Genomic DNA, 57,671 nt, shown 5'->3' with positions numbered 1-57,671 from the left:
TCCAGTAGATGCCGTCCTTCTCGAAGGTGAAGCGGCCAAAGACAGGATCGAGGCCGAGATCGAGTCTCTTGAGGCGAAGGAGGTGAGCGTACATCCGGATGCGATCAAGATCCAGGCGGACCTTGAGAAGCGGGGCGTGCTGCCACCGCGGCTCACTGGACCTAAGGGGGCGATCATACCGGGTCCGATCGAGCGAGATCCGGCAGGTGGCTTCCGTCTGGTTCCGACCGGAGGCCCATCTGGAGCCGGAGTCGGCGGACTCGGCACCGTCCGTGGCATTCTGACGGAGACTGCGCGAGCCAATGCCGGCGAGCGGTCCTTCGCCCAAGAGTTCTTCATCAGCAAAGGTTACGACGTGAAACTGGCCGGGCACGGTACGAAGGGGGCCGATCTGGATGTGTCGGCGGGCGGCGTACCGGTCGGACGCTTCGAGCTGAAGCAGGTGACAACTGCCAACTCAAGTAAAATTGCAAAGCGAATCCAAGAGGCCTTGACACAAGCGCCGAATGCCATTATCGATGCCAGGGAAAGCCCGTTGAGTAATGTGCGTACAATCAGTGGGTATAGAGAAGCCGTTCGGAAGGGTCACGTGCCGCAGGGTGCAACAGTAAGACTGATTACGCGCAACATGGATATCACGTTCGGGAGGAGATAGCGTGGGAATCGGATATGAGTTGGTCTGCGTGGATTGCAAGCGTTCCCTCGGAATGGGAAAAATATACTGGCAAGACGAGAGCGGGGCGCCGCTGGAAAGCACTACATTTGATGGTGTCTTCAACAGGGCCACCAGGCAATGGCACAAGCGGGATGAGTTCTTCGGTAGAACGATTGAGGCTTTCCTTATTCAACATCGGAATCATGAAATTCGGTTCGTGCCGGAGGGGGTCGACGAGCTCATTGAGACTGGTGATGAGATCGTGGAGCTGCTCGATCCCGATGAGATCATCGCAGCACAAAATGCGGTCTTCCCAGATCCAGATCAAGACCTGAAGGAGTGGGAACATAAGTATCGTGGGCCGCGCTGAAGAATCTGGAATCGAGAGCATGAATCGGGAGGAGCCGCTACTGCCAGCGCGGTTCTGCATCGGGCAGACAGTGGCGGTCTCATACTCAGGTATCAGTTTCAGGGGCGTCAGCGCCGTCGGCTCTCGAAAGTGCAACTCGTCGCGAATTGGTGGATCAAGTTGTGACGGCATCGCCGGGGAAGGGGCGCTTGCCTGCGTGGGGCCGAGGCGCTCGCAAAGTCGAAAGGGTGGCTTTTCGCTCCGTGCTGAACCGGTGCGGCCAAACCTACCAGGTGTATGATGGCGCCGGTGTGGTTGTTCTGTCTCTCCCGAAATCTGACGGCCTTCCCGCCGTGCGACGCACGGGGGAAGGAGCCCATCGATACCGAAGCGAACCCGTTGGAACCATAGCAAATCGGTGTTGTAGGCGATCTGCCGTATGCGGCAGCTCATGGCGGGTCTGGAAATTGGCCTCGCACGGCGCATCTTGCGGATGACGCCCAATGTCACCAGAGATGACGCGATGCGTTTCGCCATGGACTACGGCGCCGGGGCCGGCTGGCCATGGAAGTTGGCGGTCTATGTCGAGGAGGAAGTATTGGAGTATCGATTGATGACCAATGCGGACATGAATGAATATAATATGAACGTCCGAATGCATGTCATCGATGATAAGGTCGTGGCGGCTGCGTTTGCCAGACGGTAGCAGCACATGACCGTGGTTTCACGCCGTCCCCCTCGTCCACCGATCGCCCAGTGTACGCCCCTTCGATACCCAGGGATTGTTGGTGTTCAGCCTCGCCATCGCTCGATGTCCATGCGCCACGTTAGCAAGCTGAAGATGGGGATGGTGTAGGCCCGGAGCGGATAATGGAGCGGTTCGCAGCGGCGCGGCAAGAGCCGAGACCCCGCGTCCCTCGCCCGGGAGGGTCTGGAAAAAACACCGAGGCTCCGAAGGGCCTCCCCGGCGCGCCCAGGGCGCCGGAGCTGCCCGCTCCCGCGCTGCCGAAGGGCGGCGGCGCGATCCGCGGGGGTGGATGAGAAATTCTCCGCGAATCCGGTGACGGGCACGGGGTCGTTCTCGATCCCGCTGCCACTGAGCCCCGGCCGCGCGGGGTTCGGGCCGGCGCTGGCGGTGACGTACGACTCCGGGGCCGGCAATGGCCCGTTCGGCGTCGGCTGGCAGCTGTCGATCCCGCGCATCACGCGAAAGACCGACAAGGGTCTTCCCCGTTACGACGACGCGCACGAGAGCGATGTGTTCGTCCTGTCCGGCGCCGAGGATCTGGTGCCGGCCCGGTCGATCGACGGCGCGGAGCTCGACCGGTACGAGACGGAGAGCGAGCAGGTGATCCGCTACCGTCCCCGCGTGGAGGGCGCGTTCGCGCGGATCGAGCGCCGCGAGGTCAAGGAGAGCGGGAACGTGTACTGGACGGCGACGACGCCGGACAATGTCACGAGCGTTTACGGGCGGAGCCCGGAGGCGCGGATTGCCGACCCGGCGAGGCCTGCGCGCATCTTCTCGTGGCTGCTGGAGGAGACCCGGGACGACAAGGGCAATGTCGTCGTCTACGAGTACAAGGCGGAGAACCTGACCGGCGTCGCGCGCGACGAGGCCGCGGAGAGCCACCGCCACGCGGGCCGCGCGGCGGTCGCGAACCGCTATCTCAAGCGCGTCCGTTACGGGAACACCACGCCGGCCGACGCGGGGAGCTGCGTGTTCGAGGTCGTCTTCGATTATGGCGAGCACGACGCCGAGGCGCCCACGCCCGCGGAGAGCGCCCCGTGGCTGGTCCGCCAGGACCCGTTCTCGGTGTACCGCGCCGGGTTCGAGATCCGCACGTACCGGCTCTGCCGTCGTGTGCTGATGTTTCACCATATGTCCGAGCTCGGCGAGACGCCGTGCCTCGTGCGGTCGCTCGACCTCACGTACGTGGAGAACGCTTACCTGACGCGGCTCGCTACCGCGATCCAGGCCGGATATATCCGTGATCCGCAGACCCAGGCGTACAGCCGCGAGGCACTCCCGCCGATCGCGCTCACGTACAGCGCGCCGGTGATTCACCGCGAGGTGAAGTCGCTCGACCCCGAGAGTCTGCGCGACCTGCCGGGCGGCACGATGGGGACGGGGCGGCGGTGGGTCGATCTCGACGGCGAGGCGCTTCCCGGCGTTCTGATCGAGGAGGGCGAGGTCCTCTATTACAAGCAGAACCTTGGCGGGGGCCTCTTGTCCGCGGCGCGGCCGCTGCAAACTCGCCCGGCCGTTTCCGGCGGGCAGCTGCTCGACATCGACGGAGATGGGCGCAAGGAGAGGGTGGTGTTCGAGCGGCCGGTGGCGGGCTACTTCGACCGCACCGACGCGGGCTGGGCGCCGTTCCGCCCGTTCGCGTCGCAGCCGAACGTCGACTGGAGCGACCCGAACGTCCGCCTCATCGATCTGAACGGCGACGGGCACGAGGACATCCTGATCACGGGGCCCGACACGTTCACGTGGTATCCATCGCTCGCCAAGGGCGGCTTCGACCAGCCGATCACCATCGCGCGCCCGAGCGACGAGGAGCGCGGGCCGTCGCTCGTCTTCGCCGACGCGGCGCAGAGCATCTTCCTGGCCGACATGAGCGGCGACGGGCTGGTGGACCTCGTGCGGATCCGGAACGGCAACGTGTGTTACTGGCCCAACCTCGGACATTGCCGCTTCGGCGCGAAGGTGCAGATGAGCGGCAGCATGCGGTTCGACCACGAGGGCCGCTTCGATCCGAAGCGCATCCGCCTCGCCGACGTGGACGGCTCGGGGACGACCGATATCGTCTACCTGCACCCGGATGGCGTGCGCTTCTATGCGAACAACGCCGGCAACACGCTGGCTGCGCCGGTGATCCTGCCGCAGCTGCCCGACGTGAGCGATCTGGCGGCGGTCGACGTGATCGATCTGCTTGGCTCCGGGACCGGGTGCCTCGTGTGGGCCTCGTCGCTGCCCGGGGCGCGCCCGCGGGTGCGCTACATCGATCTGCTCGGGAGCAAGAAGCCGCACCTCTTGACCTCGATCGCGAACAACCTCGGAAGGACGACGACGGTGACCTACGCTCCGTCGACGAAGTTCTACCTCGCCGACCGGGCGGCCGGCCGGCCATGGGTGACGAAGCTGCCGTTCGTGGTCCATGTCATCGAGCGCGTCGAGGTCTTCGACGCGATCTCGCGGCATCGCTTCGTCACCACGTATGCCTACCACCACGGCGACTACGACGGCGTGGAACGGGAGATGCGCGGCTTCGGCATGGTGGAGCAGCGGGACGCGGAGTCGTTCTCGGCGTTCAGCGGAACGGGCTTCGCGCCGCCCGCGGCCAACGCGGATCCCGAGCTGCACCTGCCGCCGGTGCTGACGAAGACGTGGTTCCATACGGGCGCCTGGATCGAGGGGGCGAAGATCTCGGCGCAGTACGAGAGCGAGTATTACGCCGGCGACGCGGAGGCGGTCCGTCTGGCGGATACGCTGCTTCGCGACGATCTCGGCGCGGTCGAGATGCGCGAGGCGTGCCGGGCGCTCAAGGGGCGACCCCTCCGCCAGGAGGTCTATGCGCTCGACGGCTCCGCTGGGGAGCCGCACCCGTACCTCGTTACGGAGCACAGCTATTCGATCCAGCGCATCCAGCCGTCGGTGGGCAATGCGCACGCGGTGTTCTTCGCCCATGCGCGCGAGGCGTTGGAGTACCATTACGAGCGCAGCGAGAGCGATCCGCGTGTGGCGCATGCGCTCACGCTGAAGGTCGACGATTACGGCGTGGTCATGCGGGCGGCGCAGATCGGGTATCGCCGGCGGTGAGCCACCTGGACGCGCTGGGGCGGGTGTTCCGCGCCGTGGCGGACAACGGTGCTGAGGGGCCGTATGTCACGCAGACCACGCTGGATATCGAGGGGCAGCCGCTCTCGATCACCGACGCGCGCGACAACGAGGCGATGCGGCATCGCTTCGGGCTGGGCGGGCAGCTGCTCTATCAGAAGAGCAACGACAGCGGCGAGCGGTGGATGCTGGCGGGCGCGACAGGACAGCGGCTGCGGGCCTGGAACGGGCGTGGGTTCGTCTACCGCTCGTCGTACGATGCGCTGCGCCGGCCGACGCACGAGCATGAGCAGTTCGGCGCGGGCAGCGAGCGGCTCGCGCGGCGCTACGTCCACGGCGAAGCGCATCCGCAGGCGACGGCGCTGAACCTGCGCGGGCGGGCGTACCAGGTGTATGATGGCGCGGGTGTGGTGACGAGCCAGGCGTACGACTTCAAGGGCAACCTGCTGCAGGCCTCGCGCCGGCTGCGCAGCGATGTGCACGCGGACGCCGACTGGTGTTGACGCTCAGGCTGGCTGATGGTCCGCCGAGCAAGCTGCTTGATGGCCATCGCGGGCGTGCACGGTTGCGGTCAAGGAGAGCGATGGCCATCGCTCGGACGCGCGCCGCAGGGCAGCTCGCAATGGCCATCATGGTTGGTGGCCGTCGGCGCCGGCGAGGTGTCCCTTTACCAGCGCCGAGGTGGCGCCCGTCGTGTGGGTCAGCGTCAGCTGCCGTCCGTCCCCAGGTCGCCGACGATGCGCGCCATCACGTCACGCTCGACGAGTTTCTTCTTCCGTCGCGCCGCCTCGCGCAGCGCGGCGGTGGCCATGCGGTCGATCTCGCGCAGGCTCGAGCCAGCCGCCTCGTGGAGCAGCGTCAGAGCGTCCGCGGTGAAGACGTCGCGATCGGCGCCGGCACGGCTCATCCGGAGCCGCACGTACTCTCCGGTATCGTCGGGGACCATCGCACCAATGGACAGACGCCGCTCGATGCGGGAATATAGCGAGCGGTTTTTGCGCAGCTCAAGCCGGTCTTGGAGGTCAGAGAGCCCTACCAGGATCAGCGACAACAGGGCGCGGCTGTCCCATTCGTAGTTGAGCAAGATGTGGAGATGATCGAGCGTGTCTTGGTGGAGCAGGTGCGCTTCGTCCAGCAGGAAAACCGGGTGGATGCGCTCGCGGCCGAGGGTCTCGATATGCGCGCTGACAGCGTAGAATACGGCCGCCGCGGTCGCAGCGGGGTTGAGGCCGAGGGCATGGCAGAGCTGGCGATAGAAGTCGCGGCGGCCCAGCGTGGCGTTGTGGCAGTAGGTCAGCCGGAAGCCGGCCTGCGGCAATCGATGACGCACGGCCCGTAGCACACACGTCTTGCCGGCACCGGGCTCGCCGACCAGCAGCACTTGGGCGTGCTCGTGCACGGCCTCGCACACCTCCTCGACGAGCTGCTCCTTCGAGGGCGGCAGCCACAGCTCGCCGTCCTGGATCTCCTTGGAGAAGGGTGCGGCGGAGAGGGTGAAGAAGCGGACGTAGGACTCGCTCACGTCTCTCCTCCGCGCTCGCTCGTGTCAGCGCCAGTGCCTATCGAGCGGCCGAGCGTCCGCGCGGGGTTGAAGTCCACGGGGCGAGTCGGCTTGTTCACCGCAGGCCCGCCGCACGGCAGCCGCTTTCGGCGCGCGTTGCGCTGCGGGTCGACCGGATGCAGCACCAAGCGCTTGCCCTCGTGCTCGACCCACGGCGGCTCGTCGGGCGCGACGAAGCATCGGGCGACGGAGACGATCTGGCCGGCGAGGTAGCCTTGATCGAGCTGCCAGGCGACGCCGTCGACAGAGACGATGTTGTCGCCCGAGACGCGGCGCCGGGTGCGCTCGGTGAGCGCGACGCGCAGCGCCCTTTCGTCGACGCCGCCCTCGGCGGCGGGGCGGGCCGCGTAGACCTTCGCCGGGGTCTGGCCGAGCAGGCCCCCGTGCGGCGCCGGGTGGTAACGCCTGTCGAGGAAGGCGCGGAGCGTCGTGTTGATGTCCACGAGCGACGCCAGGGCGCCGAGATAGGTAAGGCACCCTTCGCGCAGCGTGCGCCAGAAACGCTCCATCTTGCCACGCGCCTCTGGGTCGTACGGCTTTGCGTGCAGGAGCGTGATGCCGAGCCGCGCGCACGCGGTTTTGAGGATGTCGCCGCGGTAGGTGGAGCCGTTGTCGAGATAGAGCGCGTCGGGCTTGCCGTGGCGGCGCAGGGCGTCGACGGTCATGGCGAGCATGTCGACCTCCTTCTCGGTCGTGTGCGCCTCGAGGGCCACGACGTAACGAGAGGCGTCGTCGAGCAGCCCGTGGATGCGGAGCGGCATGGCTTTGCCGCCGACGGTGCAGCCGGTCACGTGGCAGACATCGCCGTGCCAGAGCGCGCCGGGGCGCTCGGCTTGCCAGCGCAGCCGCGTCTTCGGCTCTCCCTCGGCGCGCGCGGCGCGGCGGCGAAGGCCGTGCGCCGCGTACAGTCGCCGTACGGTGGGCTCGGAGATCTGGGTGGCTTCGAGTCGCCCCTCGTCCACAAGCGTCTTGAGGATGAGCGGCACCGAGGCGTCGGGATGCTCGCGCCGAATGTCGAGCAGCAGCGTACGCAGCTCCTCCGACAGGTCCTGCGCGAAGCCGCGATCGCTGCGTGGCTGTGGGCGCAGGCCGTCGAGGCCAGCGGAGCGATACGCGTACAGCCAGCGCTCGAGCGTGGGCACCGAGTAGGTGCGGGTGCTGTGCGCGCCCGGCGGTCGAAACCGCTGCTCGCTCAGCGCACGCAGCGCTGCGGCGAGCTGGCCGTGAGTGAGTACGCGGTGCATGAGAGGGCCGATGACCGTGGCGCGATAGATCGCGACGGTCTCGGCGTGGTCGGCGGGGCCGAGGGCCATTCGGACAGGTCCTTTCTGCGCCTTGCTGGCGCGCGGTCCTTGTCCGGGATCGGCGGCGTTTTTGGCAGGGATCCTCTCAGGTGGGCTGTACGATCGGGGCTCCTCGGGGGCAAAGGCCCTCACGCCGCATGCGCGGCGCCGAAGAAGGCGCGCTGCTCGATCGGCAGCGCCCGGGTCGTCGGGTCCGCGGTTGCCGCGAGCGATGTCGCGACGGCGGCTGCCCTCTTTCGGAGCGAGGCGGACGGGCCTGGGTCGGGGGCGTCCGAAAACAGACGTCGCTGCGCGACGTCGCGCGCCCACCGACGCAGCGTGGCCCAGCCGGCGACGGCGCTGTCGCCGAGGATCTTCGCTGGGCCCACGCGCCGACGGACCTCGGCCGCCGTCGCGAGCGCCAGGCCCCAGAGCGCGAGGGCGAAGCCGATCGCGGCGGCGCTGTATACGCGAAGGCCGAGCACTCCGCGAGGAACGACGAGCAGCACAGCGCGGCAACTGAGGCAGCGGTAGCGGCGAGCTGTCACCGAGAGCACCTCGGGGCGTTGGTCCGGGCTGGTGGGGCCCCAGACCTGCCGCTCGCGCCTGCCGTGGCCTTGGAGCCGGATGGCGCCGCCCAGCGGACAGCTCGCAGCGCCGCAGACGGGGCAACGCGCAGGCCGCGCTTCGACGACCGTGGGCGGCTGCTGCTGCCAGCGCTTGATGTCGATGGCGCTCTGGATAACACTGCGACCGCTTCGATTCCTGGGCACAAGAACCGGAGCACGACGAGGAGGCTGTCCGCCAAGATCAGGTCTCCTCGTCGCCTATTTTGTGGCCGGCACCGCGCCGCTGCTCCGCTCCTGCGGTCGGCCTAACCCGTCGTGAGGCGGGCGTGGGAGCGACGAGGGGTGGTAATTTTTGACCGATGGACGGAAGTCGGGCGCCCGCGAGGGAAGGGCTTGTTTGAACCGACGCAACCGTGCTCAGAGGGAACGGAGATGAGAATCTTGAGAGGCCGGAGGTAATGCGTCGTGTGTCGCGGCGCTCCGGAGTCGTCGTCCCGGGCTGCGTACGCGGAGCGAGCATCCTCCTTGATGGCCAGCCTCGTTGGGCAGAACCCCTCACCATCAAGCAGCACGCTCGATGCGGTGCGCTGCCGCATCGATGAGAGGGCGCGGTAATAACTGGTCGGTGCTGTCGGCGCTGACGGATGTGGCTGCCATCGCGACGGCGGCCGAGCCGCTGCTGGAGACGGAGAGCTTCGGGACGCAGACGGCGTACGATGCGCTGAACCGCCCAACCAGCCTGACCGCCCCGGATGGCCTGACCGCCTCGGATGCGAGCGAGGTCAAGCCCAGGTACAACGAGGCGGGGCTGCTGGAGCGGGTGGAGGCGCGGATTCGAGGCGCGGTGGCGTGGACGACGTTCGTCGACAACATCGATTACGACGCGAAGGGGCAGCGCGAGCGGATCGAGTATGGCAACGGCACCTCGACGGCGTACACGTATGACCCATTGACGTTCCGGCTCTCGCGCCTGAAGACGACGCGGAGCTCGGACAGCGCGGTGCTGCAGAACCTCACGTATGTGTACGACCCGGTCGGGAACATCGTGGAGATCGGGGACAGCGCGCAGCAGACGGTGTTCTTCAACAACGCCGTGGTGTCACCGAGCGCACAGTACGTGTACGACGCGGTCTACCGGCTGATCGAGGCGACGGGGCGAGAGCACGCGGGCGGGCTGTCGGACGCGCCGCGTGACCAGAACGACCTGCCGATTCAGTCGCTGCCGCACGCGAACGACGCGCAGGCGCTGAGGAACTATACCGAGCAGTACGTTTATGACGCCGTGGGCAACCTGCGGAGGATGGTGCACCAGGCGGGCACGGGAAGCTGGACGCGGTGGTATGCGTACGAGGAGACGGCGAACAACCGGCTGACGAGCACGACCGGGGACCCGGCGAACGGGCCGTTCCGCACCTATGTGTATGACGCGCACGGCAACATGACGTCGATGCCGCACATCTTGGCGCTGACCTGGGACGAGAACGACCAGGTGCGGAGCATGGATCTCGACGGCGGCGGCGATGTCCATTACGACTACGACGCTGCGGGGCAGCGCGTGCGCAAGGTCTGGGAGCACAACGGGCTTGTGGACGAGCGCATCTACCTCGGCGGCTACGAGGTGTACCGGAGGCGCAACAGCTCGGGGCTGGTGCTGGAGCGGCAGACGCTGCACGTGATGGATGGCGCGCGGCGGGTGGCGATGGTGGAGACGAAGACGGTGGACACGTCGGGGCCGTTCACGGTGACGCCGCGGGTGCGCTACCAGCTCGACAACCACCTCGGGTCGGCGTCGCTGGAGGTGGACGGGGCAGGGCTCGTGATCGGCTACGAGGAGTATCACCCCTACGGGACGACGGCGTACTGGTCGACCAGCAGCGCGGCGGAGGTGAGCCGGAAGCGGTATCGCTATACAGGGAAGGAGAAGGACGAGGAGACGGGGCTGTACTACCACGGGGCGAGGTACTATGCGCCGTGGCTGGGGAGGTGGACGAGCGCGGATCCGGCGGGCATGGTGGACGGGCCGAATCTGTACACGTACGTATCGGGAAACCCCATTGTGCTTCGGGATCCAACGGGGATGTGGGACGAGCGCGTCGTTCCAGCACCCGCCCCCGGCGTGAAGAAGCCTGACGCGCCACCTCCACCCGGCAAGGACTTTGCTGCACAAAAAGCAGCCGAAGCGGCACGACAGGCCACCGCGCAAGCGGAACGCCTTGGCGCTGAGCTTGGGGGCAAGTTTGGCAAGGCGATCGGTGAGGCCGATGAGGCACTCAAGACGTTGGATAGCCTCACTGCTGGCGCTCTCCCACGTATCTTGAAGTCGAACCCTAAATTCGTAGAGGAGTTGCAGACAGGACTTGCAGAGAAGCTGAACGCGATTCCTGAACTACCTACCTTCACGGACCCGAAGCTTGCCGAGGCGGCGCAGAGAGGCTTCGAAAGGGGGTTCGGAGGCGGCCTTGACGAGGCAAGGGCAAGGGCGGCCGCTGTCAACGTCGCCGCCGGAACAGCTTTGGCACTGGCGCCCGGTGCTGCCGCCGCCATCGAGCGGGCAGGCACGGCCGCCCTGAGAGGGGCGCTGGCGAGGCTCAGGGACATGCCGATATTCCTCCCAGGCGCCGCCGGCGGTGCGGGCGGCTTCCTCCGCGTGCCCAAGCCCCAGATCGCCGAGGCCGCAAGGGGAGCACCCGCGATCACGAAGGGCTCGCAGGTCACCGAACAGACCATCCGTGAGGCAATGAAGGGCGCTCCGCTTTCGTCGCAGCAATCCGGTGGAGTCTCGCTGCCGACCATCCAGCGATACGTGGATAAGCTTCTGGCTGGTGAGGTTGCCCCCGCCATCAAGGTCGATGGCCAGATGATTGTTGACGGCAACCATCGCTACATTGCCGGACGGATTCTTGGACGGGAGCCTGCGATCCAGCCGTGGGCTGGAGGACGGCCCAGTAGTGCTGTTCCATGGGAAACAATACCGATCGATCCGAAAGCATGGCCATGACGACAATCCGATGTGAGACGGGCGATGATGTTGAGGTGGAAGGTTCGACCCTCGTTGGCGCGAAGCTTGTCGGCCTCAACCTGCATCGAGCCCTGCTGGAGCGGCAGGACCTTCGACAAGCAAACCTTTCCGGTTCCGACCTGAGGTCTGCGTGGCTCGATGAAGCCACCCTCGACGATGCGAACCTAGCTGGAGCAAAGATGCCAGCGTGCAGCGCTTCTGGTGCCCGCTTCGTACGAGCCAACCTGACAGGTGCCTTCATGCGGAGCGGCGGGTTCGAGAAGGCCGATTTTACTGGAGCGACGCTTCGTGAAGCTGACGTGGGACGCGCCCGGTTTGCTGGAGCGCTCTTCGCAGGGGCGGATCTCAGGGCAACGGACCTTGCTGAAGCGAACCTGAAGGGAGCGGTTGCGGACAGTGAAACTATTTGGCCCGATGGTTTCGTGCCGGAAGCTCACGGAGTGATCATGAGAACCCGTGCCGACTGAGCCCACTCCCCCCCCACACCGGCTGACTTGTGCTGAACGACCGGCTCCTGCCCCGATGGAGTTGAAGGCGTTCCGGTTCGGTTGTTGTTATTCGCCTTCCCCGAGCGCCCAGTCCATGCGTCTCCGACGGCCCGCGTTGTTGGTGTTGAGCCTCGCCATCGAGCAATGTCCACGTGCCAGGTGAGCGGGCCGAAGATGGGGATGGTGAAGGCTCGAGGCGGATAATAAAGCGGTTCCCAGCGCCGGCACCTGTTGCGAAGACCATCGTTTGCGCCGGACTGATCCAGACCCGTCCGAACTGGCCAGACTGCCGTCAATACGGAGATCGCAAACCTGGTGCGAAGTTTCCTGACTGGACGTTCACTGCGGAATTGGGCAACTAGATGGAGGGACCATGTCGGTTGTTCTGATGACAACTTCACGGCAGGGTGACACCAGGTCGAATCGCCTCGTCCCGGTCGCTGCGCAGGCCACCTTCAAGGAGTTCTGGGTGCCGGCGGCCGAGGCGCTCGGGCTCCAATGGGTCCCCTTGTTCGAGACCGGAATCCCAGTGGAGCGAAGCGACCTGCCGGACGTCATCCGAGAACTCGAGGCTCTGCGCGCCTTGTGGGTCTCGTCAGTGCCGAATCGCGAAGCGATCCTCGAGCGCCTCGATCGGCTCATCGATGAGCTCAACAGGATCAACAGCGCTGACGATGACGTAGAGATATTTGTCGGATAACGTCCAGACACGGCGAGCATGTGCCGAGTCGCATCATCCATGCTTCGGCCCGCAGCCGCGCCCTCAGAGCGTCGTCCCGCCCGCCGCCCGCGCGAGCGCCTGGTCGATCGCCCCCGGGCTGAACCCCACGAGGATCTGCCCCCGCACGTCGATGATCGGGATGCTGCCCCCGCGCTGGTGGCTCTTCGCGAGCTTGTCCTGCATCTCCGCGGCCGCGCCCGCGTCCTCCTCGATGTCCTTCACCACCGCGGCGATCCCCTTCGAGCGCAGGTAGTCCGCGGCCTGGTGGCACGGCTTGCACCACGAGGCGCCGTAGATGATCACCGTGACCCCCGCGAGGTGCTTCGGCGCGCCCGGCGCCCCGGCGCCCGCCGAGCCGCCGGGGCCCGGCGCCGCGGGCGGCGGCGCCGTCTTCGCGATGTGCTCGGCGCGCCGCTTCTCCAGCAGCGACTCCCATTCCCTCCGCGGCATCGTCCGGACCGCATACGTGCCGTCCGGCCGCTTCTGCGTCAGATCCGCGACGTAGAACGCGTCCCGCGTCCCCTCCGTCCGGTCCGAGAGCATGGCGCGCACGAGCGCGCGGCCCTCGGCCGGCACGTCGGTCGGGTGGAGCTCGACGTGCGTGTCGCCCTTCTCGTCGATCCACGTCAGCATCAGGTTCGCCGTGTCGTCGCGGAGCTCGAGCGGCGGCAGCTCGGCGACGGCCTGCGCCGGCGCGGTGCCGTCGTCGCGCTTCTCCTTGCACGCCGGGCCGAGCGCCGCCGCGGCGAGCGCGAGCAGCACCCCCGCGACGCGAGTCCCCCGCGCGCCCCCCGCCCGCCGCTTCACGCCTCGCCTCCCGCCGTCGCCGAGGCCCCGAGCTCCTCGCTGAGCGCCATCCACTCCGCCATCGCCGCGTCGAGGCGCTTCGCGAGCGCCTGCTCCTCGCGCGCCGCCGCCGCGAGCTTCGCCCAGTCGCCGCCCGGGTCCTGCTTGAGCGCCTCGCGCATCTCCGCGAGCCGCGACTCGCCCGCCGCGATCTCCGCCTCCAGCTCCTTGACCCGCTTGCGCTTGCGCTCCGCCGCCCGCGCCGTCGCCTTGTCGCTCTCGAACGCCCGCCGGCGCGCCGCCGCGTCGCCCGCGCCCGCGTCGGCCGGCGGCGGCATCGTCGCGCCGCTCCGCCGCACCGCGCGGCCAGACGCCTTCGCGCCCCGGTCCGCCGCCTCCGCCCGCGGCTCCTCGCGCGGCGGCGGCGCGCTCGCCGCCTTCCGCGCTCCGCGCGCGCCCTTCGCCCTCTCGCCCTCCTCGCGCGCCCGCTCCGCCGCCTCCGCCTCGGCCGCGAGCTTCTCGAGGTTGTCGCGGTAGTCGCGGAAGCCGCCGGGGTAGATGTCCACGCGCCCCTCGCGCACCGCGACGACGCGCGTCGTCACCGCCTCCAGGAACCTGCGGTCGTGCGAGACGAGCAGCACCGTGCCCTCGAAGCCCGCCAGCGCCTCCTCGAGGATCTCGGCTGCGGGGATGTCGAGGTGGTTCGTCGGCTCGTCGAGGAAGAGCAGGTTGCGCGGCTCGAGGAGCAGCTTGCCGAGCGCGAGCCGGCTCCGCTCGCCGCCGGAGAAGCCCTGCACCTTCCGGAGCGCGTCGTCCCCGTAGAACCGGAAGCGCGACAGGTACTGGCGTGTCGCGTCGACGTTCATGTCGGCCCGCACGCTGCGGATCTCCTCGACCGCGGTCCTCGACGGGTCGAGCGAGCCGAGGTGCTGGTCGAAGTAGCCCTGGCAGAGGTTCGTCCCGCGCCGCACGTCGCCCGCGTCCTCGGGCGCGCCCGCGCCGGCGAGCAGCTTGAGCAGCGTCGATTTGCCCGTCCCGTTGGGCCCCACGATGCCGACGCGGTCGCCGCGCCGCAGGAGGAGGTCCACGCCGGAGAAGAGCGTGCGCCCGCCGCGCGAGGCGCCGAGCCCGCGCGCGTCGAGCACGATGTCCCCGCTGCGCGGCGCGGGCGCGAACCGGAACCGGACCCTCTCGGCGGTCGCCCACACGTCCTCGGGCCGGTCGATCGTCTCGAGCTTCTCGAGCATCTTGCGCCGGCTCTGGGCCTGCTTCGTCTTCTGGCCGGCGATGTTGCGCCGGATGAAGTCCTCGGTCTTGGCGACGAACGCCTCCTGCCGCTCGGCGAGCTCCCGCTCCCGGGCGAGGTCCTCCTCGCGGGCGACGGCGTAGTCGCTGTACCTGAGCGGGTAGGCGCGGAAGCTGCGCTGCCCGAGCTCGAACGTGTGCGGGCAGACGGCGTCGAGGAACGCGCGGTCGTGCGAGACGCAGAGGAGCGCGCCGCCGAGGCCCGCGAGGTGCTTCTCGAGCCAGGTGATGGTCTCGATGTCGAGGTGGTTCGTGGGCTCGTCGAGCAGCAAGAGATCGGGCTCGATGGCGAGCACCACGCCGAGCTGCAGGCGCCCGCGCTCGCCGCCGGACAGGCTCGAGACGGGGCGATCCATGTCGGCGGGCGAGAACCCGAGGTGGGCCGCGATGATCTCCACGCGGCGCTCGAGGTCGTCGCCGCCGGCGATGTGGTAGCGGTCGGTGAGATCGCTGAGGCGGGCGAGATCGGCCTCGCTGCCGCTGGCGGCCGCGTGCTGCGCCGCGGTGAGGGCGTGGCGCAGCTCGAGCACCTCCGAGAACCCGGAGAGGAAGGCGTCGAGCACCGTGCCCTGGGCCGCGAGCTCGTGCGACTGCCGGAAGTACGCGAACCGGATCCCCTTGCGGATCACGACCGAGCCCGTGTCGGGGGTGAGCTCGCGGGCGACGAGGCGGAGCAGCGTCGATTTGCCCGCGCCGTTCGGGGCGACGAGCGCGGCGCGCTGGCCTTGCTCCAGGGAGAAGGTGATGCCCTGGAAGAGCCTGTCCGCGCCGTAACCGAAGCTGAGGTCGGCGACCTGGAGGACCGTCATTGCGGCCGAGTTCTAGCATGTGTCCGGCGCGCGCAAGGGCGCTCGGGGCGCGGGGCCCACACCGCGCGGCCCACATCGCGTGGACAGCGTGGATGACCGTGAGCGCTCGCCGCGCGGGCGATGAAGAGGCGGGGGCGCGCCTCGCCCGCCCGGGCGAGCGAGGCGCTCGGGCTCAGCTCTCGGCCATGATCGCCTTCACGGCCGGGCGCTCCATGATGCGGCCGAGCCATCCCTTCAGGTTCTTCAGCTCGGAGATGTCGATCTTGGCCGCCTGAAGGCCCCAGCCGAGCACGGACGCGAGGTCGAGATCCACCAGGGTACAGCGCTCGCCGGTGACGTACTGGCGGCCGTCGAGGCGGCCGTCGAGGATGCGGAGCAGGCCGCGCGCCTCGGTCATCGCCGCCTCGGCCTGCTTCGCGTCTTGCTGCTCCTTGGGGAACCAGTCGCTCGTGTTCTTGATGTAGCGGAACAGGGCGCTGGTCAGGTTGACCTGGCCCCAGAGGAGCCACGTCAGGGCCATCAGCTGCTCGGGCGAGCCGGGGGCCGGCCACAGGCCCTTCTCGACGCCGTAACGCTCGCCGAGGGCGATCTGGATCGCCACCGACTCGAACATCGGGGTGCCGTCGATCACGAGGGTCGGCACCTGGCCATTGGGGTTGAGGGCGAGGAACTCCGGCTTCTTCTGGTCGCCGGCGCGCAGATCGACCCGGACGGCCTCGTGGGGGACACCGAGCTCGGCGAGCGTCAGGCGGATGCGCCCAGCGCTCGATTGGGGGGAGTAATAGAACGTGATGGTCATGGTTCGTCTCCGGCGCCCCTTGTAGTGGATCCGATTCGCCGCCGTCACGCTCATCGTGCATGGGACCGCCAAGTTTCCTCGGGGCCCCGTCGAAACAGCGATGTTCCCACTTTGTCATGGGGAGCAAGAAATCGACAGAATCGGGCGGGGAGCGCGGGTGAGCGAGGGGGGTCGCTCAGGCGCCGATCGGCGTGAACGCGAAGAGGACAGTCGTCAGGACAACACGAGCGCTTCTTCTCTCCGGCCGTCTTCACGGTTTCACCACGCCCTCTCCGCGCGAAGCACAGATCTCGAACGACCGGACCCGATCCCGGCGCGGTGACATCACGTCAGTTCTCCCCAGCGGCGCATCCGTCGCGATGGTGTCGTATCCTGCTGCACCGGAGCAGATCTTTCCTGTTGCGGGCGAAGAGGGGAGCGCGCCTCGCTCCCGCGGCACCGTCCTTGCCCGCAGCGGGGGCGCCGCGCCCCGCGCACTGCACTGGAGGCGCGCTCTGGAAGGAAAACACGATGCGCAAAATGCTTCTTCACTTTCACGTCGTTCCGATCCTCCTTGCCCTCGCCGGCGGCTGCTCCGGCGAGAGCAACCTGCAGCCCGACACCGGCGGCACGCAGACGGGCGGCACGCAGACCGGCGGTACGCAGTCGGAGCAGCCGCCGGGGCCGCTCGGGCCCGAGCAGCAGGCGGAGCTCAGCGCGCTGCTCGACGAGAAGGAGTCCTCGGCGAACATGACCGCGGAGGACTTCGCCTCGAGGTACGCTGTCCCGTTCGCCTCGGGCCTGCCCTACGCGCCTGCGGACGCCGAGGGCCTCTCGGTCGTCCAGAGCACCTCGCTCGCCCTCGACCAGGACGAGCTCGCGAAGCTCTCCGCGAACGGCTTCGTCATCTCGGAGAAGAAGACCTTTCCGACCTTCGCTTACGGCTACGCGAGCATCTACGCGCTCGACCTGCCGCTCTACGTCTCCGCCGACTCCATCCTGTACGCGGTCCACCGCTCGTACGACGCGATCCTGAAGGGCGTGGAGCTCGCCGCGCTCGCGCCCGAGCTAGGGGCGATGCTCGAGGAGATGCGCGCGCAGCTCGCCGCAGGGGCCGGCGGCGAGCTCGGCGCCGAGGCGCGCGCCGACGCCGACCTCTTCACGGCCGTGGCGCTCTCGCTGCTGAACGACGCGCCCGTCGCGCCCGTGGCGGGCGCCGACGCCGCGAAGATCGACGAGCTCGTCGCGGGCGCCAAGGCCCACCAGGGCGCGGGCGACGTGCGCCTCTTCGGCTCCGAGCGGATCATGGACTTCTCGCAGTTCGAGCCCCGCGGCCACTACACCGACTCGCCGGCGCTCCAGCGTTACTTCCGCAGCATGATGTGGCTCGGCCGCGTCGACTTCCGCTTCCTCGAGACCCAGCAGGACGGCACGCAGGTCCTGCAGCGGCGGCAGCTCGAGGGCGCCTATGTGCTGCGCGCCCTCGCCGACGAGACGACCCTCGCCCGGTACACGCGCATCGACGACGCGGTCCAGGCCTTCGTCGGCGAGAGCGACACCATGACCCTGCCGGAGCTCGACGTCCTGCTCGCGGACCTCGACCTCGCCGACGCCGCCGGCCTCGCCGGGCTCTCGGACGAGCAGATCATCGACGTCGTGGTGAAGAAGGGCCACGGGACGCAGCGGATCTCGAGCCACATCATGATCAACGGCCTCGGCAAGGGCACGATGCCCCTCTCGTCGAGCTTCGCGCTGCTCGGCCAGCGGTACGTCGTCGACTCGCACGTCTTCTCGAACGTGGTCTACGACCGGGTGAAGGGCGGCACCGTCAAGCGCATGATGCCGAGCCCGCTCGACGTGGGCTTCGCCGCGCTCGGCAACGATCAGGCGGGCCTGTTGCTCGCGCCCGAGCTCGGGCAGTTCCCCTACGCGCCGGACCTGCACATGATGCGCGTGCTCGTCGACGCGCACCCCGGCGACTTCTGGAGCAAGAACATCTACAATCACTGGCTCGGCGCGCTGCGGGAGCTGTCGCCGTCGAAGGCGCTCGCCGACAACGCGGGGCTGCCGGCGGTGGCGAAGACCGAGGCGTGGGGCCGGCGCCTCCTGAACACCCAGCTCGCCTCGTGGGCCGAGCTCCGGCACGACACGCTGCTCTACGCCAAGCAGTCGTACACGAGCGGCGCCACGTGCGAGTTCCCGGACGCCTACGTCGACCCGTACCCGGCGTTCTTCGCGCGCATCGCCGATCTGGCCGAGCAGGGCGCCCGCGTGGTCGAGACGCTCGATCTGTCGGGCGGGCCGTCGCTGCCGGGCGCGCCGTCGTCGTCGCTGCTGGAGCAGCGGGTGCCGGCGTACTTCGCGCTCCTGCAGCGCGTCGCGCGGACGCTCGGCGAGATGGCCGAGAACGAGCGCGCCGGGGTGCCCCTCACGGCGGAGCACCTCGATTTCATCAACCAGGCCGTCCGGATCCAGAGCGGCTGCGGCTCGGACGTGGGGGCGGATGGCTGGTACGCCGAGCTCTTCTTCGACATGTCCCAGACCGTGATCCAGGACCCGACGATCGCCGACGTGCACACGCAGCCGACCGACGCGGGCGGGGCGCCGGTCGGGCGCGTGCTGCACGTGGGCACCGGCCTGCCGCGGCTCATGGTCGTCACCGCCGATCCCTGCGGCACGCCGCGCGCCTTCGTCGGGCTCGCCTCCTCGTACTTCGAGAAGATCACCGGGGACTTCCAGCGCATGACCGACGAGGCGTGGGCCGACGAGCTTCACCAGGCGACGCCTGACGACGTCGCCTGGATGAAGGACCTCGTCTCCCGCTGAGCCTGCTCGGGGGAAGCGCGCCGGAACGATTCCACTTCGCTGGAATTGTGTCGTGTTGTGCCGGCGCGTCAGGGTGATCATGGTTTGTCTGCCCGCTCGGTTCGAGGCGCGAACAGACCGTCGTGTACACATCTCCATTGCAATTTTGCATCGGGCTCTGCGATAGCTGAACAAGGGGGATCGCTGGCGCTGCCGCCCGGTGCAGGGGAGAGACCGGGCGAGCGAGCGCTCGCGGGAACGCGCATGATCAGCCTGTCCGAGTACGCGCTCACGGACGTAGTTCACGAGGGTAGAAGCGTCGTTGTTCACCGCGGCTACCGGAAGCAGGACGGCGCGAAGGTCATCGTCAAGCGGCTGAAGGCCGAGCTCCCCGATCCTACAGAGCTCGCGACGCTGCGGCACGAGCACGCGATCCTCAGGGATCTCGCGATCGCCGGTGTCCCGAGGGTTCATGGGCTCGCGACGTCCGAGCGTGGCGTGGCGCTCGTCATGGAGGATACCGGCGGGCGGGTGCTCTGCGACATCCTGCGTGAAACAGGCCTCGATCTCCGGACCACGCTGGAGGTCGCCATCGCCCTCGCGGCCATCCTCGAGTCCCTCCATCAAAGGCGCATCGTCCACAGGGACGTCAAGCCGCACAATGTCCTCCTCGATCTGGAGTCGAAGGCGATCAGGCTCATCGATTTCGGCATCTCGGCGCGCCTCGTCCAGGAGATCCAGGCGATCGGCAGCCCTGAATCACTGGAAGATACCCTCGCGTACATCTCGCCCGAGCAGACCGGCCGCACGAGTTGCCTCGTCGATCACCGCTCCGACCTCTACTCCCTCGGCGTCACGCTGTACGAGATGCTCACGAGGTCTCTGCCTTTTCGAGCGGTCGACTCTGTGGAGCTCGTGCACTGCCACATCGCGAGGACACCGGCCTCGCCGTGCAAGGTGTCGCCCGACGTCCCCAGGGCGGTGTCGGACATCGTCATGAAGCTCTCAAGGAGATACGGCACGCCGTCGCGCACCTGCGCGGAGGGTACTTCATCGCCGGCAAATCCGATCAGCTCGACCGGAATGTCCCGTATGCCCCTTTTCAGCAGGCGCTCCGGGAGCTGATCCGGCAGATCATGGTGGAGCCGGCGGAGGCGCTGACGCGCTGGAGAGACAGGATCACGGCGGCGCTCGCGGAGAACGGGCAAGTGATGGTCGATCTCGTCCCCGAGCTCTCATGGCTGATCGGGCCGCAGCCGAGCGTACCGGAGCTCGGGCCGACCAGCTGCCGGAGGTGGGCGAGCAGGTCGCGGCGATCGTCGAGGCGGAGCTCGCGGAGGTGCAGGCCGGCCTCGGCGGGCGCCGGATCGAGGAGCTCATCGACGCGCCCCTGATGACGGACCCGGACAAGCGGGCGCTCATGAAGTTCCTCGTCGTCATGCTCAACGCCGCGTATGCGTCGAAGAACCCGCTCTTTCCCTTCCTCCTCGCCAGGCAGGTCAACCTCTCCCTGAAGTACGGCCACTCGGACGGGTCGGCGAGCGGCTATATCACGTATGGGTTCTTCTTCTCGGTGGCCCAGGCGCGCTTCCGGGAGGGGTATGCGTTCGGCAAGCTCGCCATCGATCTCAACGACAAGCTCAACAACCCCGAGATGGTCTGCAAGCTGAACTCGCAGTTCGCGATGTTCATCCATCGCTGCAGGCACATCCGCGAGGCGCTCCCGTACTTCGAGCGGGCCTACGACGCCGGCGTGCAGTCCGGCGACTTCTTCCTGCCCTATGCCTGCTTCCAGATGGCCGACGCGCGGCTCGCCCTCGGCGAGGAGCTCGGGAACGTAGGCGAGGTGATCGCGAAGCTCCTCGCGCTCGTGCAGCGGCTCAAGGACAGCCCGAGCGCGGCGACGCTGCAGATCATGCTGCAGATGGTCGCGAACCTCACGGGACAGACCAAGAGCCGAGACACCCTGAGCGACGACACCTTCGATGAGGCCTCCTTCGCCGCGACGCTGGGGGACACGCCGCTCGCCGCGCTCTGGTACCACGTGACCAAGGCCCAGCTCGCGTTCCTCTACGAGGACCCGCAGGGGGCCCTTGCGCACGCAGATCTCGCCGCGCCGATGATGGCCCTCGCCGGAGCCATGCCGATCGTGGACATGCTCCCCTTCTACACCGTGCTCTCGATGCTCGCGCTGCCGGACGCGGCCGAGCGGGAGCGGCGCGGCGCCGCGATCGCCGCGCACGAGGCCCGGCTCTCGCTCCTCGCGGCGAGCTGCCCCGAGAACTACCGGCACCGCCATCAGCTCGTGCTCGCCGAGGTGGCGCGCGTGGCCGGGAAGGAGGTCGAGGCGATGGCGCGCTACGACGAGGCGATCTCCGGCGCGCGCCAGGGCGGGTTCGTCCACGAGGAGGCGCTGGCGAACGAGCTGTGCGCGAAGTTCCTCGCGGGCGCAGGAAAGGTGAAGGCGGCGCGCGTCCACATGAGCGAGGCGTACGACGCCTATCGGCGCTGGGGGGCGATCGCGAAGGCGTCGCACCTCGCGGAGCATCATCCCCGTCTCCTCCAGGAGTCCGCGGCGCCGCCGTCAGGCGAACGGTTGACGTCGGTGTCGCTGCCCACCACCACGTCGAAGAGCGCGGCGCTCCTCGACGCGACGACGATCCTCAGGGCAGCGCAGACCATCTCCGGCGAGCTCGTGCTGGATCGCGTGCTCGAGCGCCTGATGGGGCTCGTCCTCGAGAGCGCCGGCGCGCAGCGGGGCGCGCTGCTGCTCGCGCGCGAAGGCCAGCTGCTCGTCGAGGCGACCGCCACGGTCGAGCCGAGCAGCGTGCTCGTGGGCCTCTCGCTCCCCCTCGATCAGAGCGGCGACGTCGCCCAGGCGGTGGTGCGCTACGTGGCCAGGACCAAGGAGCCCGTCATCCTGAACGCCGCCGCGCAGGACAGCCGCTTCGCCGCCGATCCGTACGTCATCGCGCGCCGCCCGCGCTCCGTCCTGTGCGTCGCGCTCTCTCACCGGGGCCGCCTCACGGGCGTGCTCTACCTGGAGAACAACGCGGCGTTCGGCGCGTTCACCGCGTCGCGGCTGGAGGTGTGCGAGATGCTGTCGTCGCAGGCGGCGATCGCGGTGGAGAACGCGCTGCTCTACGCGAAGGTCGAGGCGGCGAGCGCCGAGCTGCGGCGCGCCAACGAGGGGCTGGAGGGCGAGGTCGGGCGCCGGACCGCCGAGCTGCGGGAAGCCAACGAGCGGCTCGCGCGCGAGCTCGTGGAGCGCGAGCGCACGGAGACGATGCGCACGGCGCTCCAGGAGGAGATCCTGCGGGTCAAGGACGAGCGGCTCGCGGAGATGTCGACGCCGCTCATCCCGATCTCCGATCGGGTCGTGGTCATGCCGCTCGTCGGGACGGTGGACCCGCCGCGGGCGCTCCAGCTGATGGCGACGGCGCTGGAGGGCGTCCAGGCGAGGGGCGCCGGCGTCGTGATCATCGACATCACCGGCGTGAAGCTGGTCGACACCGAGGTCGCGAGCCTTCTGATCCGCACCGCAGACGCGCTGAAGCTGCTCGGCGCCCGCGCGGTGCTCACCGGGATCAGCCCCAGGGTGGCGCAGACGCTCGTGGCGATGGGCGTCGACCTCGGCCGCATGGTGACGAAGCAGGCGCTCCAGAGCGGCATCGCCTACGCGATGGGGAGACCCGCCGCGGCATAACGCGCGCTCGCGCGACGCCGCCGCGGCGATCTCGCCCGCGGTCGGACCACCGGTCTCCGGATGATGCAACGCGTTATGCTGCTGCGGCCGCCGCCAGGAACGCCTGCGAGAGCTCCGACGGCGCCGGCAGCGCCGAGCTCGCGAGCCCTCGCCGCGCCACCGCGAGCCAGCGCATCGGGTCGGCGACCGCGCCGCTCGCGATCGCCGCGAGCAGGCGGCGGCGCATCCAGTCCTTGCGGCGGTAGAAGCTCGTGCCGTGCTCGGCCGTCGGGCGCGGGACGTAGCTCGCCAGCGAGACGTGCGTCTTCTCGTGGAGCAGGAGATCCGCCAGCGCCGTGAAGGCGACCGCGTCGTCGCGCAGGAGCACCGCGGTGAGCAGCGCCCGCACCCGCGCCGACGCGAGGTTCACGCTGATCCCGCTCCCGTCGGTGTGCGCCATCTCGTCGGGGCCGTAGAGGTCCTGGTGCACCCAGATCGGCGACGCCGGGAGGTCCGCGGACTCGGAGATCGCCGCGTCGAGCCGCTCGATGATCGTCATGGCCGCGGCCACGGCGCGGACGCCGGGCACGTCGATCGCGGTCTTGAGGAGCGCCTCGCGCGAGGTGCGGGGCATCGGGCACGGCGCGGCGCCCGGCGCCCGCGGAGGCGCCCCGGCGGCGGCCTGGAGGGGCTGCGACGCCGCGCCCTCGCTCGCGAGGCGCCGCCAGAACGCCTGGGCGAGCGGCTCGTCGAGCGCGAGGTACACGAGATCCCCGGGCCGCACGCCGGCGGTTTCCCGCCCCACGGCGGCCTCCGGCCCCGGACCGGAGGCGCCGAGCGGCCAGCGGGCGGTGCTGCGGACCTGGCTCGACGACAGCGACAGCGCGGCCTCGAGGGGGCGGAGCGCGCCGGTCCGGTGCGCCTGGAGCAGCTCGCGCAGCGTCAGCGGCGCGCTCCGGTACTGGACCTGGCCGAGCGGGGAGAGCGCCGCCCCCGAGGGCCGCTGGCCGGAGTCGACGACGATCGACCGGAAGAGGGGCGCGTCGAGCAGCCCGCTCGCGAAGCGGATGACCTGCTCGGGCGCCGCCACCGTGGGGGTGCGCGCGACCGGATCGAGCTCGTCCACCGCCTGCGCGGACGCGATCGTGATGCTCTCGCCGAGCAGCGCCGCGTGGAGGAGCCGGTCGAGGACCGAGGAGAGGCGGTGATCGACCGCGCGCAGGAGCTCGCGGTCGTACAGGGCGTCGCGCAGGACGAACCGCTCGAAGGCCGCGACGAGCGCCGCCTCGACCGCCGTGGACGCGGTCGCCGCGACCGCCGAGCGGCCCTTGTTGAGCGGCACGCCGAGCGGCAGCTCCGCGACCAGGCCGAAGCCCGCCGCCGTGATCGCCCGCGCCAGCTCGCGGTGAAGCCCGAGCTCGGGGCCAGGGAAGGGATCGATCCGCGTCGCCACCGTGAGCCCCTTCTGGGTGATCGTGAGCTGCGGCTCGATGCCGTCGCCCCGGCCGACGAACAGCTCGACCGCGCCGCAGAGCTCGCCCGACGGCGGGAGACGGAGCGGCACCTCCGCGGCGCGGCGGAGGCGCCCGCGCGCCGTGTTGACGAGCGCGCCGTCCACGTAGATCCGCGCGACGGTCGCGTCGACAAGCCCCACCGCCGCGGTGACCTCCGCGGCGAGCGCGGGCCGCGAGATCGGCTGCGCGAGCGACAGCCTCACCGAGGTGCCCGTCGTCGGGCGGCGGGGCGGCTCGGAGGCGCGCTCGTCAACACGGCGCGCAGGGGCGCCCGCGCGGGCGCCGTCCGCGTACGGCGCGGGCGGGGGGCGGGGCAGGGACAGGAGCGTCCACGAGAAGTCCTCGTAGGGCGGCCCCCCGCCGAGCGGCGCGACGAGCAGCCGGTGCCCGCCCGAGGGCGTCGCCGTGACCACCTCGATCCACGGCGCGATCTCGAGCACGGAGAAGAAGCCTATCCCGTGCTCGCCGATCGCGTCGGGCTCGCCCGCCTTGCCGCTCCGGAAGGGCACGAGCAGGTCGGCGAGGAGCTCGGTCCGGCTCATGCCGCGGCCTTGATCGGTGACCGAGATCTCGCGCCCGTCCTCGGACGAGCGGACGTCGATGCGGGCGCCCGGCGGCGACGCGTCGAGCGCGTTCTGGAGCAGCTCGCGGAGCGGGCCGATCCGCGACGACGCCTGCGCGTAGATGGTGCGGGAGAGGATGCGCTGCGCGAGGTCGGGCACCGTCGCCTCGCCGCGGCAGGCGGCGACGAGCGCGAGGCGCTCCGCGCTGCTCGCCTGCAGGTAGGCCTCGGCGCGCCCGTGGATCCGCACGAGCAAGAGCTCCGAGAAAAGCCCGTACGAGATCTGGGTCATGGCTCGCCTCCAGACGTCCTTTCGCCGGGCCGGGGCGCCGCGAAGGCCGTCCCGTCCACGGGTTCGCCGACGATGAGATCGCGCTCGAGATCGGCCTCGCGCACCCCGGAGGCCCGATCGAAGGCGGCCCGCAGCGCGTACCAGTCGCTCCAGCCCGAGGGACGCCGCATCGCCGCGCTGTCGTCGCGGATGAGCAGGAGCCGGCGCGTGCCGAGGCACGGCAGCGGCCCCGCCGGCCGCCGCCCCGGCGCGTCGGGGAGCGGCGGCGCGCCCGGCGCCCGGCGCGCCGCCGCGCCCGCGCCGCGGTCCGGCTGGAGCCGGCTCCGGCAGAGGGCGACCATCGTCGTGTGCGGGCTCGTCGCCCGCGCGACGAGCAGCGGCAGCCCAGAGAGGTCGCCGCGGCGCCGCGCCAGGGCCGAGAGCGTCTCCGGCGGGTCGATCTCGAGCTCGTCCTCGAGCAGCTCGCGCTCGCCGGGCAGGTGCGGCTGCCACTCGCGCTCCGCCCAGAAGCTCTCCGGCACGAACAGCCGCTCCGCCACGCTCGGCCCGAGGAACCCGAGCAGCGCCTCGCGCCGCTCGGGGGTCACCATGCAGCGCCCGGGGCCGAGCAGGGCGTGCGCGAGATCGAGGGCGACCTCGTCCCAGCCCGCGGATTGCAGCATGAGCGCGCTGATCTGGGCGGCCATCTCGGCGAGCCTGTCGCGCGTGCGCCGGCCCTCGCCGCTCGCCGCGGCGAGCTCGATGAGGCGCCGGTAGAAGGCCGTCGCGACCGCGGTGAACTCGGGCCCGACCTTGAGCGCGTCCCGCCCCTCGGTCAGCTCCACGGCGGCCGGGAAATCGATGAGCGCGAGCTCGGCGAGGGCGAGGCAGGCGTCGACCTTGACCCCGGCATGGAAGGTGGCCGCCGAGATGCTCGGGAGCAGCCCTCGCCCGCCGACGTGGAAGCGCGCGAGGAGCGCGTCGCCGAGGTGGGTCCGCGCCTCCAGCGCGGCCGCGCCGGGGGGCTGGGGCGCGACAGCGACCCGCTCCTGGATGAGCTGCCCGCCGGAGATCAGCCGGCCGTCGTTCACGGCCGCGCCGTCGAGCAGCACGAGGGCGCGGCTCGCGGGGAAGAAGTGGAGCGCGTCGCGCAGGTACGCGCGGACCGTGGCCGTCTCGAGCAGCGCCGAGGTGACGCGCACGCGCGTCCCCAGCAGCGGCGCGATCCGGCGCACCGAGCACATCAGGGCGGCGGTGAGCTCGGGCGACGCGCGGCCGCGGGCTTGCCCGAGCTCCTCCGAGGCGCTCGCAGGCGCGCTGCCCGCGTCGCCCGCGCTGGGCCAGGCCACGACGCGGATCGCCCATCCCTCGACGCCGTCGCCGGTGGTGACGTGCAGGCTGAAGCTCTCCGGATCCGAGAGCCCCAGCCCGAGCACGGAAAAGAACCCGACCCCGAACCGGCCGAGATCGATCCCTGGCCGCTTGTCCGTCGCGAACGGGATGAGCAGCCGTGAGAGGATTGCCCGGAGCCCCATGCCGGCGCCGGCGTCGCTGACCTCGACGCGCCCGTCGGTGACGGCGACGTCGACGACGGGCTGCGGCGCGCGGGCCGCGTCGGCGGCGTTGAGCACGAGCTCGATGAGCGGCCGGAGCGGATGCCCGAACTGCCGGCAGATCTCCTCGTCGAGGATCTTGAGCAGGTAGGCGCGGTCGATGGGCGGCTCCGCGAGGTCGCGCTGCCCCGCGCACAGCGCCTCGAGCGCGGGGCGGTGCAGGCCGACGGCGACGAGCTCGTGCAGCGCCCCCAGAAAGTACAGCCCGGCGTCGCCCGGCAAAGGCGGGGCGCGTCGGTCGCCGCCCCCGTCACCCCCCGCTCCGTAGTGCGCGTGCACGCTCGACTGCTCCCCCTCACGCCCGCCCTCGACATGCCCCTGCGCGAAGTGCGCGCACCCACCGTGCGAATGCGCGCCGAGTGAGCGCCGAGTGGCGGACGAGCGACGGCGCTTTCACCGCCCGTGCCGAGCCGAACCGTCGGGCGTCGACCGTCCGTCCTTCAGCGCGCGGCCGCCGGGGGCGTCGGCCTCCCGCCGCCTCGACCTACCCGGCGGCTTGGTGCTCGCGCGGCGAGCTTGGTGCGCCGCGCGCTTCGTCCTCGTCCGCGCTGCCCGCGCCCTGGGCGTCGCCGAGCCGCGCCGCGGCCCCGCGGGGGAGCGCTGCGCCCTGGGGGAGGGTGGTGCTCAGGGGCAGCGGCGTGACGCTCTGGGGCGGCGGCGTGACGCTCTGGGGCAGGTCGGAGAGCTCGGGCAGCTCGGAGAGCTCGAGCGCGCTCCACTTGCCGGGGGGCGGGATCGACGTCACGCCGGCGCGCTCCCGCTCCAGGCGCGCGTTCAGCTCGCCCCCGATGAGCAGCGCCAGCGCCAGGAGCCACAGCCAGAACAGGAAGATCGCGACGGTCGCGAGGCTCCCGTAGAACGTGGCGTAGCGGCCGAGCGTGGCGACGTAGAGCGAGAAGAGGGTCGACACGGCGGACCAGAGCACCACCGTGAGCACCGCGCCCGGGAAGATCCGGCGTCGCTCGATGTTCGGGCGCTGGATCGAGATCCTGAAGAAGGCGGCGACCATGCAAATGACGAGGCCCCCGGGGAGGGCGAAGGCGACGATGCGGGCGCCGGTCGATCCGGAGAGCGTGCCGATCAGCACGCCCACGCCGGCGACCACCGGCACCACGGCCAGGCTGGCCATCACGCACGCCGCCGCGATCGCCCTGCGCACGTACCAGGGGCGCTCGCGCGTGTTGTAGATCGTGTCGAACACGCCCATGGCGGTCGAGATCCCGGAGGACGTGATCCAGAGGAAGCCGGTGATGCTGATCGGCGCGACCGCCGACGACTGCGAGAGCCGGATGAGCTCCTCCGAGACGAGCTTCGCGACGTCCGGGGGCGCCGCCTGCAGGATGGGCCGCACCACCACATCCGACCACTGGTGGATCCGGCTGAGCACATAGCCGGCGAAGGCGGCCAGCGGGATCAGGCTGAGGAACGCGTCGAAGGCCATCGCGCTCGCGGCCCGCGGCCCGTTGTGGCGATCCAGGCTGACGATGACGCTCCACACCGCCTTCGCTGCGTGGTGGCGCGCGATCTGTTGCCGGATCGGAGCAGGCACGGAGGGCAGCGTCGCTCTCCCTCGTGCGGGGCGCAATACCATCCGCCCCGCCGCCGCGCGCGGCCGATCTCGGCACAGCGGCGATGTCCGTGCAGCGGCGCTGCGGCGCGCGCCTAGGCGTCGGTGTTCCTGTCGGCGGCGAGGAGGCTCTGTACGGCGTAGGGCACCGACTCGACGCCGGCGAGCTCGGCGAGGGCGTAGGCGATGTGCTCGCGGCTCGCGTGCGGTGGGATGCCGACGATCGCCCAGGAGCCGCCCTCGCCGCGCTGCAGATTGCTCCCGCGCTCGACGCGCATCGCGGCGATCGCGGGGTAGACGGCCACCGTCATCCGCTTCGGCCGGAGGCGGTCCAGCGTGCGCATGGCGAAGGCGATCCGGTCGAACTGGCTGGGGTCCCGGTACTCGACGTGCCGCGCCCGGTCGATCTCCACATGGTGGGCATCACGCTCGCGCACGTCGTGAGCATAGCCCAAGCAGGCCGCCGCGCCGCTCCGGCCTGCGGCCCCGGGCGGCAGATCGAGCTGGCTCGAGCGGGCCGCGGGTGCCGGCGCCGGCCGGCCATGCTACGCGCCGAAGCGCCATGGACAGCCTCCCCCTGCTCGCCGATCACCCGTACGCCTCCTTCCTCGATCAGGTCGAGAAGCCCGCGCGCTACGCGGGCGGCGAGGTCGGCTCGGTCGTGAAGGACTGGGCGTCGGTCGAGGCGCGCGTCTGCCTGGCATTCCCGGATGTCTACGACATCGGGATGAGCCACCTCGGCTTCAAGATCCTCTACAAGCTGCTGAACGACGACCCGCGCACGCTGGCCGAGCGCTGTTATACGCCCTGGGTCGACATGGAGGCCCAGCTCGTGAAGCGCGGGCTGCCGCTCGTGTCCCTCGAGTCCGCGCGCCCGCTCAGGGACTTCGACGTCGTGGGCTTCTCCCTGCAGTTCGAGCTCACGTACTCCAACATCCTCACGATGCTGCACCTCGGCGGCGTCCCGCTGCGCGCGGCGGACCGCGGCGAGGACGACCCGATCGTGATCGCGGGCGGCCCGACGGCGACCCACCCCGAGCCGATCGCCCCCTTCCTCGACGCCATCGTCATCGGCGACGGCGAGGAGAAGGCGACCGAGGTCGCCCTCGCGTGGGCGCGGCTCAAGCGCGAGGGCGTGCCGCGGCGCGAGCGGCTCGTCGCGATCGCGCGCCTCGGCGCCGTCTACGTGCCCTCGCTCTACGCGACCCGGCTCGATCCCGACACCGGCTTCGAGGTCGTGGACCGCCCGCTCGCCTCCGGGATCCCGTTCCCGATCGAGCGCGCCCTCGTCGACCTGAACAAGTACCCGTTCCCCGACGAGAGCCCCACGGGCGGGCCCGAGGCCATCTTCGACCGCATGTCGATCGAGATCGCCCGCGGCTGCACCGAGGGGTGCCGCTTCTGCCAGGCCGGCATGATCTACCGGCCCGTCCGCGAGCGCGATCCCGAGCAGATCGTCGACACCGTGATGCGCGCGGTGCAGAGGTCCGGCCAGGACGAGGTCTCGCTCACGGCGCTGTCGACCGCCGACGTCTCGTGCATCTCGCCGCTCATCAAGAAGGTCACCGAGCGCCTCACCGCGGAGCGCATCTCGCTCGGCGTCTCGTCGCTGCGCGCCTACGGGCTCGAGCCCGACCTGCTCGACGAGCTCAAGCGCGTGCGCGCGACCGGCCTCACCTTCGCGCCGGAGGCGGGCTCCCAGCGGATGCGCGACGTCGTGAACAAGAACGTCACGGAGGAGCAGCTCCTCGAGACGGCCGAGCGCGTGTTCAGCCGGGGCTGGGGCAAGATGAAGCTCTACTTCATGATCGGCCTGCCGACCGAGACCGACGAGGACGTGCGCGGCATCGTCGAGACGGGCGCCCGCGCGGCCGGCGCCGGGAGGAGGGCAGCGGGCAAGGGCAAGCCGGTCGACGTGACGGTCAGCGTCTCGACCCACGTGCCGAAGCCTCACACGCCCTTCCAGTGGGCGGCGATGGACACGCTCGGCGAGGTCGGGCGCAAGCAACGGCTGCTCAAGGACACGGTGCGGCCCTATCGCGCCGTCACGCTGAAGACCCACGAGGCTCACGCCAGCGTCCTCGAGGGCATCTTCGCCCGCGGCGACCGTCCCCTCGCCGACGTCCTCGAGCGGGCCTGGCGGCACGGCGCCCGCTTCGATTCGTGGGAGGACAAGCTCGATCTCGCCGTGTGGGAGGAGGCGTTCACGCACGTCGGCGTCGACCGCGAGAAGTACCTCGGCACCCTCCCGGTGACGGCGCGGCTGCCCTGGGATCACATCGACGTCGGCCTCGAGGAGGGCTTCCTCGCGAAGGAGTACAGGAAGGCGCTCCAGAGCCGCCTTAGCCCGCCGTGCGGAAAGGTCGCCGGCATGTTCGTCCACCACACGAACCTCGACGACGCCAAGGCCGACGCGCGGCGGCTCGTCTGTTACGACTGCGGCGTCGCGTGCGACATGACGCAGATGCGCGAGGAGCGGCTCACCTTCCTCGATCGGCTCGGCGCCCACCGGCGCTCGCTGCCGGTGCTCACCGACGCAGGCGCCGCGCCGCCCGTGGCCGCCGCGGGTCCCTCTGGCGCGCCGGCGAGCGACGGCGGCGCGGAGCGGGCGAGCGTCGGCGGCGCGGAGCGGGCGAGCGTCGGCGGCGCGGAGCGGGCGAGCGTCGCTGCAACGGAGCCGAAGAGCGGCGACGACGGGGAGCCCTCCCGCGCCGAAGGGGAGGCGCCCCACCGCGCGCGGCGGATCGCGCCTGCGCCGAAGGGGCGCGGCGGCTTCCGCTACCGCTTCCGCTTCGAGAAGGCCGGGCCGATGGCGCTGCTCGGCCACCTCGACGTCGTGCGCGAGCTGCCCCGCGTGCTCCGGCGCGTCGGCGCGCCGATGACCTACACCGCGGGCTTCCACCCGAAGCCCGACATGACCTTCTCGCCGGCGCTCTCGCTCGGCGTGATCAGCCTCGACGAGTACGTCGACCTCCGCCTCGAGCGCGACCTCGATCCCGCCGCGCTCGACGCGCTCGTCGCCGCGATGTCGGCCGCGAGCCCGCGCGGGCTCGTGTTCAGCGGCGCCGTCAAGCTCGGCCCGGAGGACCCGTCCCTGAGCAAGCTCATCGCCGGCGCGCGCTACGCGCTCGCCTTCGCGCGCTCCGCGATCGGCGGCGACGCGGAGGCGCTCCTCGCCGCCCGCTGCAGCGCCGCCCTCTCGGCCGCGTCGCTCCCGATCCGCCGGGAGATCGACCGGCTCGCCAAGATGGTCGACGTGCGCCAGTACCTCGTGCGGGCCGAGGTCGGCGGGCCCGAGGTCCACGCGGCGCTCGCGCGCGCCGGGCTCGTCGGCGATCTCGTCGCCCTCGAGGTCGAGGTCGATATCCGCGGCTCGGGTGCGGTGAAGTCGTCCGAGGTCGCGGCGGTGATCACGGGAGAGCCGGGGGAGGCGCCGGGCGCGATCACGCCGCCGCCGCACCGCGCCGTGCGGCTTCAGCTGTTCGGCCGTACGTCGCCGGCGGGCTCCGCAGCGGGCGAGCGCTTCTCGCTCTTCGATCTCGAGCGGGCGCGCCGCGTCAAGCCGGCTCCTGAGCGAACAGCGGCCCTCCCGCTCGCCGCGGACGCCGAGTGAGCCAGCCCGGGACGGTCGTGTCGTAAAGATCCTCCCGGCGACGGCGGCGGCGGGGCGCGGAGCGCGCGCGGGCTATCGCTCGGGGATCGGCTACGCTGCGCTTTGCTTTATGGCAAAGGAGGCTCACGAGATAGCGTGCTGCGCGGCGCGCCTGGCCGCGGCGGGGGCGGTCGGCGCGAGCGTCGCCCACGAGCTGCGCAACGCCCTCGCTGTCGCGGAGTCGTCGCTCTACCTGGCGCAGCGCGACCTCGACGATCGGCCTCGCCTGCTGCGCCACCTCGACCGGGTGACGTGCGAGATCCGCAAGGCGCACGAGGTCATCGGCAGCGTCCTCGGGCTGGCGCGCGGCGAGCCGCTGCGGCGCGAGCCGGCGCACCTCGGCCGGCTCATCGAGGGCGCGCGGCACGCGCTGGTGCTGCCCACGGCCGTCCGGTTCGAGGTCGCCGTCGCGCCGGCCGACCTCACGCTCCTGTGCGACCCGATCCTGCTCGAGCGCGTCTTCTCGAACCTCTACCTCAACGCGATCGAGGCGTTCGACGAGGGGCCCGGCGGCGTGATCGTCACGCGCGCGTGGAGGGGCGACGAGCGCACGCACCTCGAGATCGAGGACAACGGCCCTGGCGTTCCTCCGTGCGTGGCCGACCACCTCTTCGAGCCGCTCGTGACCGCCAAGGTGAAGGGGACCGGCCTCGGCCTCGCGCTGAGCCGGGTCATCGTCGAGGCGCACGGCGGCGAGATCACCGCGACGGCGGGCCGGTGCGGGGGCGCGGCGTTCCGCATGTGGTTGCCGAACGCGTGACGGGCGCGGAGCGTGGCGAGCTCCTCGGGGCGCGTCCCCGGCGTGCTATCGTCCTCTCATGCAGGTGAAGCGCCGGACGGCGGAGCGCGGCCCTTTTCGCGCGGAGCACCTCCGCGCGGGGGATCCGTACGAGCTGTCGAATGGCCACCCCGTCTACTGCGCCCCCACGGGGGGGCGTGCCTCGGGGCCGAACCACCTGGGCAGCTCGGTCGTGGGGTGGGACCCGGCGGTCAAGGAGGTGGGCGTGGATACGGGGTACTCCCCGGATCCGGGCACCCTCCGGGCGCCGGACGTCGCGGTGGGGAACGTGCCCGACAGGCCGGGCTGGGTGAAGGGCGTGCCGGAGCTCGCGATCGAGTACGCCGACGTGGGACAGGACGAGGAGGCGCTCAAGGAGAAGATCGCCGACCTGATCGCGGCCGGTACGAAGCTCCTGTGGGTGGTGCGCCTCACCGGTCCACGGCGGGTCGAGGTGCACGAGCCGCGCCGGAAGGTGCGCGTCGCGCTCCCCGGGGAGCTGCTGAGCGCGCCGGGCATCCTGAAGAACGCGGTCCGGGTCGAGGCGCTCTACGACCGAAGCGAGGCGGAGAAGAGCACGCTGACCAACCTCCTCCAGCGGCGCGGATACGAGGATCTCGACGCCGTGCTCGATGCAGGGCGCGAGGAAGGCCGCGAGCAGGGGCGCGAGGAAGGCCGCGAGCAGGGGCGCGAGGAAGGCCGCGAAGAGGGGCGCGAGGAAGGCCGCGAAGAGGGGCGCGAAGCGGGACGTGAGGAGGGGATCCTCGAGGGCAAGCGCGACGCGCTGAGGCGTGTCCTCGCTCGGCGAGGATTGCGGCTCACGAAGGCGGCCGCGGCGAAGATCTCGTCGTGCAGGAGCGAGCGCGAGCTCGACCGCTGGCTCGACCGCGCCCTCGTTGCGTCGGCCACGGCGGAGGTGTTCCGCCGCGCGGGCCGTTGACCCGGGCCGGCGCGCCGCACGGATCAGGCGCGGCCGCGGCCGCGGACGAGCTCGGCGATGGCCTCTCCCAGGCCCTCCAGCGTGAGCGCGAACATCGGGAAGATGCTCTTGACCGCGTCGACGGTCGGGTGGGGGTAGGGGCCAATCCCGTCCGGGTTCAGCCACACGGCGCGGTCGAAATGGTCGCGCAGCATCGTCAGCCAGGCGACGCCGGGCAGCCGCGCGTCGGGATCGAACGAGGAGCCCGCGCCGCCGCCGGAGCCGGACGAGCCGAGCAGCTCGTAGGGCGCCATCGAGGCGTCTCCGACCATCACGAGCTTGTGGTGCTTGCCGCACTCGCGGAGGAGCTCGCGCACCGGGACGGGGTCGAGGAGCCCCTCGGTCCTGAAGACCCTCTCGTAGACGCAGTTGTGGAAGTAGTAGCTCCTCAGCTCCTTCCAGTGCGTCGCGCGCTTCGCCGCGCTGAAGAGCTGCGACACGAGCGCGGCGCTGGGATCCATCGAGCCGCCCACGTCCATCATCAGGATCACGCGCGTGTTCGGCCGGCGCGGGGGCCTCGTGACGATCTCGATCTCGCCCGCGTTCCTGGCCGTCGCGTCGATCGTCGCCTCGATGTCGAGCTCGCGATCGCTGCCCTCGCGCGCGAAGGCGCGCAGCTTGCGCAGCGCCACCTCGATCTGGCGCACGTCGAGCGTGACATCGCTGCGGTAGGGGCGGTAGCGGCGGGCGTCGGCGTTCTGCACGGCGCCGCTGCGCCCGCCCGCGGAGCCGCCGACCTGGATGCCGCTCGGATGGAAGCCGCCGCGGCCAAACGGTGAGGTGCCGCCGGTCCCGATCCACCGGCTCCCCCCGTCGTGGCGCTCGCGCTGCTCGCGGAGGCGCTCCTCGAACCGCCGGAGCACCTCCTCCAGATCGAGCTCCTCGATCATCGCCCTCTCCTCGTCGGAGAGGGCGCGCATCTTGATGGGATCCCGGAGCCAGGAGAGGAGCTCCTCCGTCACCGCCTTGGCCTCCACGTGCACGCCGCGGAAGTGCTGGGCGAACGCGAGATCGAAGTCGTCGAGGTGCGCCTCCGAGTGGACGAGCATCGCCCGCGCGACATGGTAGAAGCCTTCGAGCGAGCTCTCGTGGAGGCCCGCAGCGAGCGCGCGCGCGAGGCCGACGGCCTCCTGGGCGCCGACCGGGACCTTGCGGGCGCGGAGCTCGTAGAGGAACGCGACGAACATCGCTACGACCGGAACCGCCTGCCGCCCGCCAGCTGATCGGCCAGCGCGACCAGGTCCTGCTCCTTCTTGAGCAGCGCGCCGAGGAACGGCAGCGCCTTGTCGAGCTTCACCTCGCCCACGCCCGCCCTCCGCAGGACGGCGATCCAGTCGATGAGCTCGCTCGTCGAGGGGCGCTTCCGGATCCGGGTGTTCTTCCGGATCTCGTAGAAGACCTGCATCGCCTGGTCGGCGAGCGTCCGATCGAGATCGGGGTGGTGGACGCGGATGATCTCCCGCATGAGCTCGGGCTCCGGGAAATCGATGAAGTGGAAGACGCAGCGGCGCAGGAACGCGTCCGGCAGCTCCTTCTCGTTGTTGCTGGTGATGATGACGACGGGCCGCTCCCGCGCGGCGATCTCGTCGCCGGTCTCGGCGATGCGGAAGCGCATCCGATCGAGCTCGTGGAGGAGATCGTTCGGGAACTCGAGGTCCGCCTTGTCGACCTCGTCGATGAGGAGCACGACGCGCGCCGAGGCGTTGAACGCCTTACCGAGCGGGCCGAGCTTGATGTACCGGCGGATGTCGCGGACGTCGCCGTCGCCGAAGCGCGCGTCGTAGAGCCGCTGCACGGTGTCGTAGACGTAGAGCCCGTCCTGGGCCCGCGTGGTGCTCTTGACGTGCCAGGTGATGAGCTCGGCCGACAGGCTCCGCGCGATGGCCTCGGCGAGCAGCGTCTTGCCGGTGCCGGGCTCTCCCTTGACGAGCAGCGGCCGCTCCAGGACCAGCGCGCAGTTGACGGCGGCCTCGAGCGCCTCGCTCGTGAGGTAGCGTTCGGTGCCGCGGAAGCGGCGGAAGTCGGACATGCCGGCACGGTAGCATCCCCCGCCGAGCGCGGCGGACCGCGCGGGATCAGAGCCAGTCGCGCGCGAGGTAGGCCGTCCACGAGGCGGCCCGCTCCCAGAGGGGGCGCTGGGCCCAGCCCGCGGCGGTGATCTCGCGGCAGTGGGCGAGGTCGTCGGCGAACATCCGCTCCATCGCGCCAGCGAACCCGCGGTGCGAGACGACGGCGTTCACCTCGAGGTTCATGCGGAGCGACTGGCTGTCGAGGTTGGTGGAGCCGACAGTGGACCAGAGGCCGTCGATGACCGCGGTCTTGGCGTGAAGGACGCGGCCGCGCCACTCGAACATGCGGGCGCCGGCGTCGAGGAGGTGGCCGTAGATCGCGCGCGAGGCGAGCAGGACCGCGGGCACGTCGGTGGTGCCGGCGACCATGATCCTGACGTCGACGCCGCGGCGGGCCGCGGCGGAGAGCGCGTGGATGATCCGGAGCGGCGGCAGGAAGTACGCGTTGGTGATGAAGATCCTGCGCCGGGCGCGCTCGATGGCGTGCCGGTAGGCGTCGCGGATGCCGTGGCGGTGCCTGCGGCGGGGGAGGTCGTTGCTGATGATCTGGACGGCGGGGTCGGGCCTGCGCTCGGCGTAGCCGTAGCGCTCGTCGTCGATGGGGGCGCCGCCTGTGCGCTGCCACGTGCGCAGGAAGAAATACTGGAGCTCGGCGGCGGCGGGGCCCTCGATGCGGAGATGGGTATCGCGCCAGTCGGCGCCGCCATCCTCCGGAGCCGCGTAGTCGTCGGAGAGGTTGAGGCCGCCCGTGAAGGCGATCGCACCGTCGACGATGAGCGCCTTGCGGTGGTCGCGGCGGGCGACCTTCCCGAGCGGGGCGGAGAGGTCGAGGGGGCGGAAGGCGTGGGGCCGGACGCCCGCGCGGCGGAGCCCGTCGAGGAAGGACGACGAGACGGAGGAGCCCCAGGCGTCGAAGAGGACGTTCACCTCGACGCCGGCCGCCGCGCGCTCCATGAGCGCCTCGGCGAAGCGCTGGCCGGTCCGATCGACCCGGAGGATGTACGTCTCGAGGCAGATCGTGCGCCGGGCGCGGGTGATGGCCTCGAGCATGGCCGGGTAGGTCTGCGCGCCGTCCTTGAGGAGCGCGAGGCGGTGCGCGCCGACGGTCATCTCGGCGAACGCGGGCGCGGGAGGGGGCTGGGACATGCGGCGGGGGCCAGGCTGCCCGGGACGAGGCGGCGCGATGATAGCGCGGACGGGCGCGTGACGCCCCGGCGTGATGCTTGGCCGGCGTCGGTCAGCTGTCGATTCCGCCGGCCCCGCCTCGGGCCCGCCATCGCGCCCGCCGGGCCAGGGGCGACGCTGCGCCGCACCGAACATTCATGTCCTGGGGCAGAAGCGGTGTGCGGAGCTACCCGCGTATCTCGGGGGCTGAGACGTGGCGCTCCTGTTCTTTGAATCGCCGCGGCGCCGGAGGGAGAACCGGAGGGAGAAGAGGAGCGCCGGAAGGCGTTATTGTCCTCTCGGCGTCCTTGGCGCCTCGGTGATCCGGGCTGTCGAGCGCCCCGATCAGCCCATCTTTTCGATGTACGTCATCACCAGATACAGGATGACCTGCCGATCGGTCGGGTTCCTGTACTGATGGGGTACGTCGGCGTCGAACATGATCGCGTCGCCGGTCGCGAGCACATGGCGCTCGGCGCCGACGACCATCTCCAGCGTCCCGGCGGTCACCACGAGGTTCTCCACGGTGCCCGGCGGGTGAGGATCCGCGTGTTCGGTGGCGAGGGGCGCGAGCGTGATCTCGTAAAATTCGACGGTCCTGGGCACGTCGAACGGGAACAGCGCGCGGGACGTGAACGAGCCGTCGTGCGACGTCAACACCTTGGCGCGCGCGGCCAGGATGAGCGATGTGCCGCCGAGCGACTGGTCGCTGATCAGCGCCGAGAAGGGCACGCCGAGCGCCCGCGCGATCTTCCAGAGTACGTTGATCGTCGGCGTGCTCTGGCCGAGCTCGATCTGGCTGAGCATCGCCCGGCTCACGCCAGACGCCTTCGCCAGCCGCTCGAGGGAGAGCCCACGCTTGGTCCGGAGGCGACGCAGGTTGGCCCCGACGATGCCGGTGAGCGCCGAGGAGGCGTCCTGCGGGGCCATCTCGTAGGCCCAGGCGTCTCCAGACGCCTCGTCCACGTCCCGCTGCGGCGCTTCTCCGTTTGTTCCGTTGGTGCGGCTGGAGTACGAGCTCGCGGGGCCAGCGAAGCTCTCCGGCCTGCGGTGCGAGCGCGGTCCAGCAGGCGAAGAGGGGCGCCCCGTCGATGCGGCGGACGCTTGCACGCCGTTCTGATAGCCCTCCACGGGCAACGACGCGCCGAGCCCATCGCCGCAGACCAGCCCGGGCGAGCTCCGTGGCGTGTTCTGACGGACGGATTTCATCGCACCTGCCAGACGGGCATCCACGTCCAGATCGGGAACCACCAGAGGGCGACCGGCATGGTCAAAGAGCTCCCCGATGACATCGGCCTGTCGCTCTCGGGAACATGCTTGTTCCGAGCCGCCCGCCGCTGCTGCCGGTATTCCTCGAGGTCGATCACTTGAGCACTCTGGGGGCGCATCCGCTTCACCTCCAACCCGTAGGTACATCATCCGTTATAACGGATTGTCTGTCAAGAGACAGCTCGGCCATGACGCACGAGGGGCGGCACGCTGCGTTGACCCGAGGGCGGCACGACGCCCCGTCGTCCGTGGCGCAAGGCTGCCGCATCTTCGCCTATGCCGAAGAAATCGAGCTTCTCGTCTGCCCTTTCCATGTTCAGGGCGTCCGATGATGAGGCTGCTTGACAACGACGCGTTGCGTCTTTTTGAGCTGGGCGGATCGAAGCGCCTCCGAAATAGTGGACGATGCGGAGCGTGGGCCGCCCGAGGGATCGCTCGTCGCGGTCTTCCCTCATCGGGATCGCCGGCGCGGCCCACGCGCGCGAGTGGTTCACCCGTGGCGAGGGGAGCGGACGTTGGTGCTTTCCAGGAACATCCGGCGCGCGCCGCGCTCTGTCCTCCTATCGCAGCGCGGCCGCGGAGCTGGCGAGTGCGCGGCGACAACACGAGCACACAAGGAGGCAGCCATGGCAGGCGTCGACGTGGGAGGTGGCGAGAGGCGGGCGCGAAACAGCGAGATCAACATGATTCCGTTCATCGATCTGCTGATGGTGACCATCGCCTTCCTGCTGATCACGGCGGTGTGGGTCACGAACTCGCGGCTCAAGACCAGCGCGGAGGTGCCTGCCGCCGCGGGGTGCGGGGAGGAGTGCCAGAAGGAGCCTCTCAGGACGATGCACGTCCATGTCGGCGAGGACCGGTTCAACCTCGTGTGGAAGCAGGGCGCGACCGTCCTGAGCGAGGTGAGCGTCCCCAAACGTCCTGTCGAGATCGGCGGGGCGGGAGCCACCGCGATCCGTTATAGAGAGCTCGGCGAGGCCATCCGGCGCGAGTGGGAGCGGAGCGGCGAGCACCGCGCCCCGAGCGACCGCCGCGCCGACCAGGCCGTGCTCCACAGCGACAACAAGACGCCGTTCCGTGAGCTCGTCGCCGTGCTCGACGCGATCAATGCCCCGCGCCGAACCGTCCTCCTCGAGGACGGCCGCAGCGCCGAGATGCCAGCTTTCCTGGCCACCTTCTCGGCACGTTAAGAGCGGTGGTTGCGAGACGGGGGAGACGCGTTACGCGGTGAACTCGGTCGTCAGCGCTACCCAGTTCGAGGGCGGGCGGACGGCGTAGCTCAGCGCCAGGATCTCGATCAGCACCACCCGGTAGATCGCGTGGACGTCGTCGACGTCGACCTCGTGCGCGTTCGCCTCGAGCGCCGCGTCGAGGTGCTCCTGCACGAAGGCGAGGACGTCGGGCTGCTCCATCGCGATGACGTCGTCCGAGTCGACCGCCTCGGCAGGATCGTGGAGGCGGATCTGCTCGTCCAGGTTCAGCGACTCCTCGACGCCCGTGAGCGCCGTCTCGGTGACCTCGTCGAGGTCCTGACCGAACAGCTCGTCGAAGGCGAGCCAGATCGCCAGCGTCAGGAAATAGCCGAGGGCGAGCGCCGTCTCGTCGAGCGGGCCGGACAGCACCGAGGAGATCCGGTCCGCGAGCGCAGGCTGCGTCTGCTCGAAGCGCGTGAACGCGTCGTCGAGCTGCTTGCGCGAGTCGTCGTCATCCTCGGCGAGCTGATCCTCGATCTCGGACAGGACGCGCGCCGGCACCTGAGCGTACGAGGGGACGGGGCGAATGGCTGCGCGGCGTACCCACACGCGGACAACCTAGCACACGATGGCGCGGCTCATGGAGCGAGCAACCGGATGCTCGACGCCGGAACCCAGCCCTCGGTGGCGCCCCAGCGGACCTCCGCGAGCCCGCCCGATCTCCTGCCGACCTCGACCGACGCACCCTCGGGGATCGCGCTCTGCTCCGCGCGGGGCAGCGCGCGCCCGTCCTCGTCGAGGAGCCGGACCTCGGGGACCACCACGACGCCAGCCCGGGTCGTGAGGCGGAGGTGCCGCGCCGCATAGGTGAGCGGCACCAGCGCGAGCAGCGCGACGAGCGCCGTCGGCGCAAGGACGCTGCCCGCGACGTGCGCAGGACCGGCAGGGCGGCGCCGCAGGACCACGCCCAGGGCGAGGAGCAGCGACGCGAGGAGCGCGGCCGCCGCCCAGGTGCGCTCCGAGGCGAGGCCGACGATGACCCGGCCGAGCGTCGGGCGCACGTCGACCGCATCCGTGGCGCGGCGCGAGCGCCGGCGGGTGATCTCGGCGCGCACGAGATCCAGCGCGCGATCGGCGTCGGCGTCGCCCGGGCGGAGCCGCAGCGCCTCCTCGAACGCGGCCGCCGCCCGGCCGAGGTCTCCCGGGCGATCCGCGCCCTCGCGGACGCGCGTGACGTAGGCGAGCCCGCGGTTGTAGCTGGCGTCCGGGTGCACGAAGCCGCGGTCGGCGAGCAGCTCGAACGTGTCGATCGCCGCGCCGTACTCGCCGCGGCCGAGCGCGGCCGTGCCCTCCTGGAACAGCACCTCCGGGGGCTCCGCCGGCTGCGCGCGCGCCTCGCTCGACGGCAGCGCCGACGCGAGGCTGGCAGCGAGGAGGAGCGCGCCGGCGAAGGGGCGCGTGCGGCGGCCGTTCACGCGGGCTTCCATCGCGCGAGCTCGGTCACGACGGCGCGGCTCTGCTCGACGAGCGCCGCGGCGGCGGCGCCGCCGCCCTCCTGCGCGGTCGGCTCGAACCGGATCGCCTCGCACGCGGCCAGCGCCTCGCAAGCGCGCGACGAGAGCGGCCCGGGGACGCCGCGCCGGCCGAGCTCGCCCGGGAGCTCCGCGAGCAAGACGCCCCGCGAGCGGAGGCCCGTCGCGGACTCGATCGCCCGGTGCACCGCGCGCTCGATCGCCGCGGCCGTCGCCCCGAGATCCCCCTGCGCGGCCGCCTCCTCCGCTTCGCGCTGGGCGATCGCCGCGAGCCGGGCGGGCGAGGTCGCGCCCGCCGCGCGGCGATCGCGCGCCCGGCGCAGGAGCCGATCGCCCGCGCCGAACAGCGTCACGACGAGCGGCGGCGCGGCCAGGAGCAGCCAGAACGGCGCGCCGTCGAGGGGCAGCGTCGCGGGCGGGGCGTGCGGGCCGAGCGACGTGCGGAGCCCCGGCATGCCGGCGAACGGCTCGCCCCGGCCAGCGCCGTCGCCCTCGGCGCGAGGCGCCCTGGACGGCGGCCCGGACGACGCCGGAGGGGCCACCGGGCTGACCTGGACGACGCCGAGCTCGGCGCGCTCGACCACGTAGCGCTTCTGCGCTGGATCCCAGTAGGGGAGCTCGACCTTCCCGAGATCGACCGCGCCGCTCTCCTGGATCCGGACGACGTAGCCGAACGATCGGGTGCCGCCGATCGCGCCGCCGCGCGGCTCGATCGCGTCGCGCTTCTCCGGGTCGAGCCACTCGAGCCCGGTCCGCTCCGGCACCCGGAGCGACTGGGGGAAGTTGCCGGTGCCCGCGATCTGCACGGTCACGGCCACCGATCCGCCTTGCTCGATCTGGCGCGGCTGCACCGTCGCCTTGAGCGTGAACTGACCGACGTCGCCGACGACATAGCCGGACGGGCGGCCGGCGAGGGGCGGCTCCGTGACCTTCACGACGACGTCGTTCGATTCACGCAGCACGCGCGCGCCGATCCGGCGCCCGGTGATGCGCGTCTGCATGCTGCCCGTGTGCAGCTCGCCCGTCTTCAGCGGGAACAGCGCCAGCTTGTCGACGAGGCGGGCCGCGTAGCGGTGCCCGCCGACCCGCGTGTACACGGGGCGCTCGTTGCGGGGGTCCTCGAGGAGCGGGTGGCGAAGGAAGTCCGCGGCGGGCGCTGCGCGGGGCTCGGTCATCTCGGCGTTCTCGCGGAAGTACAGGTAGAACGAGACCGTGACCTGCTCGCCGACCACCGCGGCCGTCTTGTCGGGGATGGCGCGAAGGAACACCACCGGGTCCGGCTCGCGCGGCATCGCCAGCTCTGTCGCCTCGGGCTCGGGCTCGTCCTGGGTCGCCTCGTCGTCGAAGAGGCCGCCCGAGCCGCCGAACGGCCACGGAAAGCCATGCAGCGGGCCGCCGGGCAACAGGAACGGGTTGCTCGGCCGGCGAGGCCGCCCGCTCGCCGGCGCGACCTTGATCATGATCGGAGCCGCCGGCAGGCGCCTGCCGTTCCACGAGATCGTCGGCCCCGGGATGGTGTAGCGGCCGGGCTTGTTCGCGACGATCTGCCACGTCGCGCTGATGCCCAGCTGCGTGATCATGACGCCGCCCCCGAGCTGGGTCTTCATCTGCGTCCCGATGCTCGGGCCGGAGACGATGGAGAGGTCGGGCGGGACACGCAGCTCCGGATCGGAGGGCATGCCGGCGCCGCGCTCGACGAGCGCCTTCACCTCGACCGTGAACGGCTCGCCGACCTCGACGTCGGTGGAGCTCGCGCGCGCCGAGAGCTCCGGCTGCTGCTGGGCGCGCGCGCGGAGCGGGGTGATCAACGCGAGCAACGCCACGAGCAGCGCGGTCGCGAGCGGCGCAAGGCGCGGGGGGGCGAGCGCGAGCGGGCGCGTCACTTGTCCTCCATGCCGCGGCCGCGCCGCATACCGGCCTTGTTCTTCGCTTCCTGCTCCTGGTACGTCGGCGCCTCCTCGAGCTGGTCGAGGATGCGATCGTCCTGCCGACCGGTCTGCGGCGGCTCCTGGGGCTGCTCGCGGGGTGGCTCGGGTTGCTCGGGTGAGCCGGCGTCGGGCGTCTGGTCCTGCGGGTCAGCGTCAGGGCTCTGATCCTGGTCACCGCCGTCGTTGCCCGCGTCCTGGTCACCGCCGTCGTTGCCCGCGTCCTGGTCGCCGCCGTCGTCGCCCGCGTCCTGGTCGCCGCCGTCGTCGCCCGCGTCGGGCTCGGCGTCGGGCTCGGCGTCCGGCGGCGCGTCGGGCTCGGCGTCCGGCGGCGCATCGGGCTCGGCGTCCGGCGGCGCGGCGTCCTTCTGGTCCTCGATACGCCGCAGGGCGATCGCCCGGTTCCAGGCCGCGTCCCGGCCGACGCCGTCGCCGCCGGCCTCCTCGAGGACCCCGGGGATGATGGCCAGCGCCTGGTCGTAATACGTCACGGCGTCCTCGTACTTGCGCCGCAAGAACTCGAGGTTGCCCGAGAGGTAGCGGGCCCGCGCACGCAGGTCGGCCGGCACGCTCGGATCGGCCCCGATCGACTTCAGGAGGACCAGCGCGCAGTCGATCTCGATCCCGCGCAGCGCGTCGCGCTGCTCCTGCTCCGGCCCGCCGTCCGCGAGCTCCTCGTCGCCGAACCGATGACCGTAGCGCTCGGCCAGATGGAACAGCGTCAGCCCGAGATCGAACGAGCCGTTCGGCTTCTGGCGCACGGAGTCCGGCAGCCCGATGCCTGCGTCGCTGCACGGCCCCGTCCCCAGGTAGCTCTCGAGGGCCTGCTCGGCAGACTCGAGGTTGCCCGCGTCGAGATCGCGGATCGCCTGGTCGACCGCCGGCGCGTTCCGCTCGAACGGGGACGTCGGATCCCACCCGCTGCACCCGGTCGCCGCCGAGAACGCGGCCCCGGTGAGGCACGCGGCGGCGAGCCCGATCGCGATCCAGCGCCCGCGGCGGGCGAAGAACCCGGCGAGATCCACGCGCTTGCGATCACGACGCGGCATGCGGCCCTCCCGCGTTGCCCCCGGAAGCCTGCCCCGCTCCCGCCGCGAGGTCCGCGCCGAGCGGGCGCCCCTTCACCAACGCGGCGCGCTTCGGCGCGGCCTCGGGGCGCGTCGCCACGAAGCGACGGCGCGGAGCATCCTTGAGGAACACCTCGGCGATGAGGAGCAGGATCGCGAGGCCGAGCGGGTAGAAGTAGACGTCCGCGTAGACCGTCTCGACCCGCTCCGAGAGCTCGCTCTTCATCTGCCGCCTGAGCTCCGCGGCGATCGTCTCGATGCCCGTGGTCCCCTTCTCCGCGCGGATGATCTGCCCGCCCGGCGTCGCCTGCGCGATCGACGCGAGCTGCTGCTCGCCCGACAGCGACAGCTCGGTCGTGAGCGGCTTGCCCTGGCGATCCGTCCGCCACCCGACGATGCGGCCGTCCTGGCCGATCTCCGGGATCGGCTCCGGCGTGCGCCCGCCGATCTGAACGACGTGGATCGTCGTGCCCTGGGCGCCGATCGCCTGGGCGACGCTCAGCGGGTAGCCCTCGAGGTCCTCGCCGTCCGTGACGAGCAGGATGATCCGCTTGTGCTCGGCGGACTTCGGGTCGCGCTTCAGGAGCTCGTTCGCCTGGTCGAGCGCGCGCGCGATCGCCGTGCCGCCGATCGGCATGTCGTTCGGGTCGAGCTGGCGGAAGAACTGCGCGATCGCCGCGCCGTCGGCGGTCAGCGGGAAGCCCATCGGCTCGCCGGCGAACGCGACCGCGCCGAAGCGCGCGCCCTCGAGATCCTTGATGAGGCGGGCGACCTCGACCTTCGCCCGGAAGATGCGGGACGGCTCGACGTCGCGCGCGTACATGCTCTTCGAGTAGTCGAGCACGACCACCACGTCGACGTTGGTCGCCGGCACGAGCCGCGTGCCTTTGCCGTACTGGGGGCGCGCCGCGGCCACGAACGCGAGCGCCGTCGCGAGCACGAGCAGCACGCCCTTCCAGGCGCGGCGCTTCGCCGGATCGGCGGTGGTGAGCGCCTTCACGCGATCCTCGTCGCCGAAGCGCTTGATGGCGCGCGCCACGCCGAAGCCGCCCAGGATGAGCAGGAGGCCGATCAGCGCGGCGAACGCCGTCCCGAGCAGGAACCAGGGGGCCGCAAAGTTCACGGGAACCTCCGGAGCAGCCAGGCGCGCAGGAGCGCGTCGAGCCCGATCAGGAACACCCCCGGCAGGAGCAGGAACGGGAAGAGATCCTCGTACGCGGCGCTCGACGCCTCGAAGCGGGTCTTCTCCAGCCGGTCGAGCACGTCGTGCATGCTGTCCGCGAGCGCCTTCGCGTCGGTCGCCACGTACGACGCGCCGCCGGTCTTCTGCGCGATCTCCTGGAGCAGCGCGGGGTTCACCGGGAAGCGGTGGCGCACGTAGCGCGGCTGCCCGAAGAGATCGATGCCGTCCTCGACCTCGACCTCGTCGTCGGTGCCGATCTGGATCGTGTAGACCTTCGCGCCGAGCGAGGTCGCGAGGTGGGTCGCGTACTCGGGGGAGATGGCCCCGGCGTTGGAGTCGCCGTCGGTCAGGAGGATGACGACCTTCGACTGCGCGTCGCTCCTGCGCAGGCGGGCGACCGCGGTGCCGAGCGCGTCGCCGATCGCCGTCGCGCTGCCGTCGATCACGTTGAGCGTCATCTGCGAGACCATCTGCGTCAGCAGGTGGTAGTCGAGCGTCGGCGGCGACAGCACGTAGGCGGCCTTGCCGAAGACGACGACGCCGAGGCGATCGGTCCTCCTGCGGCTGATGAAGTCCTGGAGGACGAGCTTGGCCGTGTCGAGCCGGGTCAGCCGCTTGCCGCGCGGCAGCTTCGGCTGGCCGGGTAGATCGCTCGCCCGCGCATCCATGATCGCGCGCATCGAGCCCGACAGGTCGAGCGCCACGACGATGTCGATGCCCTTGTCGTCCGAGCGCTGCTCGCGGAGCACGCTGACCGGCCGCCCCATCGCGAGGACGAGCAGCGCGAGCGCCACGGCGCGCAGCACGCCCGGCAGGTCGCGCAGGTGGCTGCGCAGGCCGCGCGGCCCGCGCGCGAGCGGCGCGACCGTGCCGAGCCGGAGCCGCGGCCTGCGCGCGTCCTCCGCGAAGATGCCCCAGTACCAGACGACGGGCACCGCGATGAGCGCGAGCAAGAACCACGGGTTCTGCCAGCTCGCGGAGGACCAGGCGTCGCGGCGCGCGAGGTAGGGGTACACGCAGGCGAGCGCGGCGACGACGAGCGTCGCGATGAGGGCAAGCGATGCGCGCTTCGTGCGGCTCAAGGCGCCTCCTCTGGCGCCCGGGACGGGCGAGCGGGCGGCTGCTGCCCGCCGGCGGGCGAGCTCCGGGGGCCGGCGCCGTCGCCGGGACGCACCGCCGGCGGGGTCGTGCGGTGCACGATGTTCTCGCCGTCGTCGAGCGCCGTGAGGCAGTCGGCCTCGCTCGGCTGGAGGCGCGCGAACTTCACGAGGTCGCAGTCGGCGAGGAACCGCGCGATCTGCGGCAGCACCGGCACGGGCGGGCGCACCCGCGCGAGCAGGTCCCGCATCTCGTCGCTCGTCGTCTCGAGGCCGTCGAAGCCGTACCGCGCGCCGAGGTACTTGCGCACGCAGTCGCTCACGCGGTCGAAGTACTCACCGGTCCGCCCCTCGCCGAGCAGGTCGGAGCGCCGGAGCGCCTCGAGCTCCTCGAGCGCGGCGATCCACGGCAGCTTGGGCGGCGGCGCGGCCACCACGCGGGGCCGGCGCAGCCAGCGCCGGACCAGCCAGGCGACGAGCAGCCCGAGCGCCGCGCCGATGAGGATGCCGGCCGTGAGCTGCTTCGCGAGCACCCACTCCTCCCGCTGCGGCCGCGGCGGCGGGTTCGGCTTGACCTTGGGATCCCGCTCGTTGGCGATCGGGTCCTCGATCACGATCTCGTGCGGCCGGGTGCAGACGGTGACGAGCTCCCCGCTCGCGCGGGACACGGCGATCGGCACCGGCGGCAGCAGGAGGGCGCTCCTCCCGGGCTCCTTGGGCAGCGGGACGAACGGGATGACGAGCTTGGTCGTGGCGCCGTCGTCGGTCGCCGTCGTCGTGCTGGTCGGCCCCGCGCCCGCGTCGGCCTCCGGCAGGACGAACCCCGCCTTCTGGATCGCGCGCGCGGCGTCGCTGTCGCCCTGGACCTTGAAGCCCTCCGGCAGCACCGTCTCGCCCTTGCCGTGCGTGACCGTGATCTCGAGGTGGGCCGCGTACCCGCTGAACCCGTTCTTCGGGAACGTCTCCTCGATCCGGGGGCGCGTCGCGCCGGGCGGCACGTGCTCCGCGCACGAGGCCCACACGCTCTCGCCGCGCTCCGTGGCTGCCGGGGCCGGAGGCGGCGGCGGCGGCGGCGGGGTGTCGTCAGCGGCGGGCCCTCCGGCGCCGCCGGCGTCCGGCTGCGATCGTGCCGGCGACGCGCACGCGAGCGCCGCCGCCAGCGCGGCCCACGCGAGCGGGCTCGCGCCGCGCGCGGCGTGGACCGCGGAGCGACGCGTCCTCATCGCCTGAGCCTCCGCGCCCGCTTGGCGAACAGATCGCGCAGCGGGCTCACGAAGCTCTCGCCGGTCTTCACCACCACGGCGTCGAGCGCGAGCTTCTTGAACAGCTTGTCGCGGTCGCTCCGGAGCTTGCGCATCGCGGCGCGGTAGTGGTCGCGCACCGCCCGGTCGCCGGTGTCCACCACGACCTCTTCCCCGGTCTCCAGGTCCTCGAACGTCGCGAGCCCGACGTCGGGCAGCTCCTCGTCGCGCGGGTCGACCAGCATCACCGGGATCACGTCGTGCTTGGCGCTCGCGAGCGAGAGCGAGCGCTCGAAGCCGGAGGCGAAGAAGTCGCTGATCACGAAGGCCACGCTCCTCCGCTTGGCGACCTTCACGAGCGTCTCGAGCGCGAGCTTCAGGTTCGTCCCCGTGTACTTCGGCTCGTGCCCGAGGATCTCCCGGATGACGCGCATCACGTGCTTGTCCCCCTTCTTCGGCGGGACGAGCTTCTCGATGGCCTCGGTCGCGAGCACGAGGCCCACGCGATCGTTGTTCTTGATGGCGCTGAAGGAGCAGAGCGCGGCGATCTCGGCGGCGACGCGCGCCTTCGACGCGCGCCGCGTGCCGAACTGCTCGCTCTGCGAGGCGTCGACGACCAGCATGACGGTCATCTCCCGCTCCTCGACGAACACCTTCACGAACGGCTCGCTCATGCGGGCCGAGACGTTCCAGTCGATCCAGCGCACGTCGTCGCCGGGCAGGTAGGCGCGCACCTCGCGGAACGAGAGCCCTTGCCCCTTGAAGACGGACGAGTACGTCCCGGAGAGCTGCTCGTTGGCGAGCCGTCGCGTCCGGATCTCGATGCGCCGGAGCTGCTTCAGGAGCTCCGGCGGCAGCGGGTTCTTCGAGCCGGAGGCCTTGATCACGGCACCTCGACCACCTCGAACACGCGCCGGACGATCTGCTCGGACGTGACCTCCTCGGCCTCCGCCTCGTAGGTCAGGACGACCCGGTGCCGGAGCACGTCGGGGCCGATCGCCTTCACGTCCTCCGGCGTGACGTAGCCCCGGTGGCGCAGGAAGGCGTGCGCGCGTGCCGCCAGCGCCAGCGCGATCGAGGCGCGCGGGCTCGCCCCGTACTCGATGAGGCTGCTCAGCTCCCGCATCCCCTTCTGCCCGGGCTCGCGCGTCGCGAAGACCACGTCCACGATGTAGTCCTTCACGCGATCGTCCATGTACACGTCGCGCACGACCTTGCGCGCGGACACGAGCTCCTCGGGGGTCGTCACCTTCGCGGCCTTGCCCTCGATCACGGCCGTCGTGCGGTCGATGATCTGCCGCTCCTCGGCCCGCGCGGGGTACCCGACCTTGACCATGAGCATGAACCTGTCGACCTGCGCCTCCGGGAGGCGGTAGGTCCCCTCCTGCTCGATCGGGTTCTGGGTCGCCATGACCACGAACGGACTCGGCAGCGGGTAGGTCGTGTCGCCGATCGTGACCTGCCGCTCCTGCATCGCCTCGAGGAGCGCGCTCTGCACCTTCGCCGGGGCGCGGTTGATCTCGTCGGCGAGCACGAGGTTCGCGAAGATCGGGCCCAGCTTCGAGGTGAAGTCGCCCTTCTGGTGGTTGTAGATGACGGTGCCGATGAGGTCGGCGGGCAGCAGATCCGGCGTGAACTGGATCCGCGAGAACTTTGCGTGGATGGCGTCGCAGAGCGTCCGCACCGTGAGCGTCTTGGCGAGGCCCGGGACGCCCTCGAGGAGGACGTGTCCCCCGGTGAGCAGCCCGATGAGGATGCGCTCGATCATGTACGTCTGGCCGACGATGACCTTGCCGACCTCGTTCAGCAGGGTGTCGATGAAGGCGCTCTCTTTGGCGACCAGCTCGTTCAGGGCGCGTACGTCGTGCATAACGGGTGGGAGCTCATAGCAAGCCCGGCCGCCCGAGGACAACCGGCGCCGATCGAATATTCCTCGGCGCGAGGCGGGGCCGCGGCGCGCGCTAGAAGCCGGGCTCGCGGAATTTGGCGCGCCCGGTCTCGGCAGGCGATCGGGAGCGAGGCGGGCTCGCGCTCGCGGCGGGGGTGGAGGACGGCGGCGCCGCGGGCGCGGTGGACGGGGCCGGTTCTGACACGCGCGCGGGCTCCGGGGCGCGCGGCTCGGCGGTGGCGACCCCCGGGCGCGGCTCCACCGTGACGGCCGGCGCCGCGGGCACCGCCACGGGCGGCGCGCCGGGGCCCTCCCCGAGGCCGATCCACAGGAGCGTCGCCGCCCCGAGCAGCGCGCCCGAGGCGACGAGCGCCGCCGCGGTGGCGATCGTCCGTGCGCGGCGGCGCGGGTCCAGGCGCGAGGGGGTGCGCCCCCGCGCCCGGCCCTCCGCGGCGCGCAAGGCGTCCTTGATCAGCGCCGTGCGACGCGAGGTGCGCGCGGCGAGCGCGTTGCGGATGTACCCCGTGACCTCGCCAGGGCGGCTGCCGAGGGCGGCGTCCACTGCCTCGAGCGCGTCCGCGAGCTCGGCCATCGTCGCGAAGCGCTCGGCCGGATCCTTGGCGAGCGCGCGCATCACCGCCGCCTCGAGCGCGGGGGGGTACCCGGGGACGAGGGGGCCCGGCGGATCGACCGGCTCGGGCCGCGCGATGCGCGCCATCGTCGCGAGGTCGTGGCTGGCGGCGAACGGGTGCGTGCCCGTCGTCAGCTGATAGAGCACGATCCCGAGCGCGAAGACGTCGGACCGCCGGTCCAGCTGCTCGCTATAGACCTGCTCGGGCGCCATGAAGAGGATCTTGCCCTTCATGTGCCCGGTGTTGGTCGTCGGGTTGTCCACCTGCGCCATGGCCTTGGCCACGCCGAAATCCGCGATTTTGACCGAGCCGTCCCGCGTGATCAGGATGTTGTGCGGCGAGACGTCCCGGTGAACGAGCCCGATCAGCGCGCCGCCGTCGTCCCGTAGCTCGTGGGCCGCATGCAGCCCCCGCGCCGCCTCGATCGCGATCCTCACCGCGACGGGCAGGGGGAGCGGGCTGCCCTGCTTGCGGGTGCTGCCGCCGAGCAGCGCCACGAGCGCGTCGCCGTCGATCCACTCCATCACGAAGTAGAGCACCCCGCTCTGCTCACCTTGATCCAGGATCGCGCACACATTGGGGTGCTTGATCCGGGAGGCGATGCGCGACTCCGTGAGGAACATGCGCTTGCAGCGCGGATCGCTGGAGAGCGCCGGCAGCATCGTCTTGACTGCCACGATCTTGTCGCCCGCCGCCCCGCCGCGCTCTCGGGCCGCCCACACCGTCCCCATTCCGCCCTGCGCGATGGCGATCAGCAGCTCATAGCGGCCGAGAAGCTGGCCTGGCACAAGATCGACGGGCGCTATCACAGCTCGTACCTGCGACTCCTGTGTCGTCGTGAATCCGACCATGCTGAAGCTCTCACCGACAGTGGGAGAGCGTTCCAGGCGGGTCGTGCAAGAGCGTTCCAGGATCGGACGCTAATCTCAAACAATTTTCCAGTTGTCGAGGATCGGTCGGCGTGAGTACGGTTAGACTGCCTCTATCGCTTGGTGATGGAAGGAGGCGTGGGTGAAGCATCGGATCACCATCGGCGGAGTGGTATTCTTCGCCCTGGTCGGCGTCGGTCCGGCTGCGTTCGCCGAGCCTTCCCCGGAGGACGCCAGCCGCGCGCCGCCGGCCGCGGTCGCGAGCGACACTGCGGCTCTCGCTGCGGCCCACAAGCCGAGCGCCGCGGAGCTCGCGTCCGCGCGGCACCTCTTCGCGCTCGGCCTCGCCGCGGAGGACGGCGGCCGGTGGGCAGAGGCGCTGGAGACGTACGAACGCATCAGCAAGATCGTCGTGTCCCCACCTCTCTGGTATCACCTCGGCGTCTGTCACGAGGCGCTCGGCCACGTCGTCGAGGCGCTCAACGCATTTGAGCTCGCTGCGTCCGGCGCGACCGCGCGGAACGAGATCGCGCTCGCCAGGGAGTCGCGGGCACGACTAGAGAAGCTTCGCGTGAAGACGTCGCAGATCGTCCTGCAGCTGCCCGAGGACGCGACCGGCGTGCGCGTCGAGATCGATGGTGAGCCGATCCACGCCGCCCTCGTCGGCGCGGCCATCCTCGTGAGCCCCGGGGCGCGGCGGGTCGTGGTGGCGGCCGAGAACTATGCGGCGCGGTTCGAGGCGACGGTGCAGGCCGAGACGGGCGCGGTCGTCGAGCTGCGGGCCGAGCTCGGCCGCAAGCGCTCGCTCGCGGCCCCGCGGTCGAGCGCGCCCGCGCGCCAGGCGCTGCCCAGCGCGCCCGCGCCGGGCCCGCGCATCTCGCCGGTGGTCGTCGTGGGGACGGCGGCCGCGCTCGCCGCCGGCGCCGTGGTCACGGGCGCCATGGCGTACGACGTGCGGCACAGCTTCCTGAAGAAGAACGAGAACCCTGCCCCGGGCTCGCTGGGCGAGCGGCAGGCGCTGCACGATCGCGGGCAAGCGCTCGCCGTCACGAGCACGGTGCTCACCGGGGCCGCCGTCATCGCGGGCGGCTTCGCCGCCTACCTCTTCTGGCCCTCGTCCTCCTCGCCCGCGGCTCCTCCGGACGCCGCCGGGCCGCGGCTTGCGCCCGCGGCGCCGCGCGCCCCCCGCCCGACGGCGCTCTCGCCATGGGTCGGCGCGGACGGCGCCGGGGTCGCCGTGCGGGGAGTGCTGTGAGCGGCGCACCTCGCCCCGGAGCGGGCGTCGTCGCCGCGCTCGCCCTCGCCTGCGCCGGCCTCGGCGCGTGCGCCTTCATCGCGCCGTTCCCCGACGTCGCGGCGGATCCCGTGCCGGTGGGCGCGGGGGGAGGCGGCGGCGGCAGCGGCGGGGCGGGCGGTGGCGGCGAGGTTCAGGAGATCTGCGTTCCCCTCACCGAGGCGGCCTGCTACGCGGGGCCGCAGGGCACGCAGGGCGTCGGCCTCTGCGTCGCCGGCGTCGCCGCGTGCAATGACGACGGGACGGACGTCGGCGCCTGCGTCGGCCAGGTGCTGCCCGCGTTCGAGAGCTGCGCCACGCCCGAGGACGAGAACTGCGACGGGCGAGCGTGCACGGGCGACCCCGTGCACAGCGTCGCGCTCGGCGGGGCCGGCGCTCAGCAGGGCCTGGGCATCGCCGCCTCCGCCGACGCCGTCGTGGTGGTCGGCTCGGCGTCGGGCAGCACCGATCTCGGCGCGGGCCCGTCGGACGAGCTGGGCGCGCTCGGCGAGCCGGACGCTTTCCTCGTCTCGTTCTCCCGCGACGCCTCCACGCGCGAGGGGCGGTTCCGGTTCGGCCGCCGCTTCGCGGACAGCGTCGCCCGGGCGGTCGCGCTCGCGCCGGGGGGCGACGTGGTGCTCGCGGGCAGCGCGGCCGGCGACGTCGATTTCGGCGGCGGCGTGCTCGAGGGCGCCGGCCGCCGCGCCGACGTCGTCGTGGCGCGGTTCGACGCGACCGGGGCGCACCAGTTCAGCCGGCGGTTCGGCGACGACGCCACGCAACACGCGGCGGCGATCGCCGTGGACCAGGCGGGGAACGCCTTCATCACCGGCGAGTTCTCGGGCACGCTCGACTTCGGCGAGGGCCGCCGGGGCGAGCGGTTCACCCTGGAGAGCCACGGCAGGAGCGATGCGTTCCTGGTCAAGCTCGACGCCGCCGGCCACGTCGACTGGGCCAAGCGGTTCGGCGGCCAGGGAGATCAGGCCGGTACCGGCGTCGCCGTCGACGGCGACGGCGACATCGTCGTCGTCGGCTGGTTCAGCGGGGAGGTCGATTTCGGGGGCGAGAGGCCGCTCACCACCGACGCCAAGACCAACCTGTTCGTCGCGAAGCTCGACCCCTCGGGCGATCACGTCTGGAGCAAGGCGGCCGACGCGACCAACGCGGCCGAGGCGCTCGGCGTGGCCGTCGATGGAGCGGGCAACATCCTCGTGACCGGCTCGTTCCGGAGAGCGATCTCCCTCGGCGAGTCGCTGCTCACGAGCAATGGAGACAAGGACGTCTTCCTCATCCGTCTGGACGACAACGGCGTCCTGCAGTGGTGCGAGGACTTCGGCGACGACGCCGACCAGGAGGGCGCCTCCGTCGCGGTCGATCTCGCGGGCAACATCCTCCTCACCGGCTCCTTCCTGGGGAACCTGGACGTCGGAACGGAGGCGCACTCGGCCACGGGCGCCGCAGACGTGTTCGTGGCGAAGCTCGACCCTGCCAGCAACCCGATCTGGTTGCGCTCGTTCGGCGACTCGGGCGAGCAGCGCGGCGCCGCCGTCGCCGTCGATCTGCTCGGCGATGGCTGGGTGACCGGCCGCTTCGACGGCGTCCTCGATCGCGGCGCAGCCACGGCCGTGAGCCAGGGCGCCGGCGACGCGTTCCTCGTGCAGATCGGGCCGTGAGCGCCGCTCGCCGGCGGCTCACTCGCCGGCGAGCGGGTAGATCGGCCGGATGTCGATCGGGATCCCCTCGAGGCCGCCGAGCGCGTGCTGCATCGGCTCCGAGACCTCTCCGTATCTGGCGAGGAGCTCGCCGGCGGCCAGCCTGTCGCCGCGGTGCTGCACCATGCAGAGATCGCGGACGAGGCGGGTGATGGCGGCCTCGAGCTCCTCGGCGTCGACGGTGAAGCGCCGTGTCGCCGGGTCGAAGCGGGCGGCGCGCTCCTCGAGGAACCGGTTGATCTGGAGCGCGGCCCCCTTGCCGTGCGCCTCGGCCACGCCGAATCGGGTGCTCCTGAAGAGCCCTGCGAAATAGGAGATGAGGAGCTTTTCCCTGAAATCGGCCGCGAAGTGGCCTCGCTGGATCATGAAGAGGACGTTGTAAGCGCCCATCACATCGGCCTTGGCCTCCTCCAGGGCGGAGTACGTCGGGCCGAGCGCGATCCGCACCTCGACCCGCTCCCCGCTCACGGTCGTGAACGCAGGGCCGAGGCTGTGCGAGAGCTCGTGGAAGAGCGTCTCGTTGAAGAACGCGTCGGAGGACAGGTGATCGAGCTGCGCCGGGTCGAGGATGCGCTCGGCGATAGGGCGCATGATCAGCTCGAACTTCGTCTCGATGACGTTGCGGAGCAGGACCTTCTTGGCCCCCTTCTCGGCGCGGACGCGCTCGTCGTTCGGCAGGTTGAACGCGATCGTCTGGACCGATTTGCGGGCGTCGCCGGCGCTGAACACGAGGTCGACGACCTGGATGGGGCTCTCCCCGCCGCGCGCGGTCTTCACGTCCTCGGGGACAGGCAGGTTGCGCTCCATCTCCGGGAGGAGCTCCTTGTACTTCGAGAGGTTCCGGGAAGCGTCGGGGTCGCTCACCGTGACGAACGACTCGAACGAGGCCTTGAGGCCGAGGAGCTCGTCCTCGTAGGTCTCGTAAGGGCCGATGGTCACCTCGACGCGGCTGTCGAGGTCCATCCAGTCCTTGTCGGATGCATAGTAGTCGTCGGAGCGGAACGCAGCGGCCCGGGACCTCAGGAACCGCCTTAGGCTCTCGCTCGCGGTGAGCGCCGCGGCCTCCTCGAGGAGCGCGCCGGCGGGGCCGAGCCACGCCGCGTAGGCCTGGCTGTACGGCACGGCGACGAGCCGGCCCTGGTCCCGGCGGATGAGCGTGAACAGGCTGTTGAAGGCCTCCTTGTCGCCCGGGTGCTGCTCGACCCACGCGTTGAGCTCGTCGGCCGAGAGATCCTCCGGGTAGAAGCCAGCGCCAGGAGGATGGGGCCTGTCGATGGCGAAGGGGCGGTGGTGATCCTGCCTGTCCCAAGGGCCGCGCATGATGTCGAAGTAGGCGAGCCTGTCCCGCCCCTCCGGGGTGCCGTCCGCGACGAGCTTCTCGCGGAGCTCCGGGTTCCCGGCGTAGGCCTGCCGATCGAACACGGGATCGAGCTGCCGCGAAGCCTCGATGAGCTTGCCGAGCGCTCTCCTCTCCGGCTCGGGCAGATCGTCGATGTCCGCGGTGAGCCTGGCCGGCGCGAACTGCTTGACCTTCTCGGACAACATCGGGACCTCCTTATCTCATGATACCTTGTCCCGGGCTCAGGGGCGGCTCGCTGGGACCGGGTGGGCGTCGCGGTACTCGCGGATGGCCTGGGCTTCGTCGATGGCGTGCTTGAACCCGGTCGCGGCGCGGAACGCGGCCCCGTCCACGACGACGGGGTACTTGATGTGGGTCAGCGCCGCGCGAGGGAGCTTCGGCAGGCCGAAGCGGCCGAACGCGTTGCGCAGCACGAACTCGGGGAGGGGCACCGCCACCCGGCCCGCCGCCCGGATGATGAGCGACAGGGGCACAGGCTGCGGGCCAGAGACGTTGTAGACGCCGCGGATGCGCTTCTCGAGGGCGAGGCAGATGGCGGTCACGACGTCCTGCTCGTGCATGAACTGGAACAGCGGGTCGAACCCGAGCACGTACGGGACGCGGGGGCCGCGGAGGAAGCTCGCCAGCGTGCCGTGGCCTGTCGGGCCGAGCGTGTAGCACATGCGGAGAACGGTCGTGCAGAGCTCGGGAGCGCGCCAGAGCGCCGTGCAGGCGTAGAGATCGGCCGCGACGAGGTCGGCGAGCTCGGGGAAGGTGGACACCGCCATCGGAGGATCCTCCTCCGTGTGGTAGAGCGGCGACTCGGGGCCGGCGCCGTAGTAGGTATGTCGGCCGACGAAGATCACGTGTTCGACCCCGCAGGCGCGGCTGTTGTCGAAGACGACGCGCGTGCCGCCGAGGTTGATCCGATACCGCTCCTCCGTCTGCTCCACGAGGTGCGTCACGGTCGCCATGTGGATGACGGCCTGGGGCCGGGTCTTGCGGAACACGTCCTCCGCGGCGCGCTTCTGCAGATCCACGTTGTGCATCTCGATGCCGGCCGGGGCGGTCGGCCACGGCCGCCGGTCGATGCCGATCACCTCGTGCCCCTCCTCGAGGAGGCGCGTCGCGACCATGCGGCCCAGCTGGCCGGTGATCCCTGGGATGAGGACCCTCATGCGTGCTCCTTCGATGAGGCGGGCCTGGGCGACGTGGCGCCGCGAAAGTCCTGCGAAAGCTTCCCGCGGCGCCGCTTTCGCCCGGCCTCGATGAGCTCTGCGATCCTCGCCTTCACCTGCTCGACGTGGCCGAGGATCACCTCGTCTTCTTCGGCGCCGGTCCCGGCGAACGTCATCGGCTCGCCGTACGTGATCTCCAGCTGGACCGGCAGCGGCGCCGGGATGAGGTACGGGGTGATCGGGATGTACGGCACGCCGAACAGCCGGCCGATCGTGTACGAGTTGGCGATGGTCGGCACCGCCTCGCCGCCGCCGACGAAGCCGAAGGGGATGACGGGCGTCCTCGTCTTCATCGCGAGCCGGACGAACCCCGATCCGAAGTGCACGAGCGAGTTGCGCTCGCTGTAGAGCTTGGCGGTGCCGCGCGCCCCCTCGGGGAACACCATGAGCAGCCGCTCGTCCTCGAGGAGGCGGCTCGCGTGCTCGGGGAGGCCGGTGAACTGCCCCGTGCGGCTCGACCAGAGCGAGGTGAAGGGGAGGCGATTGATGAACTTCTCCGCCATCCCCTCGGCCAGACGCGGAGGATCCATCGCGAAGAACATCGACGCGACCACCATCGCCCCGTCGATGGCGACTCCCCCGCAGTGATTGCCGACGAGCATCGCCCGCCCGCGCGCGGGGACGTTCTCCAGGCCCGTCACGCCCACCGAGAAGTAATGATGATAGAAGAAGTCCAGGAGGGAGAAGAAGAGACCCAGGTGCTTCTGGGAGATGCCGTAAGGATCGACCCCGAAGCTGTTGAAAGGGATCTCCAGCCGCTGGACGCGCTGGGCAATCGAGTCGCTGACGAGCAGTGTCAAGGGTCACCCTCCGGGAGGCTTCGGCGCCCGGAGGGTATGCGCGATCGGGCGAGGAGCACAACCTCCGCCAAGCGCCGCAAGAGGCAGCCGGCGCGGCGGAGCCATGGACCACGCGCCGAGCGCCGGGCGCGCTCGTCGAGGATCGCTCCTCGAAACATAACGCGCCGCGGCGACGCCTTCGCGGACGGTCGTCACCGGCCCGGCCGCGCGCTCGTCGCTGGCTCGTCGCTGGATCGAGGCGCCGCGTGTGGTGCGTGTGGTGCGCGTGCTCATTGAGCAGCCGTGCTGCCCGCGGTATGGGGTCGGCCATGTCGATCCGTTGCCGCGCTTCCGCGCTCTCCGGCCGTACGGCCGGAGAACGTCCCTGCGACGCCCGCCGGGAGGTCGCCTCGTGACAGCGCTCGTGATCCGCCGGGCGGCGCCCACCGACGCCGCGCTGATCGCGGCGAACAACCGGGCCATGGCGCTCGAGACGGAGGGCAAGGTGCTGGATGCCGCCACCACCCTCCGCGGCGCCGCCGCGCTGATCGCGGATGCCGCCAAAGGGTTCTATCTGGTGGCCGAGCACGCGTCCGAGATGGCCGGGCAGCTGA

45 protein-coding genes (2 of these 45 cut by a window edge) are annotated in these 57,671 nt (G+C 71.0%); 18 read left to right on the top strand and 27 right to left on the bottom strand.

The window, feature by feature from the left end; translation table 11 throughout:
- The 5 genes from WMF39_RS34875 to WMF39_RS34855 form a co-directional block, all read left to right on the top strand.
- Positions 1-655: the end of an RHS repeat-associated core domain-containing protein gene (locus tag WMF39_RS34875; RefSeq protein ID WP_437740789.1), read on the top strand. 2,132 nt of this gene lie to the left of the window's left edge; the window shows 655 of its 2,787 coding nt (coding positions 2,133-2,787); its start codon lies beyond the left edge, outside the window; it ends in the stop codon at positions 653-655.
- Position 656: 1 nt separating this feature from the next.
- Positions 657-1,025 carry a hypothetical protein gene (locus WMF39_RS34870; RefSeq protein WP_437740788.1) on the top strand — a complete coding sequence of 123 codons (369 nt, stop codon included), beginning with the start codon at positions 657-659 and terminating at the stop codon, positions 1,023-1,025.
- A gap of 418 nt (positions 1,026-1,443) precedes the next feature.
- Positions 1,444-1,710, top strand: a complete 267-nt coding sequence (locus WMF39_RS34865) for a hypothetical protein (RefSeq protein WP_437740787.1) — start codon at positions 1,444-1,446, stop codon at positions 1,708-1,710.
- A gap of 327 nt (positions 1,711-2,037) precedes the next feature.
- Positions 2,038-4,824, top strand: a complete 2,787-nt coding sequence (locus WMF39_RS34860) for a SpvB/TcaC N-terminal domain-containing protein (RefSeq protein WP_437740786.1) — start codon at positions 2,038-2,040, stop codon at positions 4,822-4,824.
- A gap of 23 nt (positions 4,825-4,847) precedes the next feature.
- Entirely contained in the window at positions 4,848-5,345 is a 498-nt protein-coding gene (locus WMF39_RS34855; protein WP_437740785.1) for a hypothetical protein, read from the top strand.
- A 203-nt stretch (positions 5,346-5,548) separates the two neighbouring features.
- Here WMF39_RS34855 and WMF39_RS34850 read toward each other — a convergent pair whose 3' ends face one another.
- From WMF39_RS34850 to WMF39_RS34840, 3 genes are all read right to left on the bottom strand, one after another.
- Positions 5,549-6,364, bottom strand: coding sequence for an ExeA family protein (locus tag WMF39_RS34850; RefSeq protein ID WP_437740784.1), 816 nt, complete (start codon positions 6,362-6,364; stop codon positions 5,549-5,551).
- The gene (locus tag WMF39_RS34845) at positions 6,361-7,716 is read right to left on the bottom strand and encodes a DDE-type integrase/transposase/recombinase (RefSeq protein ID WP_437740783.1); all 1,356 of its coding nucleotides are present in this window, start codon (positions 7,714-7,716) and stop codon (positions 6,361-6,363) included. Before WMF39_RS34845 ends, WMF39_RS34850 begins: the two co-directional genes overlap by 4 nt.
- A 119-nt stretch (positions 7,717-7,835) precedes the next feature.
- A complete protein-coding gene (locus WMF39_RS34840) occupies positions 7,836-8,459 on the bottom strand; it encodes a hypothetical protein (protein WP_437740782.1) in 624 nt (207 codons plus the stop codon).
- Between the two features lie 421 nt (positions 8,460-8,880).
- On the opposite strand from WMF39_RS34840, the gene WMF39_RS34835 reads away from it, so the two are divergent.
- The 3 genes from WMF39_RS34835 to WMF39_RS34825 all read left to right on the top strand — a co-directional run bounded on the left by WMF39_RS34835 (position 8,881) and on the right by WMF39_RS34825 (position 12,462).
- Positions 8,881-11,253 carry an RHS repeat domain-containing protein gene (locus WMF39_RS34835; protein WP_437740781.1) on the top strand — a complete coding sequence of 791 codons (2,373 nt, stop codon included), beginning with the start codon at positions 8,881-8,883 and terminating at the stop codon, positions 11,251-11,253.
- The gene (locus WMF39_RS34830) at positions 11,214-11,741 is read left to right on the top strand and encodes a pentapeptide repeat-containing protein (protein ID WP_437740780.1); all 528 of its coding nucleotides are present in this window, start codon (positions 11,214-11,216) and stop codon (positions 11,739-11,741) included. Before WMF39_RS34835 ends, WMF39_RS34830 begins: the two co-directional genes overlap by 40 nt.
- A 394-nt stretch (positions 11,742-12,135) precedes the next feature.
- Positions 12,136-12,462: a hypothetical protein gene (locus WMF39_RS34825; RefSeq protein WP_437740779.1), complete on the top strand. Its 327-nt coding sequence runs from the start codon at positions 12,136-12,138 to the stop codon at positions 12,460-12,462.
- 63 nt (positions 12,463-12,525) lie between these two features.
- Here WMF39_RS34825 and WMF39_RS34820 read toward each other — a convergent pair whose 3' ends face one another.
- From WMF39_RS34820 to WMF39_RS34810, 3 genes are all read right to left on the bottom strand, one after another.
- Positions 12,526-13,290, bottom strand: coding sequence for a glutaredoxin domain-containing protein (locus tag WMF39_RS34820; protein ID WP_437740778.1), 765 nt, complete (start codon positions 13,288-13,290; stop codon positions 12,526-12,528).
- Positions 13,287-15,383 (bottom strand): ABC-F family ATP-binding cassette domain-containing protein, encoded by a 2,097-nt coding sequence (locus tag WMF39_RS34815; protein ID WP_437740777.1) that lies wholly within the window; start codon positions 15,381-15,383, stop codon positions 13,287-13,289. Before WMF39_RS34815 ends, WMF39_RS34820 begins: the two co-directional genes overlap by 4 nt.
- A 172-nt stretch (positions 15,384-15,555) precedes the next feature.
- Positions 15,556-16,182 (bottom strand): glutathione S-transferase family protein, encoded by a 627-nt coding sequence (locus WMF39_RS34810; RefSeq protein WP_437740776.1) that lies wholly within the window; start codon positions 16,180-16,182, stop codon positions 15,556-15,558.
- Positions 16,183-16,692: 510 nt separating this feature from the next.
- Between WMF39_RS34810 and WMF39_RS34805 the strand changes: the two genes are divergently transcribed.
- From WMF39_RS34805 to WMF39_RS34795, 3 genes are all read left to right on the top strand, one after another.
- Positions 16,693-18,987 carry a DUF3160 domain-containing protein gene (locus WMF39_RS34805; protein WP_437740775.1) on the top strand — a complete coding sequence of 765 codons (2,295 nt, stop codon included), beginning with the start codon at positions 16,693-16,695 and terminating at the stop codon, positions 18,985-18,987.
- A gap of 243 nt (positions 18,988-19,230) precedes the next feature.
- Positions 19,231-20,091 carry a serine/threonine protein kinase gene (locus tag WMF39_RS34800; RefSeq protein WP_437740774.1) on the top strand — a complete coding sequence of 287 codons (861 nt, stop codon included), beginning with the start codon at positions 19,231-19,233 and terminating at the stop codon, positions 20,089-20,091.
- 112 nt (positions 20,092-20,203) lie between these two features.
- A complete protein-coding gene (locus WMF39_RS34795; RefSeq protein ID WP_437740773.1) occupies positions 20,204-22,672 on the top strand; it encodes a GAF domain-containing protein in 2,469 nt (822 codons plus the stop codon).
- Between the two features lie 73 nt (positions 22,673-22,745).
- Here WMF39_RS34795 and WMF39_RS34790 read toward each other — a convergent pair whose 3' ends face one another.
- The 4 genes from WMF39_RS34790 to WMF39_RS34775 form a co-directional block, all read right to left on the bottom strand.
- On the bottom strand, positions 22,746-25,019 hold the full coding sequence (locus tag WMF39_RS34790; protein ID WP_437740772.1) for an ATP-binding protein: 2,274 nt from the start codon (positions 25,017-25,019) through the stop codon (positions 22,746-22,748).
- Positions 25,016-26,890: an ATP-binding protein gene (locus WMF39_RS34785; protein WP_437740771.1), complete on the bottom strand. Its 1,875-nt coding sequence runs from the start codon at positions 26,888-26,890 to the stop codon at positions 25,016-25,018. The genes WMF39_RS34790 and WMF39_RS34785 overlap by 4 nt, the downstream gene beginning before the upstream one ends.
- Positions 26,891-27,095: 205 nt before the next feature.
- Positions 27,096-28,160: a YihY/virulence factor BrkB family protein gene (locus WMF39_RS34780; protein WP_437740770.1), complete on the bottom strand. Its 1,065-nt coding sequence runs from the start codon at positions 28,158-28,160 to the stop codon at positions 27,096-27,098.
- 113 nt (positions 28,161-28,273) lie between these two features.
- Positions 28,274-28,615, bottom strand: a complete 342-nt coding sequence (locus WMF39_RS34775) for a hypothetical protein (RefSeq protein WP_437740769.1) — start codon at positions 28,613-28,615, stop codon at positions 28,274-28,276.
- Between the two features lie 125 nt (positions 28,616-28,740).
- Here WMF39_RS34775 and WMF39_RS34770 point away from each other — a divergent pair, with 125 nt between their 5' ends.
- From WMF39_RS34770 to WMF39_RS34760, 3 genes are all read left to right on the top strand, one after another.
- Entirely contained in the window at positions 28,741-31,791 is a 3,051-nt protein-coding gene (locus WMF39_RS34770) for a TIGR03960 family B12-binding radical SAM protein (RefSeq protein WP_437740768.1), read from the top strand.
- A 109-nt stretch (positions 31,792-31,900) separates the two neighbouring features.
- Complete coding sequence (locus WMF39_RS34765) at positions 31,901-32,590, top strand: sensor histidine kinase (protein WP_437740767.1); 690 nt, start codon at positions 31,901-31,903, stop codon at positions 32,588-32,590.
- Positions 32,591-32,648: 58 nt separating this feature from the next.
- The gene (locus tag WMF39_RS34760; protein ID WP_437740766.1) at positions 32,649-33,548 is read left to right on the top strand and encodes a Uma2 family endonuclease; all 900 of its coding nucleotides are present in this window, start codon (positions 32,649-32,651) and stop codon (positions 33,546-33,548) included.
- Positions 33,549-33,571: 23 nt separating this feature from the next.
- Here the strand turns inward: WMF39_RS34760 and WMF39_RS34755 are convergent, their stop codons facing one another.
- The 4 genes from WMF39_RS34755 to WMF39_RS34740 form a co-directional block, all read right to left on the bottom strand.
- Positions 33,572-34,774 carry a vWA domain-containing protein gene (locus tag WMF39_RS34755; protein WP_437740765.1) on the bottom strand — a complete coding sequence of 401 codons (1,203 nt, stop codon included), beginning with the start codon at positions 34,772-34,774 and terminating at the stop codon, positions 33,572-33,574.
- Positions 34,775-34,776: 2 nt separating this feature from the next.
- The gene (locus WMF39_RS34750; RefSeq protein WP_437740764.1) at positions 34,777-35,616 is read right to left on the bottom strand and encodes an AAA family ATPase; all 840 of its coding nucleotides are present in this window, start codon (positions 35,614-35,616) and stop codon (positions 34,777-34,779) included.
- A 46-nt stretch (positions 35,617-35,662) separates the two neighbouring features.
- On the bottom strand, positions 35,663-36,802 hold the full coding sequence (locus tag WMF39_RS34745) for a phospholipase D-like domain-containing protein (protein ID WP_437740763.1): 1,140 nt from the start codon (positions 36,800-36,802) through the stop codon (positions 35,663-35,665).
- A gap of 363 nt (positions 36,803-37,165) precedes the next feature.
- Positions 37,166-38,029 (bottom strand): helix-turn-helix domain-containing protein, encoded by an 864-nt coding sequence (locus tag WMF39_RS34740; protein ID WP_437740762.1) that lies wholly within the window; start codon positions 38,027-38,029, stop codon positions 37,166-37,168.
- 686 nt (positions 38,030-38,715) lie between these two features.
- Here WMF39_RS34740 and WMF39_RS34735 point away from each other — a divergent pair.
- Positions 38,716-39,279 carry an ExbD/TolR family protein gene (locus tag WMF39_RS34735; protein WP_437740761.1) on the top strand — a complete coding sequence of 188 codons (564 nt, stop codon included), beginning with the start codon at positions 38,716-38,718 and terminating at the stop codon, positions 39,277-39,279.
- A 30-nt stretch (positions 39,280-39,309) separates the two neighbouring features.
- Here the strand turns inward: WMF39_RS34735 and WMF39_RS34730 are convergent, their stop codons facing one another.
- The 10 genes from WMF39_RS34730 to WMF39_RS34685 form a co-directional block, all read right to left on the bottom strand.
- A complete protein-coding gene (locus tag WMF39_RS34730) occupies positions 39,310-39,891 on the bottom strand; it encodes a hypothetical protein (protein WP_437740760.1) in 582 nt (193 codons plus the stop codon).
- A 29-nt stretch (positions 39,892-39,920) separates the two neighbouring features.
- Positions 39,921-40,769, bottom strand: a complete 849-nt coding sequence (locus WMF39_RS34725) for a hypothetical protein (protein WP_437740759.1) — start codon at positions 40,767-40,769, stop codon at positions 39,921-39,923.
- Positions 40,754-42,697 carry a BatD family protein gene (locus WMF39_RS34720; RefSeq protein ID WP_437740758.1) on the bottom strand — a complete coding sequence of 648 codons (1,944 nt, stop codon included), beginning with the start codon at positions 42,695-42,697 and terminating at the stop codon, positions 40,754-40,756. Before WMF39_RS34720 ends, WMF39_RS34725 begins: the two co-directional genes overlap by 16 nt.
- Positions 42,694-43,788, bottom strand: coding sequence for a tetratricopeptide repeat protein (locus tag WMF39_RS34715; protein WP_437740757.1), 1,095 nt, complete (start codon positions 43,786-43,788; stop codon positions 42,694-42,696). The genes WMF39_RS34720 and WMF39_RS34715 overlap by 4 nt, the downstream gene beginning before the upstream one ends.
- Entirely contained in the window at positions 43,775-44,929 is a 1,155-nt protein-coding gene (locus WMF39_RS34710; RefSeq protein ID WP_437740756.1) for a vWA domain-containing protein, read from the bottom strand. The genes WMF39_RS34715 and WMF39_RS34710 overlap by 14 nt, the downstream gene beginning before the upstream one ends.
- Positions 44,926-46,071 (bottom strand): VWA domain-containing protein, encoded by a 1,146-nt coding sequence (locus WMF39_RS34705; protein ID WP_437740755.1) that lies wholly within the window; start codon positions 46,069-46,071, stop codon positions 44,926-44,928. The genes WMF39_RS34710 and WMF39_RS34705 overlap by 4 nt, the downstream gene beginning before the upstream one ends.
- Positions 46,068-47,309 (bottom strand): hypothetical protein, encoded by a 1,242-nt coding sequence (locus WMF39_RS34700; RefSeq protein WP_437740754.1) that lies wholly within the window; start codon positions 47,307-47,309, stop codon positions 46,068-46,070. The genes WMF39_RS34705 and WMF39_RS34700 overlap by 4 nt, the downstream gene beginning before the upstream one ends.
- Complete coding sequence (locus tag WMF39_RS34695) at positions 47,306-48,214, bottom strand: DUF58 domain-containing protein (protein ID WP_437740753.1); 909 nt, start codon at positions 48,212-48,214, stop codon at positions 47,306-47,308. Before WMF39_RS34695 ends, WMF39_RS34700 begins: the two co-directional genes overlap by 4 nt.
- A complete protein-coding gene (locus WMF39_RS34690) occupies positions 48,211-49,197 on the bottom strand; it encodes an AAA family ATPase (protein ID WP_437740752.1) in 987 nt (328 codons plus the stop codon). The genes WMF39_RS34695 and WMF39_RS34690 overlap by 4 nt, the downstream gene beginning before the upstream one ends.
- Before the next feature lie 91 nt (positions 49,198-49,288).
- Complete coding sequence (locus WMF39_RS34685) at positions 49,289-50,635, bottom strand: serine/threonine-protein kinase (RefSeq protein WP_437740751.1); 1,347 nt, start codon at positions 50,633-50,635, stop codon at positions 49,289-49,291.
- A gap of 223 nt (positions 50,636-50,858) precedes the next feature.
- Here WMF39_RS34685 and WMF39_RS34680 point away from each other — a divergent pair, with 223 nt between their 5' ends.
- Entirely contained in the window at positions 50,859-51,971 is a 1,113-nt protein-coding gene (locus WMF39_RS34680; protein WP_437740750.1) for a hypothetical protein, read from the top strand.
- Positions 51,968-53,662 (top strand): hypothetical protein, encoded by a 1,695-nt coding sequence (locus WMF39_RS34675; protein WP_437740749.1) that lies wholly within the window; start codon positions 51,968-51,970, stop codon positions 53,660-53,662. The genes WMF39_RS34680 and WMF39_RS34675 overlap by 4 nt, the downstream gene beginning before the upstream one ends.
- A gap of 18 nt (positions 53,663-53,680) precedes the next feature.
- Here the strand turns inward: WMF39_RS34675 and WMF39_RS34670 are convergent, their stop codons facing one another.
- Genes WMF39_RS34670 through WMF39_RS34660 form a run of 3 tightly spaced genes read right to left on the bottom strand, consistent with a single transcriptional unit; the run spans position 53,681 to position 57,078 of the window.
- Positions 53,681-55,246 carry a dipeptidyl-peptidase 3 family protein gene (locus WMF39_RS34670; RefSeq protein ID WP_437740748.1) on the bottom strand — a complete coding sequence of 522 codons (1,566 nt, stop codon included), beginning with the start codon at positions 55,244-55,246 and terminating at the stop codon, positions 53,681-53,683.
- Between the two features lie 36 nt (positions 55,247-55,282).
- Positions 55,283-56,218, bottom strand: a complete 936-nt coding sequence (locus tag WMF39_RS34665) for an SDR family oxidoreductase (protein ID WP_437740747.1) — start codon at positions 56,216-56,218, stop codon at positions 55,283-55,285.
- Positions 56,215-57,078: a lysophospholipid acyltransferase family protein gene (locus WMF39_RS34660; protein ID WP_437740746.1), complete on the bottom strand. Its 864-nt coding sequence runs from the start codon at positions 57,076-57,078 to the stop codon at positions 56,215-56,217. Before WMF39_RS34660 ends, WMF39_RS34665 begins: the two co-directional genes overlap by 4 nt.
- Before the next feature lie 391 nt (positions 57,079-57,469).
- On the opposite strand from WMF39_RS34660, the gene WMF39_RS34655 reads away from it, so the two are divergent.
- On the top strand, positions 57,470-57,671 hold the start of the coding sequence (locus tag WMF39_RS34655; protein ID WP_437555546.1) for a GNAT family N-acetyltransferase. Its footprint extends 269 nt past the window's final position; 202 of the gene's 471 nt are visible here — the first part of the coding sequence; the start codon lies at positions 57,470-57,472; its stop codon lies beyond the right edge, outside the window.

Origin of the sequence: Sorangium sp. So ce1504, from assembly GCF_051521635.1 — a bacterium.
In the GTDB taxonomy this organism is placed as follows: domain Bacteria; phylum Myxococcota_A; class Polyangia; order Polyangiales; family Polyangiaceae; genus Sorangium; species Sorangium cellulosum_B.
Note: the sequence above shows the minus strand (reverse complement) of the source record. Positions and strands in the feature narration are given on the sequence as shown.

Coding starts and splice junctions, on each gene's coding strand:
- WMF39_RS34865 (WP_437740787.1), top strand. CDS start 1,444: ATGCGGCAGCTCATGGCGGGTCTGGAAATTGGCCTCGCACGGCGCATC.
- WMF39_RS34845 (WP_437740783.1), bottom strand. CDS start 7,716: ATGGCCCTCGGCCCCGCCGACCACGCCGAGACCGTCGCGATCTATCGC.
- WMF39_RS34830 (WP_437740780.1), top strand. CDS start 11,214: ATGGGAAACAATACCGATCGATCCGAAAGCATGGCCATGACGACAATC.
- WMF39_RS34825 (WP_437740779.1), top strand. CDS start 12,136: ATGTCGGTTGTTCTGATGACAACTTCACGGCAGGGTGACACCAGGTCG.
- WMF39_RS34815 (WP_437740777.1), bottom strand. CDS start 15,383: ATGACGGTCCTCCAGGTCGCCGACCTCAGCTTCGGTTACGGCGCGGAC.
- WMF39_RS34810 (WP_437740776.1), bottom strand. CDS start 16,182: ATGACCATCACGTTCTATTACTCCCCCCAATCGAGCGCTGGGCGCATC.
- WMF39_RS34805 (WP_437740775.1), top strand. CDS start 16,693: ATGCGCAAAATGCTTCTTCACTTTCACGTCGTTCCGATCCTCCTTGCC.
- WMF39_RS34800 (WP_437740774.1), top strand. CDS start 19,231: ATGATCAGCCTGTCCGAGTACGCGCTCACGGACGTAGTTCACGAGGGT.
- WMF39_RS34795 (WP_437740773.1), top strand. CDS start 20,204: ATGGCTGATCGGGCCGCAGCCGAGCGTACCGGAGCTCGGGCCGACCAG.
- WMF39_RS34790 (WP_437740772.1), bottom strand. CDS start 25,019: ATGACCCAGATCTCGTACGGGCTTTTCTCGGAGCTCTTGCTCGTGCGG.
- WMF39_RS34770 (WP_437740768.1), top strand. CDS start 28,741: ATGGACAGCCTCCCCCTGCTCGCCGATCACCCGTACGCCTCCTTCCTC.
- WMF39_RS34765 (WP_437740767.1), top strand. CDS start 31,901: ATGGCAAAGGAGGCTCACGAGATAGCGTGCTGCGCGGCGCGCCTGGCC.
- WMF39_RS34760 (WP_437740766.1), top strand. CDS start 32,649: ATGCAGGTGAAGCGCCGGACGGCGGAGCGCGGCCCTTTTCGCGCGGAG.
- WMF39_RS34755 (WP_437740765.1), bottom strand. CDS start 34,774: ATGTTCGTCGCGTTCCTCTACGAGCTCCGCGCCCGCAAGGTCCCGGTC.
- WMF39_RS34750 (WP_437740764.1), bottom strand. CDS start 35,616: ATGTCCGACTTCCGCCGCTTCCGCGGCACCGAACGCTACCTCACGAGC.
- WMF39_RS34745 (WP_437740763.1), bottom strand. CDS start 36,802: ATGTCCCAGCCCCCTCCCGCGCCCGCGTTCGCCGAGATGACCGTCGGC.
- WMF39_RS34740 (WP_437740762.1), bottom strand. CDS start 38,029: ATGAAATCCGTCCGTCAGAACACGCCACGGAGCTCGCCCGGGCTGGTC.
- WMF39_RS34735 (WP_437740761.1), top strand. CDS start 38,716: ATGGCAGGCGTCGACGTGGGAGGTGGCGAGAGGCGGGCGCGAAACAGC.
- WMF39_RS34725 (WP_437740759.1), bottom strand. CDS start 40,769: ATGGAAGCCCGCGTGAACGGCCGCCGCACGCGCCCCTTCGCCGGCGCG.
- WMF39_RS34715 (WP_437740757.1), bottom strand. CDS start 43,788: ATGCCGCGTCGTGATCGCAAGCGCGTGGATCTCGCCGGGTTCTTCGCC.
- WMF39_RS34700 (WP_437740754.1), bottom strand. CDS start 47,309: ATGAGGACGCGTCGCTCCGCGGTCCACGCCGCGCGCGGCGCGAGCCCG.
- WMF39_RS34690 (WP_437740752.1), bottom strand. CDS start 49,197: ATGCACGACGTACGCGCCCTGAACGAGCTGGTCGCCAAAGAGAGCGCC.
- WMF39_RS34670 (WP_437740748.1), bottom strand. CDS start 55,246: ATGTTGTCCGAGAAGGTCAAGCAGTTCGCGCCGGCCAGGCTCACCGCG.
- WMF39_RS34665 (WP_437740747.1), bottom strand. CDS start 56,218: ATGAGGGTCCTCATCCCAGGGATCACCGGCCAGCTGGGCCGCATGGTC.